Here is a 57,051-nt window from a genome sequence, read left to right as displayed (position 1 = left end):
GCCGGAAGTTGGCGGTTCGCTGAAGCGGGAGGATCTGGCGACGACCAACATGATCGACCTGGTCCAGCAGTCAGGAGCGGTCGTTGAAAAGGTCGAACAAACATTGACCGCCACGCTTGCTGACGATTATGCAGCCAAGCACCTCAAAATCCCCGTCGGCGCACCGCTGATGCTGGTGACGCGCCTGTTCTTCGATGCTCAAGGCAAGGCCTTTTATGCTGCGGAGATCTTCTACTGCGCCGATCGATACGAATACCGCGTTTCATTGACGCGCGAAGACGGGAAGGATTTTGCCCTCGGCAGTCATTAGAGTGCTTCTGGCCGCAGTTGCGCGGCCTCAGGCTTGAGATGCAGTGACAGCCTTTGCGCCTGCCTTCATCATCGCCTCCAGCATATCGAGCCGGGGTTCGACGGGTGCCGGATAGACGTCGCGGCCGTGGCGCAAGCCCAGCGCCAGGAATGTTTCGACGAGCTTGTAGGTCAGCGGGCCGGGATTGACGACCGGAACGGGCAGATTGGCGGCAAGATATTCACCCGCCTGATGCATTGTGGTGGATCCGAGGCAGATAACGTCGGCACCGTCTTCCTCAATGCAGCGCAGAGCGACGTCCCGCATTCTGGGAAAAACCTTGTCCTCCTTGCCGCCGAGCAGGTTAGAAAAGTCCGGCGGCTGATCGAAGCTGCGTACCGAGGCGCATTGGCGTTCGAAACCATACTCCCGGATCGCCTTGCGATAGCGCGGCAGGGCCGGCTCCCATTGGGCGAGAACGGAGAACCTTGCGCCCAGCGTCAGGGCATAGAGCATTGAGGCCTTGCCGGCGCCGACCACCGGAATGGAAAGAACCGAGCGCAGCATGGTCATGCCGCTATCCGACATCGTGTCGATGCAGACCGCATCGAATCCATCCGCTTGCGCGCGGCAGCCCGCCTCGAAAATCGCGAGGTCCATCAGGCCCCAGTCATGCGGCGACATGAAGGAGGTCGGGCCGCAGGTCACGGGACGATAGACGAGTTCCCAATCCTCGGGCAGCGGCACGTAGCGCGATTGCGCCTGACGATTGCGAACGCCTTCCTCATCGAGCGCAAAAGGAACGATCACCAGAATGCGTGTCATCGTGTTTCCTCCAGAAATGCAGCACCGGCAGCGCCAATGGCGCGGATCATGTCGTGCTTGGGTGCAAGCGGTGCAGGCCAGGTCGTCTTGCTGTGCGTGAGGTTCAGATCGAGAGCGATGGAGGCCAGCTGGTAAGTCAGCGGGCCGGGGTTGATCACCGGAACGCCGATGCGCTGCGAAAGCCAGGCATGGGCCTCATGCATCGTCGTGGAGCCGAGAATGAGAACATCGGCGCCATCTTCCTCGACGCAGGCGCGCGCTGCATCGAGAAGCAGTGGGAAAACCTCGTTCTCCTTGCCGGAAAGCAGGCTCTTGTTGTCAGGCGTGACGCCGAGCGAGCGCATCGAGGCACATTTGTGCTGCATGCCCAATTCGCCGAGCGTCTTGGTGTAGAGCATCTTCCATCGATCCCACATCATGAGGATCGAGAACTTCTCGCCGAGCATCTGTGCGACCAGCATGGAGTGCCGACCCGGCGCGATGACCGGGATCTTCAGCATGGAGCGCAGCATCGACATGCCGCTATCCGACATTGTGTCGATGCAGATCGCGTCAAAGCCTTGCGCCTCCGCGTCGAGGCCTGCATCGAGGATGGAGAAATCGGCCAGCGCCATGTCGTGCTGGCTGGAATAGTTCTTCGGTCCCACCCGCACCGGGCGGTACTCGAACGCGATCCCCGGACCGAGCCTGACGGCCTTCATCTGGGCTTCGCGACGTGCAAGATCCTCCCTGCCCATCGGGAACGGAACAATGACCATGACTTTCTTCATCATTTCCTCCTGTGGATGACGTGATGGATGCAGCTAGACTCTACTCTTCTGCGGCAATCCGGGCGGCGCTCAGACCTGCGAGGCGGCCGAATGTGGTCGCGGTCAGAAGCCCGTTGCCGGAGAGGTAGCCGTAGTTGGAGTCGCCCGAGACCCCGCGCGCCGCACCGCCGCCGGCGAGAAGATTGGGCAGTGGCGATCCGTCATCGCGCAGAACTCTCGCCTCTGCATCGATGACCAGACCGCCCTGGGTATGGAAAAGCGCTCCATTGACTTTGACGGCATAGAGGGGCGGATGAAGAACATCCTCGGGTGCAAAGCGCCGTCCGAAACGGTCGGCAGTGCCTGCCTGTGCGGCGGCCTCGATTTCGGCGAATTCGGCTTGAAGACGGTCGAGCGAAAGACCGGTCAGCGATGCCAGTTCGTCCAGGCTCTTGGCCTTCTTGACCGCGCCGAGTTTGCTGATCTCGCGGAAATCGTGAAAGCCCACGGCTTCGGCATAACCGGCCTCGCCGAATATGTCCCAGGCGACATGGCCAGGCTGCGCCGCGACTTCCGCGCCGTGTTCGGAATAGCCGCGCATCTCGTTGGAGAAGCGTTGGCCCTCGCTGTTGATCAGAATGCCACCCTTGGTAATGACGGCCCAGGTCAGGGGAAGCGAATGCGGGTGCGCCACCGAGCCGTGACCCTGATAGGCGCCCATGTCGGCGACGCCTGCCCCAAGTTCGAGACCCCATTTGACCGCATCGCCCGTGTTTGAAAGATGCCCGCAGCATTCCGCGTCGGCGATCTCGGGAATGTAGCGCCGCACCATGTCGGGGTCGCCGGCAAAGCCGCAGCATGCAAGCACCAGCGCCCGGCATCCCAGCACCTCGGCTGCTCCGTCCGGCCGCCTGAAACGGACACCCCGGATACGTCCGGTTTCGTCCGCAAACAGGTCTTCAACCGAAGCGCCCGTCACAAGATCGATGCCGGCATTGGAAACGGCCGCGAGCAGCGACTGCTCGAGATCGGCCCCGGTCCGGCTTTTTGGCCCGTGCATGCGCAGGCGGGAATGGCCGGGATAGAGAAAGCCGGTCACCAGTTCCAGTTCGACGCCGTGCCGGTCCATCAGCCAGTCGATCATCGGCCCCGCGGCGCGGGCGACGGCGAGCGCCTGATCGTAAGGTGTGTGATCATGTGTCTTGGCGACAAGATCGGCCGCGAACAGATCCGGACTGTCCTCGATCCCCGCTTCCTTCTGCAGGCGGGTCCCGGGTGCGGGAATGAGACCGGCAGACAGCGAGGTAGAGCCTTGCGGATTTTCATCCCGCTCCAGCACGATGACCTCCTGCCCCTCGTCGTGGGCGGCCAGCGCCGCCACCAGACCGCAGGCTCCTGCGCCGACAATGACGACCGGGATTTCATATTCGAATGCGATGCCTTCAGCGCTTAAGACGGGCATGATCGTGGCCTCCCTGAATCGTGTTCAATAATCCGTGCGGCTGGTTTCCGGCGTCCCGTAACGCGCTTCCAGTTCCTGAATTTCGCTCATGCGGGCAGTGTCGAAGAACTGCTTGAAGGTCATGACCTTCGGCGCAACGGAGGCGATCGATTCCTCCTTTTTCATGACCTCCAGCGTCTGCCTCGCCGCCTCGCACGCCGAAAGAAGCAGCCAGTTGGGATAGATGATCAGCTTGAAGCCGAGTTGCTCGATTTCTGTGCGGGAGAGGAAAGGAGTCTTGCCCGAGGTGGCCATGTTGTAGAGCAACGGAATGCCGGGGAAGCGGGGCGCGATATGCGGCAGGTCGTCCGGCCCGGGGCTTTCGATGAAGATGACATCCGCGCCCGCCTCGCGATACATTTCGGCACGGTCGAAGGCAGCGTTCCGCCCATGCAGCGCCAGGCAATCGGTCCGCGCGATGACGACGAAATCCTGATCAATGCGCGCATCGACCGCTGCCTTGACCTTCGCGACCATGTCTTCGGCTGAAATCACCTGCTTGCCGGCGAGATGGCCGCAGCGCTTGGGCAGGACCTGATCCTCGAGATGGATCGCCGCAACACCGCCCCGCTCGTAAAGCTGGATTGCGCGGCGCACGTTGAGAGGCCCGCCAAAGCCGTTATCCGCATCCGCGATCAGCGGGACATCCGAGGCATCGGCGATCCGGGTTGCGTTGTCGACCATCTCCGTCATGGTCAAAAGCCCGACATCCGGATAGCCGAGACGGGTAACGGACGTACCCGCGCCGGTCATGTACATGGCTTCGAATCCGGCCTCCGCGACAAGGCGCGCATACATGGCATCAACCACCCCCGGGGCCATGACTGCCCGTTCCCCGGCGAGAGCTCGCCGGAGGCGCTGTGTACGTGAAAGGGACATGAGTGTCTTCTCCTGTTGTATCCGAATGCGCCGACGGGCTCATCACATGCCGAGATAGGCCTGGCGCAACTGTTTATCCGAGATGAGATCGGCGGCAGCACCTTCCATGACGAAGCGGCCCTGTTCGATGACATAGGCGCGACCCGCAACGGCAAGCGACTGCATGACGTTCTGCTCGACAAGCAGAATGGCCACGCCCTCCGCGTTGATCTTCGTGATCAGGTTGAACATCTCCTCGACCATGATCGGCGACAGGCCGAGCGACGGTTCGTCAAGGATCAGAAGCTCCGGTTCCGACATCAGCCCGCGCCCGATGGCGAGCATCTGCTGCTCGCCACCTGACAGGGTACCGGCCGACTGGTTCAGCCGCTGCCGAAGCTTCGGGAAGATCGCGCAGATCCGTTCGAAATTCTGCTTGCGGTTTGCGCCAGCACGGCGGAACGCCCCGAGCGACAGATTTTCCGCCACACTGAGATTGGGAAAAATCTTGCGCCCTTCCGGCACATGGGCGATGCCCAGTGCGACAATGTCAGCGGGCTTCTTGCCGGTCAGCGGCACACCCTTGAAGGTGAGCGTTCCGGCATTCGGCCGTATGAAGCCGGAGATGACATTGTTGAGCGTGGTTTTTCCCACGCCGTTGGATCCGAGAAGGGCGACGATCTCGCCGGCCTTGATCGACATGTCGACGCCTTGCAGCACCGTCATGGAACCATATCCGGCGCGGACACCTGAAATCTCAAGCATGATCGTCCTCCTGCAGGCGCTGGGCTGCTCCATGGCCGAGATAGGCCTCCACGACAGCCGGGTCGCGCACCAGATCCCGTGGTGTGCCATGGGCGATCATGACCCCCTGATTGAGAACGTACGCAGTTTCAGCAAGGCTCATGACAGCCTGCATCACATGCTCGATCATCAGGAACGTGTGGCCCTCGTCGCGGATCTGCCGGATAATGCCGACGATCTCGTTGATTTCGGTGGGAATGAGCCCGGCCATGACTTCATCGAGCAACAGGAGCTTTGCGCCGGTTGCCAGTGCGCGCGCGAGTTCAAGCCGCTTGCGCCCCGCAATGGTGAGAGCCGAGGCCGGCCGGTCGAGAAGTGTACCCATGCCGAGCCGCTTGCCGACATCGCGGGCGACCGCCATGGCTTCCTTGCGTTCGTGATGGTGGAGATAGGCGCCCACCGCAATGTTTTCCTCGACCGTCAGGCCGGCAAACGGTTGCACGATCTGGAATGTCCGGATCATGCCGAGATTGCAGATGTGGTGGGGCGCCAGACCGGTAATGTCCTTACCCCTCAGCCGCACGGAGCCACTGTCGGGCTTGGTGAAACCGGCAATCATGGTGAAGCAGGTTGTCTTGCCGGCCCCGTTCGGTCCAAGCAGCCCGACAATCGAGCCTTCCGGAACTTGAAGCGTTGCGTTGGACACCGCCTTCAATCCGCCGAAGCTTTTCGACAGGTTTTCGACCTCAAGCATCCTTGCTCTCCTTCTTGGCAAAGGGCCCGATCCGGCCGGCCAGACCCACTAGACCGTTGGGCATGAAGCGCAGGGCGCAGATGAGGACGACCGCATAGAGGACGAAGTTGAGGCCCGGCGCATTTGAGAGCAGGGTTTTCGCGCCTTCGCCGATCAGATGCAGGCCGAGCGTCCCGAGAACAGGCCCCCAGACCGTGCCGGCCCCGCCAATGATCGGGCCGATCAGGGCCTCGATCGATACGGAAGACCCGTAAGCGATGGAGCTATCGATGAAGAGCCATAGTTGCAGATAGAGCACGCCGGCGAGACCCCCGAATGCGCCGGACACGGCCATGGCGAGAACCTTGATCCTGTAGGTGTCGATGCCCAGGGCGCGCGCCGCATCCTCGTTTTCGCGCACCGCGACCAGATAGGCCCCGAACCGGGAATATTTGATCCATGCCGTCAGCAGCATCACGAGAACGACGATAGCCAGAAGGAAGGTATAAAGGACTGTGCGATCGGCAAACTGGATATTGCTGATGCCGGGGGCCAGCTTGAGCTGAAGCCCACTGCCCCCGCCTGCAAAGTCGAACGAGGCGGCGCAGATGCGGAAAACCTCGGCGAAGGCAAGGGTGACGAGGGCAAAGTAAGAGCCCTTGACGCCATAGCGGAAGGCAAGCGCGCCGATGAACCCGCCGACCGCAGCGGCCATTGCGATGCCGGCAACCAGCGCCACCCAGGCGTTGACGCCATAGGTGACCTGCAGGATCGCCGATGTATAGGCACCGGTGCCGTAGAGCACGGCATGACCGAAAGACGAAAGGCCGCCAAAACCGCCCGTCACGTTCCAGGACAGCGCCAGAACCGCGACAATCAGCGCGTTGATGGTGAAGCCCATCCAGACTGGCGAGGAAATGAAATAGACACCCAGGAGATAGGCGACTGCGACCAGGATGAGGACCACCTGACCGGTTGAATTCAGTTTCATCATGGCGCCTTCCCCATAATGCCCGAGGGCTTCAGCAGAAGGATCAGAATGAAGGCGATGAAAATGCCGATCTGTCCGAGACTGTCGCCGAGAAAAAGTCCACAGAGCGACTCGATGACGCCCAACAGCAGGCCGGCGACCAGGGCGCCGACAAGGCTGCCCATGCCGCCGAGAACGACCGTGGTGAAGGCGACGAGCACGAATGTGTAGCCGACCTGCGGCGTGACGTAGAAGGTCGGAAGCAGCAAGCAGGCGGCAAGCGCCACGCAGGCCGTGCCGATGCCGAAACAGATCGCGTAGGTGTGGTTCACGTCTATCCCCACCAGTTCAGCCCCGCGCTTCTCGATGGCGACGGCACGAATGGCCGATCCGGTGCGCGTCTTGGCCATGAACAGCCAGAGCAGCGGCACTACGGCCAGCGCTCCAAAGAAGGCGATGACACGGCCGAAGGGGATGAAGGCGCCGAATAGCTCCACCGTGTCGTAGACATAGGGGATATCGATATTGCGCGTGTTCGACGTCCAGAAATACAGGGCGAGGTTTTCGATGATGATCGACACCGCCAGCGTGATGAGAAGGACATTCTGCTCCGAACCGCTGCTCATCGGTCCAATCAGGCCGCGCTGGAGCGCATAGCCCAGCGCGAAGAAGACCGGCAGGACGATCGGTATGGCCAGATACGGATCGATACCCAGATAGGTGTTCAGGAAATACACGGCATAGAGCGCCAGCATGAGCAGGCTGCCATGGGCGAAATTGATGATGTGCAGAACGCCGTAAATCAGAGTGAGGCCAAGCGCGACCAGCGCGTAAACCGCCCCCATCATCAGGCCGCTGATCACGGCCGGCAGGATCAGTGTCGACATCTGGGATGCCTTTTCTCGTCGATCGGATATTCCCGCCGACAGCGGCGGGAATATCCGATCCGGGGTTTCACTTCGAGGCGGGGATCGGGAACACGGCTTCAGCCGTCGCATATTCCTTCGGGAAGACGAGCTCGATGTTTTCGCCGCGCACCTGCGTGTTGACGGGCTGCGAGTTCACATTGTCTCCGTGGACGAACTTGGTCGGACCATAGGGCATGATCGACTTGTCGAAGGTGGAAGAGGCAAGCGACTCGATCATCTTTTGGCGATCCGTCGAGGCGGCCCGCTCAAGCGCGTCGGCAATGAGCTGAATGCTGGCATAGGACACCATGATGTCGTAGGTGAGGTCGAGCTTGGCGGCTGCGACGGTCTTGGTCAGTTCCTTGGACTCTTCCTTTTTGGGATCGTACCAATGATTGCAATCCATGACATATTGGGCGATCGCATTGTTTTCGCGCACGAACTTGATGTTGGAGGCGGCGCCGCCCAGGATCGAATAGATCGCCTTCAAGTCCACCCGCTGCTGATGAATGGCCTTGGCCATCAGGGTGTATTCGTTGAGGTAGTTCGACGGGATCAGAATGTCTGCCTTGGAAGCCTTGATGCGAAGCGCAATGTTGGAGAAGTCGCGCTGAGGCGTCGGGTGTGAAATCGTCTCCACGATCTCGATACCCTGTTTGGGCAGTTCGGTCGCAAGGATCTTGGCCATGCCAGAACCGAATGGGCCGTCTTCGTGGACGATCGCCGCAGTCTTGACGGCGTGACCTGCTGCCTCATTCAGCTTCTGCAGGTTGCCCAGCGCAACGCTCGTGCATTTGTTGATCCCCGGCGTGAAGCGGAACACGTTGGCGAGACCACGCGACACGATGGTTTCCGCGGTGCCGATCGAGACAACCTGAGCCAGATTGTATTTTGCGGCGGCCTGCGTGGATGCCAGACCCAGTGCCGAAGACGAGGAACCAGTGAATGCGCAAACTTCCTGCTGCGCCAGGGTATCGACGCCAGCTGCGGCGATTTCCGGCTTGCTCTGGGCATCGACGACGACGAGTTCGATCTTTGCGCCACCCAGGCTCTTGATCCCGCCCATGGCGTTGATCTTCTCGGCCGCAAACTTGGCGCCCGCCGCGCTCTGCGTGCCGTTGTAGGCGAGTGCGCCAGTCAACGGCTCCAGAACGCCCACCTTCACGGTCGGCGTGGCAGCCCTGAGAATGCCCGGCATGGCGAGAGTGACGGCAGCGGCCCCAGATGCTTTCAGAAGCGTTCTGCGCTTGATTTCAAAATCCATTTTTCATTCTCCCAGTTACAAGACGGTCCAAAAGTGGTGGCCGGTTCGCCCGTCATCGATCCAGCCAGGCATGCGAGCCGATCCGTGCCTTTTCAAATGCTTCGATCTGCTCCAGATAGGTGAATGTCATCTCGATCTCGTCGAGCCCGCGTAAGATGCAGTCGCGCGCAAAATCGTTCATGACGATGGGATGCCGTCCGAGATCAGCCGGCAGGATGAGTTCGCCGGTCGCCAGATCCACCGTGACTTCCGCATCGGGAAACGCCGCCAGATGCTGCACCAGACGCTGACAATCGGCTTCAGGCAGACGCACGGGGACGAGACCGTTCTTCAGCGCGTTGTTGTAGAAGATGTCGCCGAAGCTAGGGCCGATCAAAGCGCGGATTCCATGATCGACCAGTGCATAGACCGCGCCCTCACGCGAAGAACCGCAGCCGAAATTGTCTTCTACCAGCAGGATCGTCGCGGCCGCGGCGGCGGGCCGGTTCAAGGGAAAGGCCGGGTCGAGTTCGCCGGTCTCCGACCTGCGAATGTCGTGGAAAAGAAACTGGCCGTATCCCTGCGCGCGGTCTGCCTTGATGAACCGACCGGGAATGATCTGGTCGGTATCGCAATTCACGCCGGGAATTGTGACAACCGTGGAGGTCTCGCGTGTAAAAGCCTTCATGTCAGCGCCTCCTTCAAATCCGCCTGACATCGGTCAGACGACCGGTAATGGCGGCCGCCGCCGCCATGGCCGGGCTGACCAGATGGGTGCGCGCGCCCGGACCCTGACGCCCGACGAAGTTACGGTTGGAGGTGGAGGCGCAGCGTTCGCCGGGATTGACGAAATCGCCATTGAGCGCGGCGCACATCGAACAGCCGGAATCGCGCCATTCAAACCCCGCCTCCTGGAAGGTGCGGGCAAGCCCTTCCGCCTCGGCCTGCGCCTTTACCTCGGTCGAACCTGGAACGATGATTGCCGGAACGACCGACTTGCGGCCCTTCAGGATCGCGGCGGCGCTGCGCAGGTCCTCGATGCGGCTGTTGGTGCAAGAGCCGATGAAGACGCGGTCGATCTTCAGCCCATCGAGCGGTGTTCCGGGCGCGAGATCCATATATTCCAGCGAGCGTGCCGCCGCCTTGCGCTTCTCCTCGCCTTCAAAGGAGGCCGGCTCCGGAACGCGGCCATCGATGGCCACCGCATCTTCCGGGCTGGTCCCCCATGTGACCATCGGCGCGATTTTGCTGCCGTCGATATGAACTTCCCGGTCGAATTCCGCATCTGCATCGCTCGGGACCTCTCGCCATTGGCTGAGCGCCACATCCCATTCCTGTTCCGAGGGCGCGAAGGTTCTGCCGCGCACGTAGTCAAAGGTGATCTCGTCGGGCGCGACCATGCCGAGCCGTGCGGCGGCCTCGATGGACATGTTGCACAGCGTCAGGCGTGCTTCGATCGACATGTTGCGCACGGCCTGCCCTGCGAATTCGATCGCATGACCGCCGGCTCCGCCCGCACCGATCGTGCCGATCAGAAAGAGCATCACGTCCTTGGCGGTAATACCCTGCGGCAGCACGCCATCGATCGTCACCCGCATGGTTTTCGGCCTGACCTGCCAGAGCGTCTGGGTTGCCAGAACATGCGCATTTTCGGATTGGCCGATTCCAAACGCGATGGCGCCGAGCGCCCCTTGTGTGGAGGTGTGGCTGTCGGAACAGACGATGGTGAGACCAGGCAGGGTGATACCCTGTTCGGGCGCCACGACATGGACGATGCCCTGTTCTCGTGACTTGAGCCCGAAATGGCGAAGGCCGCCCCACTCCATGTTGGCATCGAATGTTTCGATCATCGTTGCAATCGCCGGGCTCGCCGCATCGGCAAGCGCCCGACCGCGTGTCGGCACATAGTGGTCCGCGACACCAAAAATCTGCTTCGGCCGACGCGGCATCAGCCCGCGGCGTTTCAGGTCGGCAAAGGCATGAAAGCTGCCTTCGTGAATCATGTCACGATCGATATAGAGCAGAGACGGACCCGAAGGATGCCGAAGGATCTCATGCGCATCCCAGATCTTGCCCAACATGGTGCGCGGTGCTGACGCTTGCGCCATATCCCAACCTCGAAAAATCGAACTGCTGTAAGAAGAGCCAGGGCATGGCTTTTGCCGTGGCTGCTGTCTTTTTCACGTCGTCTATGCGGCGCTCGAGTCTTGTCCAACAAAGGCCGCGGCAATCTCACCGACGGGAGCGGCCCAGACGCCGTCATGCGAGAGCATGTAATCCAGCGCTTCCCGGAGATATTCGACGCGATACGGCATGCCGGAGACCCAGCTATGCAGCGGCAGGCTCATCACCCGGCCGCCATAATCCGCGGTTTCCCGATAAAGGACGTCAAAGCGATCCTTCACCTGCTGCACCCAGTCGGCCTCAGACTGGAAATATTCATCCGCGACGACCCGGTCATCGGTCTCATAAGCCATCGGCATGGCAAGCAATTCGCCGTTTGCCGTGCTCATCCGATAAGGAAGGTCGTCATTGGCCCAGTCGAGGCAGAACCGCACGCCGTTCTGCGCCAGAATATCCGGCGTGTTGAACCCCTGCGCCCGGCCGGGGGAAAGCCAGCCTTCAACGCTCTGGCCACTTTCCTTCCGCAGGAGCGCCAGCGCCTCCGAGACAATCTGGTCCTCCGCCTCCGGCTCCAGCCCGGAGTGATGGACCTTGCCCATGTCGAGTCCATGGGCGATCACTTCGTGCCCGCCGGCCACGACCGCCTTCAACACGGCGGGATAACGCTGCGCGATGATGCCGTTGATGGCGAAACTCGTTCGGAGGCCCTTCTCGCTCAGCAATCTCAGAACACGAAAGATTCCAACGCGATTGCCATAGTCCCGATTGGTGTAATATCGGAAATCGGGGTAAGGCATGGACAACGCGCCGGGGGCCTTGAACGGCTTGGACGGCATATCCAGCGGGAAATGCTGGACATGGGTGACGATAGACAGGGCGATTTTCGCGCCGTTCGGCCAGACAATCGGCTCGCGCTTGAACAGATCCGACCATTCGTAACGATCATGGTCCATGCCGTAATGGCGGGCGGGATACTTCAGGTAATCGTCAGGCATCGGCATCAGATCTGCCCTCCGTTCGCCTTGTGATACTCCATCGCTGCGGTCATGGCGTCGTAGGCGCCGGATGCGTGATACGCGGCCGCGATCTCTCGCCCCGTCGTCTGCCAGACGCCCTCATGGCCTGCGATATAGTCTATGGCTTCGGCAAAGGCGTCGATGCGATGCGGCTGGCCGACGAGATAGGGATGAAGCGGAATGCACATAACCGTCCCGCTTTCGTTCCCTTCCTTGTAAAGCTGGTCGAACTGCCGCTTGATGATTTCGCCATAATGGCGCGGCGTGACCTTCTGCGTGTTGTAAACAATCACATCGTTCATCTCGAGCGAATAGGGCATCGAAATGAGGCGGCCGGACTTGACCTTGACCGGCATCGGCTGGTCGTCGTGAAACATGTCGCAGGTGTACTGGATGCCCGCTTCGGCGAGCAGATCCATGGTCCAGAAATTATTGGAAAGCGCCGGCGAGAGCCACCCGGCCAGCGTCTGCCCCGTATGCTTGCGAACCGTATCGAAGGCGTCGCGAATGATCTCGCGTTCCTGCTCCATGGTCATGTTGTAGACATAGCGGGTATTGTAGATTCCGTGCGAGAAGAATTCCCAGTCACGGTCGGCACAGGCCCTGATGATTTCGGGATGATGGTCGCACAGCGCCACATTGAGGGACACCGAACCGCGGAACCCCGCACGGTCCATCGCCGCCATCATGCGCTGCCAGCCTGCACGATTGCCATAGTCGCGATGAGAATATTGCAGCACATCGGGATTGGGGCGTGCCCAAGGGGTGCGGGTCGGATTGTTCGGCGGATTGTATTCGTAGAATTCAATGTTCGGCGCGATCCACACCGCGATCCGCTTGCCGCCCGGCCAGGTGATCTTAGGCCGGCCAGGCCAGGGTAGATAATCGTAGAGGCCGAGATCGGATTTCATCTGCGTTGCACCGTCAGCCATTTCAGCGTGCCTCCGGAGTATAGGCCTCGTACCAGGCAATCGCATCGGCAACCGGAATCACGTCGCCGTATTTGACCGAGATGTCGTAGAGATTGGCGAAATGCGGGCTTTCATGCTTGTCCGCCACGCATTCTTCCGGAACGATCACCCGGTATCCGCGCGATATGGCGTCGACAACGCAGGCGCGTACGCAACCCGATGTCGATCCGCCCGTGATGACAACCGTGTCGCATTGATGCCAGACCATCAGCGATTGAAGATTGGTCTCGTGAAAGGGGGAAGCCATCCGCTTGTTGATGATGATGTCCCTCACCCGGTCGATCTTCAGCCGCGGATCGAATTCCGCGCGGCGCGAGCCGACCTTGATATTTTGCAGCGAGTCCGGCGTGTTCGTGCGCGTGCCCCAGACGCCACAATCTTCGCCGGATTCCATATAGGCGACATAGGTCCAGGTAATAGGCAGGCTCTTCGCGCGTGCCAGTTCTGAGAGCGTGTTCACATAGTCGAGCTGCTGCGGATCTGTCTCATAGGCGGTGGCGAATTCACCGACCGCGGTGTAGGCGCATTGCAAGTCGATATTGACGAGCATTGGCTTACGGCCGAACCCGAATTTACGCCGTGTTGGATTGGCCTTGGCATTTTCAAAAAGCTGCCGCGCAGTGAGAGACGACGTTTCCATGACAATGCCCCTGTTTATTGTTTCAAGCAGTGCAGAGAAGCTGCGAAAAGCCCTTAAAAACAGGCTGTCGCAGCGAGAATGATTACCCATAATGTTATTACTTTATATCTTTTGTAAAGGAGAAAATTACAAGCGGCGAGACGCTGTTTAGAGCCTCCCGCCGTTTAGGGCGTTTGACCTTTTGACGGAAACATGTCCTGCATAGGTGGCGTTGCTTCAAACGCTGGTGAGATCGGGCCGATAGCCTGTGGGTATGTAGATGCGTCCGCCTAAGGTCACTGCGCATGCGCAATGACGCAGTTGTCGGATAGGCATCTTCAACTTAACGAACGGTCGATTTCATTGTGAGATGACAGGTCATGACACACCGTGATCCTGTCCATCGCCGCCATCGCTTCCCCGCTGAAATCATCGCCCACGCCGTGTGGCTGTATTTCCGGTTTCCCAATAGCCTGCGGATGGTCGAGGACATGCTGGCGGCGCCAGCATCACAAAAGCAGGCACTGCTCTCAGTGGGATCTCCGCCAACAATAAAACGCATGATGGCTTAACCCGGAGTACGCTCTCTGGAGCCGCAACCGTTGGCCATTATGCCAACGATTCGGTGTTCGTCGCTGGATCGGGCGTCGCGACCTTCAACAACAAGAATGCCGGGGCCAGCAAAGCCGTCACGTCACGGGCTATACGCTCTCCGGGACGGATGCGGGCAACTACAACCTCCTCATGCCGACCAGCCTGACTGCGGATATCTCCAAGGCCTCCCTCTCCGTCACAGCCAACGACGCCACCAAAACCTACAACGGGCAGGCCTTCTCGGGTGGCAATGGCCTCAGCTATTCCGGCTTCGTCAATGGCGAGACCTCGACAGTTCTAGGCGGCACGCTCACCTATGCCGGCACGGCACAGGGCGCGGTGAATGCAGGCACCTACAGCCTCACCGTTTCCGGCCTGTCCTCGGGCAATTACGATATCGTCTATCTCCCGGGCATCCTGACGATCTCGCCCGCGGCGTCGATCGCTGTGGTGCCGCAAACCCAGCCTGCGACAAGCCTGCTGGATAATATCCCCTTGCCGGCCTGGACCAACCCGGTCTGGCTGCAAACCGGAATGCAGGGCGATGATGGCCCTGATCGACAAAGCCTGTTGTTCCAGATCGAGGATAAACGCCTTTCGATGATCTGCATTGCCGGCGTGCCGGGTGCATGTGCCGGGGGCAGGAATTGAAGGTAGCGATGACGACGACACCGAATGGATTGCAGACGAACAGTGCATGGCTTCTTGGCCTCATAGCACCGGAGCAGATTGCCGGGAGGATGTGGTTCGAAGGTGCGATGCCCCGCGCAAGCCATGAGACGATCTCCCGGTTCGTCTATTCGGAGGAAGCTCAAAAAGTCAGAGGAAGCCGATCGAAATCCACGGGATGGCGGCCACCAGAATAAGGCCCACGAAAAGCGCGACCATGTATCCAGCGATAGGCTTCATTCCCTCGTCCGCCTTGACGCGGCTGATGGCGCAGGCCGCATAGTAGCCCACTCCGAACGGTGGTGCGAAGAGGCCCATACCCATCGCAAGAATGACCACCATGGAATAGTGGACCTCGTGGACACCAACTTCACGCGCGATCGGGAAGAGCAGTGGTCCGAACAGGACGATAGCCGGAATGCCCTCAAGGACGGAGCCAAGAATGACGAAAATCACAATGGAAACGGCCAGGAACGCGGCTTTTCCGCCGGGCAGGCTCTTCATGGCCATTGCAAGTTCCGTGGAGAATCCGGACTGGGTGAGCGCCCAGGCCATGGCGGTCGCCGCGCCGATGATGATCAGAATGGCCCCGGACAGAGCGGCCGTATCCACAAGCATCGGGTAAATGCGTGACCAGTCGAACTTGCGATAGATGAGAAGACCGGCGAGAACCGTATAGGCGATGCCGATCGTGGATACTTCCGTGGCGGTCGCAACGCCTTCGATCACGGCGGCGCGGATCAGGAAGGGCAATACGATGGCTGGAAGCGCCACGACGAAGCTCTTGGCGATTTCGCTCATCGAGGCGCGGTGTACGCCGGAAAGATCCTCGTGACGATAGCGCCACCAGACGACTGCGGCCAGTGTTATGCCAAGGATGACGCCGGGGAGCATGCCGCCGGTAAACAGCGCGGCGATGGAAACCCCGGTGACGGAGCCGATGGTGATCAGGACGATGGATGGCGGAATGGTCTCCGTCTGCGCGCCCGTTGCCGCCAGAAGTGCCACGAGATCCCCGGGCTTCGCACCGCGCTTGCGCATCTCCGGGAAGAGCGCCGGGGCGACCGCCGCCATATCCGCGGCTTTGGAGCCCGAAATGCCGGACACGAGATACATGGCCCCGATCAGCACATATGACAGACCGCCTTTCACATGGCCGAGAAGATTGGCGAGGAAACCGACCATGGCGCGCGCCATGCCCGTCATGCCGATCAGCATTCCCAGAAGCACGAAGAGGGGTACGGCCAGGAGAATGATGTGGCTCATCCCCTCATCCATGCGTCCGACGACAACCATGGTGGGCGTCGTCGTCGTCAGCGCGATATAGCCGAACGTCGCCAGTCCGAAGGCGAACGCAATCGGAATGCCAAGAAACACCATGCCGCCGACGCCGATCACGAAGAACAGCAGCAGGTTCCAGTTGCCGAGCGCCGGCAACACGCCTCCGAGCATCGTCATGAAGCCAATGAGCAATGCTACAGAAAACAGCGCCAGCAGGATCTGCCGCAACTCGCCGGTCTGTATCAGGCGAAGGAGAGACACCATCAGCATGAGGAAAATACCGACCGGCAAGGCCGCCGCCCGCCAGGTATTGGGAATTTCAAGCGCTGGGGTGGTGACCCAGATTTCCTCAGCGGCAAAATTATAGGCTGGCAACAACGTCAGGCAGAGAAACGCGAATGCTGCGGCAATTGCCACCAGATCAAGAAAGGATCGCCACTTGGGCTCGAGCGCCCCGACGATCGCGGTCATGCGCATATGGTCGCCCCGCTGCATCGAAATGACAGAGCCCAGCATGGCAAGCCACAGGAACAGGATGCCAGCAAGTTCGTCCGACCAGATCAGCGGTTGGTGCAGCACATAGCGCCAGATGACACCCATCATCAGCACGACAACCTCGACAAAGACCAGCAAGGCCGCCGGTATCTCGACAAGGCGGATGAGAAACTTCTCAAGATACGCCGCAACCGTTGCTCCGGAATGCGTCGGCGCTGCAAATTCGGCGATATACTCACCATGATGTTCATGTGACATCGTTGATCCATCCCACTGATTATTCGCGGCGGCTGACTTCTGTCGCGCTTTGCCCCGTGGCGCGCTGCAACGAGCCACCCCGACAATATCCGCATTGCAAACAGCGTCGGTATTGCGGCCGGCTGGAGGGCCGGGCGCAACATTGCCGCACTATGATAACTGTCTCAACCGAGCTTGCCGGATACCTTTTCGAGCATGGCCCAGGCTTCGTCGCCATACTTCTTCTTCCAGTCGGAATAGAAGGTCGTGGTCTTCAGCGCGTTGCGGAAAGGATCCTGGTTGACCTCAAGCAGGTTGACCCCCTTGCCCTTGAGATCGCTCTTCAGCGTTTCGCTCAGGCGCGCGATATCTTTACGCTCATCCAGGCCCGACTTGTCGATTTCGCGCGAAACGATGTCCTGTACATCCTTGGGAAGCCTTGCGAAGGAGTTCTTGTTGCCGAGAACCCAGTAACCGTCCCAGACATGGTTGGTCAGGCTGATATACTTCTGCACTTCATAAAGCCGCGCCGTCGCGATGATCGCCAACGGATTTTCCTGCCCCTCGACAACTTTCGTCTGAAGCGCGGAATAGAGCTCGTTGAAGTTGATGGGCGAAGGGGCCGCATCCAGCGCCTTGAACAGCGAGGTCAGCGACGGTGCCGGCGGAACACGGATCTTGAAGCCCTTGAGCTCCTCCGGACCGGTGATGGCCCGGGTCGAGGATGTCACCTGCCTAAAGCCGTTGTCCCACATGCGCGAAACCGCAAAGATCGGCGTTTTGGCGATCTCTTTGGCAAGGTATGTGCCGAGATCACCATCCATCGCCGCCCAGACCTGTTCGTAGTTCTTGAAGGCGAAGCCGAGGCTGGTGATGCCGCAGGCTGGAACGAAGGTGGCAAGAACCATGGAAGACTGGTTGAAGAAATCAACCGAACCATTGCGAATCTGTGTCAGCAGGTCGGTGTCGGAGCCAAGCTGGTTTGCCGGATAAAGCTTGATGTCGACGCGTCCGGAGGTGGCCTCGCGGATACGGTCGATCGCCTCCTGCGCGCGGATGTTGACCGGGTGGGTCGGATCCTGGCCGGTTGCGTATTTCAGGTTGAACTCGGCCGCCGAGGCCGGATGTTTCAGGACCGTGACCAGTGGCAGGCTCAGCGCGCCGGCAACAAAGGTTCTGCGCTTCATCGAAAAGTCTCGTTTCATGGTTTTCCTCCTCATAACCCATAACGGATCGTTCGCTGTGGGCGAGCCTCCTGCTCTACCCGCTCTTCAAGTATTCCAGGCCCCCGGCTTGGGGGCCCGCCTTTCTGCCCTTAAGCGCTCAGCCTGCCCTGCCGCCCCTCCGACGGCAATCGGCTGTCACCCGCGACATGGGTCAATGGATCAGCGATCCGCCGTTCACATCCACTTCCGTTCCCGTGCAATAGGCCGAGAGCTCAGAGGCCAGAAACAGCGCACAGCCTGCTACATCCGAGGCCTCGCCCGCGCGGCCCATGGGAATGCCTTCGACAATTTTCTCCAGCATATCCGGTGTGAGTTTGCCACCCGTGATATCGGTTGCGATAAAGCCGGGGCAGATGGCGTTCACGCGGACATTGGACGGCGCCAGTTCGCGCGCCATCGCCTTGGTAAGTCCCAGAACACCAGCCTTGGCCGCCGAATAGTGCGGTCCGCCGAAAATGCCGCCACCGCGCTGCGCAGAAACCGAGCTCAGATTGACAATCGCGCCAGACTTGCGCTCACGCATCCCCGTAATGACGGCCTGGCTCATGTAAAGTGTACCGCGCAGGTTTACGTCAAGAACCGCATCATAGTTCGATGGCCCGATATCCATGATCTTCAGCGGCTGGGTGATGCCTGCGTTGTTGACGAGGATATCAACGCGGCCCCAGCGCTTCTCAAGTTCGGCGACGGCCGCGTCGCAAGCTGCCTTGTCGGTGACGTTGCAGGCAAGACCCACGTGCTGCGGCCCGAGATCCGCTGCTGCGGCGCTTGCGGCCTCGGCGTTCAGATCGAGAATGGCGACGGTCGCGCCATGTTCGGCAAAGAGTTTCGCCGTTGCTTTTCCAAGGCCGCGCGCGGATGCTGCCCCGGTGACGATTGCGTATTTTCCTGTGAGCAGACCCATGGGTCTCTTACCTCCCTTTCAATAATCGAATTCTGTACCGCCGTCAGAGCCAAGACCGGATCTGCGCAGCCACCTTGCCGACCGATAGGCCGTACATGTCGTGCAGGGTCGGCAAGGCGCCTGCCTCAAGAAACTGGTCGGGCAAGCCGATCATGCGAAACTTCGGCGCGATACCGCGGGACAGAAGGCCGCCGGCGACGGCCTCCCCCAGCCCGCCCATCACCGTGTGATTTTCTGCTGTGACGACCAGCCGCCCAGACCTGGCGGCTTCCGCCGCGATCGTGTCCAGATCAAGGGGCTTGACCGTCGGGCAATGCAGAACGGCGACATCCACCTTGTCCTCGGCAAGCTTCACGGCTGCGTCGAGCGCGCGCATGGTCATCAGCCCGGTCGAGATGACAAGGACGTCGCGCCCGTCGCGAATAAGCTGCGCCTTGCCCAGCTGAAACCGGTAGTCCGGTTTGTGCTTCTTGAGGACAGAGGGAACCTTGCCGCGCAGGAGCCGGGCATAGACTGGCCCCTCGTGGGCACACATCGCCGGCACCATGCCGAGAATGTCATCGGCATCGCAAGGATCGATGATTGTCATGTTGGGCAGGCCGCGGAAGATGGCCAGATCCTCCGTCGCCTGATGGCTCGGGCCGTAGCCGGTCGTCAGGCCCGGCAAGGCGCAGACGATCTTGACCGGCAGGTTTTCCTCTGCAATCGCCATGGCGATGAAGTCATAGGCGCGGCGCGAGGCAAATACGGCGTAGGTCGTCGCGAAAGGCAGGAAGCCCTCACGGGCGAGGCCGGCCGCGGCCGACATCAGCACCTGCTCTGCCATGCCCATCTGGTAGAAACGGTCCGGCATCGCGTTGGCGAAGACATGCAGGTCGGTATATTTGCCGAGATCAGCCGTCAGGCCGACGATGCGCTCGTCCTTGCGCGCGGCCTCGATCAGCGCATTGCCGAAGGGAGCGTTGACGGTGTCGTAGCCCTCCGCTGCGAGCGAGGCGATCATGGCGGAAGTCGCCTGGCGTTCGCCTTCGGGACGCTTGCGGGCTTCGTATTTGCGGGCCATGGATGCGAGCGTCATGCGGGCTTTCCTTCTTCGAGAACTGCGAGCGCCTTGTCCCACTCGTCGGCCTCGACGCGGACGAAATGGGTGATTTCGCGGCTCTCGAGGAAGGGCACGCCCTTGCACATGGTCGTATCGAAAATGATGACACGGGGCTTGGCGTCCTTGACCTCGCGAGCCGTATCGAAGGCTGTGACGATGGCGGCAAGATCGTTGCCATTGACGCGCTGCGCATGCCAGCCGAAAGCTTCCCATTTTTCGGTCAGCGGCTCGGAGCAAAGCATTTCGGTAGACTTGCCGTCGGCCTGCTGATTGTTGAAGTCAACGAGGCAGATCAGGTTGTCGAGCTTGTGATGGGCGCCCGACATGGCGGCTTCCCAGGTGGAGCCTTCGCCCAGTTCGCCGTCGGACATGAGATTGTAGACGAATGCCCTGTTCCGCTTCCGCTTCAGCCCCATGGCCATGCCGACGGCAATGCCGAGACCATGGCCAAGCGAGCCGCCGGTGATCTCCATGCCGGGCGTGTAGGACGCCATGCCCGACATGGGCATGCGGCTGTCATCCATGCCATAGGTTTCAAGCTCGTCCTCGGGCAGGATGCCGGCTTCCATCAGAACGGCATAGAGCGCGATCGCGTAATGCCCGATGGAGAGAAGGAAGCGGTCGCGGCCTTCCCATTCCGGATCTTCCGGGCGGTATTCCAGCGCGTGGAAATAGGAGGCGGCCAGAACGTCCGCAATGCCGAGCGCCTGGCCGATATAGCCCTGCCCCTGCACCTGGCCCATCAAAAGGGCCTTGCGGCGAATGTTCCAGGCGCGAAGTGCGAGCGACACGTTCGACCGTGCCATATCTGAACGCGGCTCGTCTGATCGCGCCTCACTTGATGGCGCAAAGCGGCGGCTTGCCAAATCCATCGTCTCCTCCCGACTGTTTGTTGAGGAAGAGATAGCATTGGCGATGGAAGAATGATTTTAAATTACACGAAAGACCTTTGAAGCAGGCCTTAACAACTTCGGCCCGTATGGGTGTACAGCCGCTTCACTCTGCCGCGCGCCGTGTCAAAGCCCCCACGGCTTGATATCGATGAGCTCGGTCGGCGAGCCGATACGGAAGCGGCAGCCGAGCCCGGCCAGATGCGCGCGGGCGGAATCGTCGTGGTTCTTGCAGGACGACATCATCCAGTTGAAAAAGCGCAGCACGATACGCCGGTTCAGATGCCGCGCAGGGCAGACGAACCAGTAGGCGGGAAAATCGATCACGTCGAAGGCGGTAGAAAATGGCACGAGTTCGCCGCGCTCCAGCTCGCCGAGACAGAGCGTCACGCTGTCCAGCGCGATGCCGCCGCCCTGCTTGGCCATTTCGATGGACATGGACGAGCGGTCGAAACGTAAGGGGTAGCTCACATTCGGGATGTCGATGTGATTGAGCGCAAGCCAGAGGTCCCAGCGATAGAGCGTCTTGACGCTGTCGATCAGCCGCGCCCTGGCGAGCTGCCGGGCGGGATCGGGATCGATCTGGCGCAATTGCTCCAGATAGGCGGGGCTGCACAGCGGCAGAACCAGATCGTGCATCAGCGGCGTGACGGAGACCCCGCTCCACGTGCCAAGACCATAGCGAAGGTCGACATCGACATTCTCTGTCTCGAAGGCGGTAAAATCCGGGGTCGCGTCGATGCGCATGTTCCATTCCTCGTTTTCGGCGCAGAACGCGCCGACACGGGGGCCGAGCCAGCGGACCCCGAAACTCGGACTGACCCGAATGATGAAATTGCGCCGGTCGCGCTGGAAGGAAACCGCCGAGCGCGCATTGCGAATGGCCCCAAAGGCCTGGGTCGTCGTCTGAAACAGCCGGTCGCCATCGAGCGTCAGGATAAGCCGCTGCTTTTCGCGGCGAAACAGCTTCACGCCAAGCTGCGCCTCGAGAAGCGAAATCTGCTGGCTGACCGCCGAGGGGGAAATGCCCAGTTCCTCGGAGGCCTTGGTGACGCTGCCGAGCCGGGCGACGGCTTCGAAATATTCGGTGGCCTTGAGATTGAGATCGCGCATGCGTTTCGACTCTACAGCAATTCCGGCAAAGCTGCATAGATGCGCCGCTAGGCTTCAATCAGGATGGCGCGGAAGTCGTTGACATTGGTGTGGGTGGGGCCGGTGACGATCTGGTCGCCCAGCCGCTCGAACAGGCCGTGTCCGTCATAGGCCGCCATGGCGGCGCTCAGCGTATAGCCGGACGCCCGTGCCCGATCCGCCGTGGTTCCGTCCACATAGGCGCCGGCGACGGGCGCGGCGCCGTCGATCCCGTCCGTGTCGCCGGCAAGCGCGGAGACACCTTTCAGCCCGGCGATTTCGCTGGCAAAGCCCATCAGAAACTCGACATTGCGGCCGCCCTTGCCCGTCGCCGGTTCCATCGCCTGCTCCACGGCTCGCTGCGGCAGGGTGACAGTCGTCTCGCCGCCCGAAAGCAGGATGCAAGGGGCGGTGAAGGCCGATTTACCCTCCCTGACGGCGCGCGCCAGCCCCGCAAAGACCCGACCTACTTCGCGGGCCTCACCCTCAATGGCGTCGCCGAGAAGATGGCAGGGCAGCGGGGCCACCGCCTTTGCCGCGGACAGCATCGATTGCGGCGTGGCGATCAGTTCGTAGCAGTTTCCGGCAAAACGCGGATCGCCGGGCTTGGGCGTTTCGAATGCCGGATCGCTGAGGACTGCGGCAATCGAGGGCGGCGCCTCGATGCGGTATTTTTTGAGCACGGCCAGGGCATCGGCCTGTGTCGTGGGATCGGCGACAGTCGGGCCTGACCCGATGACCTCCGGTCGATCACCGGGAACGTCGGAAATGGCATAGGTGAGGCAGCGGGCCGGATAGGCCGCGGCGGCCAGCCGTCCGCCCTTGGCCGCCGACAGATGCCGGCGCACGCTGTTCATTTCGCCGATCGTCGCACCGCTGGCGAGCAGCGCGCGTGTGAGCGCTGCCTTTTCCGCCAGAGTGATCGCCGCGAGCGGTGCGGAGAGAAGCGCGGAGGCACCGCCCGAAATGAGAAAGACGAGCGTGTCGCCCGCGCCAAGGCTTTCCGCCAGCGCCAGGATGCGCTGCGCGGCCCCTTGCCCTGCCGCATCCGGCACGGGGTGGGCGGCTTCCACGACCTCGATGGTTTGTGTCGGAACCGCATGTCCATATCGGGTCAGGGCCAACCCCTCGCAGCCGCCCCAGGCCGTTTCCACGGCCGCCGCCATGGCGGCGGCGGCCTTACCGGCGGCGATCACGACAACCCGGCCGCTGGCAGGCCGCGGCGGCAGGACCGGCGGCAGCACGAGCGCCGGCCGTGCCGCATCGATGGCCGCTTCGAACATGCCGCTGAGAAGGGTCTTGGGGTCCATGATCGAGTTCGCCTTTCCAGATCGCGCTCATGTCAGGAAGACATGATGAAGCGATCTCTCCTTCAATTTTCAAGCCGGTACGAATGAAAAACCCGCCCGCCTTCGATCTTTACGGCGTCAGCCGGTTGATGGGCTCGCCGCGGTGGAAGGCTTCCAGCACGTCGCAAAGCTGGGCGGCCAGCGTCTGCTGAGCCTCGGTCGAGGCCCAGGCGATATGCGGCGTCACCAGAACACGCGGATCGGCGGCAAGCTGCATGAGCAAACCGTCGCCGGGCGGTGGCTCGCGATCTGCCACATCGATCCCTGCGCCGGAAATCTGCCCGGCCTGAAGCGCCTGTTGAAGCGCTTCCAGATCGATGAGCGCGCCGCGCGCCGTGTTGATGATGATGGGCTTGCGGCGCATGGCGGCAAAGGCCTGCGCATCGAGAAGGAAGCGGGTCTTGTCGGTCAGCGGGCAATGCAGCGAAATGACATCGGCGCGGGCGCAGAATTCCTCGAAGGGGACGCGGCCGGGTGCGTCAGGTTCGCCGCGACGCGCGGCATAGATCACCTCCATGCCGAAGGCGGCGGCGAGTGTCGCGACTTTACCGCCGATCCCGCCCCTGCCGACAATGCCCATGGTGGCGCCCGAAAGATCGCGCACCGGATTGGAGAAGTAGCAGAACTGTCCGGCCCGCTGCCAGGCGCCATCGCGGACTTCCGACACGTAGGGGACGAGGCTGCGGCGCAGCGCCAGAAGCAGCGCAAAGACGTGTTCGGGCACGGTGTTGACCGAATATCCACGGATATTGCACACGGTCACGCCGCGCGCGGCGCAGGCGGCGATGTCGACGCAATCGTAGCCGGTCGCGGCAATGGCCACCAGCCGCAGGCCGGGCGCGGCATCGAGCACGTCCGGATCAATCCGCACCTTGTTGGTGATGGCGATTTCTGCATCGCTGAGGCGCGCCGCAGTTTCGCCCGGCGCGGTCTTCTCGAACGTGACCCAGCTATGATCGAAGCCCGGGCGCGGGACGTCGATATCGGGGGCGATGGTCGCCCGGTCCAGAAAGACGATACGGCTCACGCGCTTGCTCCTTCCATCATCTCTTTCGCCACCTCGACGATGCGCTGCGGGGTGATGCCGAAATGCTCATACAGCACCTCCGCCCGCGCCGATGCGCCGAACCCGCTCATGCCGATGAAGCGATCCTCCGGCCGCAGCCAGCGTTCCCAGCCGAAGGAGAGCGCCGCTTCGATGCCGATGCGCGGGGCGGTGCCGAGCACCGCTGCCCGGTAAGCCGTATCTTGCCGTTCGAACAGTTCCCAGCAGGGCATGGACACGACAGCCGCTGCAATGCCGAGACGGGCCAGCGCGTCGCGCGCCGCGACAGCAAGCCCCACTTCGGTGCCCGTGGCGATCAGCGTCAGGTCGCGCCGCTCCCCGGCTCCATGGAGGACATAGGCTCCGCGCCGGGTCATGTTTTCCTCCGCATCCTCGCGCACCTGTGAGGCCGCCTGCCGCGAGAGGGCGAAAAGGCTCGGCCCGCTGCGATGCTCGATGGCGACCTGCCAGGCCTCGGCCGTCTCCACCGCATCCGCCGGCCGGAAAACCAGCATGTTCGGCATGGCGCGGAAGCTTGCGAGGATCTCGACGGGTTGGTGCGTTGGCCCGTTGCTGCCCACGCCAATGGAATCATGGCTGAAGACGAAGAGCGCGGGCAGGCCCATCAGGGCCGCCATGCGCATGGCCGGCCGCTCGTAATCGGCAAACGCGAGATAGGTTACATTCACCGGGCGCAAGCCACCATGCGCGGCAATGCCGTCCGCCATCGCGCCCATCAGATGTTCGCGCACGCCGCAATGAACGTAGCTGCCATTGCGGTCGCCCACATCGAAAGCGGAGCGGCTGCGCTTGTGGTTGGTCGGCGCCTCCAGATCAGCGCAGAGAACGAGGGTTTCCGGCAGCACCGAGGCAAGCCCGTCGCAGAGATCGCCGGAAGACTGGATGGTGGCGCGCGGCGCGGCCTGTGCTGAGGCGGCGGCCTGCAGGGCACCAATCTGCTTCGTCCAGCCGGCGGGAAGTCCGCCCGAGATCCAGCGCTCGAATTCGACCTTGTCCGGATGGGCATCCAACCGCCTGCACCATGCGGCATGCGCGTCGGTGCCGCGTGCAAGCGCGTTGCGCCAATCGTTGCGTATATCCTCGGGCACCTCGAAAGGCGCGTGAGGCCAGGCGAGACCCGCACGCGCCTCCTGCGAATCCTCCGGCTTCAGCGGCGCGCTGTGGCCGCCGCGTTGCCCCTGAAGGCGGGGAATGCCGCGCGCAATTGTCGTCCGGCAGGCAATCAGCGACGGTCGCGGGTCGGCCTTGGCTGCATCGAGCGCGGCGGAGATGGCCTCGATATCGTGTCCATCAACCGCTTGAACCTGCCACCCGGCCGCGCGAAACCGCGCCGGTACGTCCTCGCTGATAGAAAGGGCGGTATCGCCATCATCGGTAATGTGGTTGTCGTCCCACAGGAAGGTCAGCTTGCCGAGCTGCAAATGACCGGCCAGCGAAATCGCCTCCTGTCCGATCCCTTCCTGCAGGCAGCCATCGCCGACAAAAGCCCACGTCCGATGGTCGACGAGGTCCTGTCCGAAACGCGCCGCCAGCCGTGCTTCCGCGACCGCCATGCCGACCGAACAGGCAATGCCCTGACCGAGAAGGCCCGTCGTAATCTCGATACCCGCGTGCTGCTCGATCTCGGGATGGCCGGCGCAGATCGAGCCGAGCTTGCGGAAGCTTTTCAGCGCGTCGATGGACACCTGTTCGTAGCCGGAAAGATGCAGCAACGTGTAAAGTAGCATCGATCCATGACCGTTGGAAAGCACGACTCGGTCGCGGTCTGGCCAGAGCGGGGCGGACGGGTCGACCTTCAAATGTCGCGCGTAAAGTGTCGCGGCGATTTCCGCCATGCCAAGCGGCACGCCCTGATGACCTTCGCCGGCGTTCAGAATTGAATCGAGGGCGAGAAAACGGATTGCGTGCGCCATGCGCTGAATGTCGACCATGGTTCCTCCCGTGGCTTGACCGTGCGGGCACGCCGAGCGCCTGCCAGGCCCGATGCGTAACCATCCGATACCTGAGACACAAACGACATTTCTTCATTGATTCATGAATCAGATTCACGTTAATCGAAGTGTATGATCGGTGGAGCGACACTTTCCATGCTGCGCAGTTTCGAGGCTGCGGCGCGGTACGGCCATTTCAAGGGGGCCGCCGAAGAGTTGCGCCTGTCGCCGAGCGCGATCAGCCATTCCGTTCGTCAGCTCGAGGAGGCGCTGGGCGTCAAGCTCTTTGAGCGGGCGGGAAGAGGTGTGCGGCCAACGCTCGAAGGGCTCGCCCTCCTGACGCGGCTGTCGGTTGCCTTCGATGAGATCAGGCGCGGCATCGAGGATGTGGGGCAGCGCGGTTCGGCGCTGCTGCGCATTCATTCGGCACCCAGTTTCGCAGCGCTCTGGCTTGCGCCGCGCCTCAAGCAGTTCACGACTCTGCATGAGCAGATCGAGCTGCGCCTGTCAGCGGATACGCAATACGCCCGCTTCACGCCCGACGATTTCGATGTCGACATCGTTTACGGGCCGGTTCGGGCAGAAAGCGTGATCGTCATTCCGATGGGCGAGGAAGAGGTTACGCCCCTTTGCGCGCCCGCAATCGCGAGCCGGATCGGAACGATCGAAGACATTGTCCGCTTTCCCCTGATCCAGAGCGAACAGAAACAGGTGCGCTGGGATGATTGGCTGAAGGTCAATGGCGTCAACAGGCCGCTGAACCGGCATCTGCGCTTCGACCGCAGCTTCATGGCGCTCGCCGCTGCCCGGAACGAGCTCGGCATCGCCTTCGAATCGGTGAGGCTCGCCGAGGAGAGCCTGGCTAACGGCCAACTCGTGGCCCCGTTCGCGCGAGGCGGAGGTAAACTCTACGACAGCGGGCACAGGCTCGTGCTCCCGCGTAACCGCCCCACTCGCAAGCCGGTACGCCTCTTCGTCACATGGCTGCTGGAGGGTCTGGGGCTTTCCGTTCCGCCCTTGATCTGAATTCACCCTTGCTCGGTGAGCGCCATAAATTGGCGGCGAACTTTTGTTTTTCTTGGGCCTTCCCGATACTGACAGTCTCGATCCGGATGAGTTTTCCGCGCATGGGCTCCGCTCAGGCTATCTGACGGCGGCGGCCAATCGGGGCATTCCCCTGCTTGAGGCCATGGAGCGGTCCCGGCATCGGTCCGTTCAGCAGGCATCGGAATATTTAAACAGCGCGACACGCAAAAGCGGACGGGCGGCTCGCTTATGCAGCGCGCACAGGCAGTTCACCATTGTCCTATGCGGCGAATTGGTTCTTCATAAAATTGCTTTGAAACTCGCGTGTCTCATAAAGGAGAAAGGCGATGTCTAATCCCATCTTCATGCCAATTTGGCGTATGACAGCCGCTGGCAACAGGCGATCAGCGATTTTGTGGATCCGGACTCGGGCTGCATGACCTCCGGATCGGTTCCGATCAGCGTGACGACCGCTTGTGCCTCTCCCTGCCAGTCGAGGATCGGTGCGGCGATCGCAACAAGGCCGGGAATGTAGCGGCCTTCGACTGAAGCGTAGCCGCGCTCACGCGTCTCCGCGACCAGCTTCTCGATATCCTTATCGCTGACGATCCGCTGGCCGGCGGTTGCCGATGTCCGGCGGGCCTCCCGCAATTCGGCGCTGCGGATATCCTTCAGGGGTGCCGGCGGCGCCCAGGCGAGAAAAGCCCGGCCAGTCGCCGAGTTGAGAAGCGGCAGGATCGTTCCGAGCCCCATCGAGGTGACGGCAGGCGTTGCAGCCCGCTCCCAGCGAACCACTGTCGCGCCATGCGTGCCCCAGACGGACAGCAGCACGGTGAGACCCGTTTCCTGGCAGAGTTCCGGCAGGACATCCGATGCGCGGTTGACGAAGTCGTGCCGCGCGAGGGCTGCAAGCCCCAGCATGACCGCGCCATGACCGAGATCGTATTTGCCCGAACGCCCGGCCTGGACGACAAGGCCCGCATTGGCAAAAGACGTCAGATAGCGATGCGCCTTGCTTGGCGGCATGCCGCAATCGCGCGCCAGTTCCGATAGCGCGACCGGCCCCGGATAGGCCCGCATTGCGTTCAGCAGCTTCAAGGCCGCATCGAGCGACTGGATGCCGCCAGACTGGCGATCATTGTCATCTTCATGGTCCGTCACGCCCGAATCCCCTCCCAACAAGCTTGCAAATCACAGGGCGACGATAGTCACCGCCGTCGCGTTTGAACAGGTGCCTCCCGATATCGCGGCGCAAGGCTGAGTCAGCAGCCACGGACCTCCAATGCATTTGAAAAGCATCTGAAACGCCTATCCCACATCGATGTCCGAAAAAAGAAAACCGAATGGATTCAGGCAAATATCACTTTTTGCGTTTTTCGCATTACGTAATGTATTGCACAGAACAGAAAATTGCATATCCTCAATTTCAGGGAGTTTTGAAGAATTCGGGAGGTTTCATGAAAAAGCTGGCTTCAGTCGAGATACTGGGTGGCGGTCCGGCCGGGCTCTATACGGCGATCCTGCTGCGGCGCATGATGCCGCACGTTCGCCTCCGCGTGACGGAGCAGAATGCCAAAGGCGCGACCTTCGGATTTGGCGTCGTCTTCTCCGATCAGGCGCTGGACTTCCTGAAGGCCGACGATCCGGAAACGCATGATCTGGTGACGCCGGCCATGGAGCGGTGGCGCAACATGACGCTCAACCTCCCTGCCGGTCAGGTGGTCCTGGATGGCGTCGGTTTCTCGGCGGTCGGCCGCCTTGAGCTGATCGAAATCCTGCGCAAACGCGCCGAGGCTCTCGGCGTCGAAATCCGCTTTTCGCAGCATATCGAGTCGCTGGATGATCTGGATGCGGATCTGATCATCGGCGCGGACGGGCTGAATTCGCTGGTGCGACGCTCCAACGAAGCAGGTTTCGGCGTCCATCTCGACCATTTCAGCAATCACTTCGCCTGGTTCGGCACGGAGCGTCCCTTCGACACGCTCACGCAGACCTTCGTGAAGACCGACAAGGGCGCGTTCAACGCCCACCATTATCGCTTCCAGCCGGACCGCAGCACGTTCATCGTCGAATGCGATGAAGCGACCTTCAAGGCCTATGGCTTTGCTGGGATGGGCGAAGAAGAGAGCGCCCGGCTCTGCGAAGGCATTTTTGCCGAGACGCTGGAGGGTGCCCCGCTCATCACCAACAAGTCGATGTGGCGGCAATTCCCGCGTCTTTGGTGCGACAAGTGGGTTTCGGGCCGCCATGTCCTTCTCGGTGATGCCGTCCACACCGCGCACTTTTCCATCGGCTCGGGAACGCGCCTTGCCATGGAAGATTCGATTGCGCTCGTTCGAGCCCTGGCGGGCCATGACGATGTGGACGAGGCGCTTGCCGCCTATCAGGCCGAACGCCAGCCGATCGCCAAGAAGATCGTCGATGCGGCGAACACCTCCGCCACATGGTACGAGAGCTTCGCCAGCAAGATGGACCTCCCGCCTGTCGACTTCGCCTTCGACTACATCACCCGGTCGGGCCGCATCGACATGGAGCGCCTGCGTCGCATGGCTCCGGAATTCGCTGCCCGTTACGAGGCGGAGGGCGGCAGGCAATCCACGGTGATTGCAGATCCTGTCGCTCCCCATGTACCGGGTGCCGCCGAGATCGGCTTCGACAAGGCCGCGCATGGCAACTGCTCCAATATTTTGTGGGACAATCTGGAACGCAACCCCCGGAAGATTGCTGTCACGGGACCGGCCGGAACGCTGACCTATGCAGACCTGATTGCGGAAGCCGCACGGTGGGGCAATGCATTCACCACAGCCGGTCTTCAACGCGGTGAGCGTATCGCATTCTTCATCGATGACACGCCGGTCTATCCGGCTGCCTTCTTCGGGGCGGTGCGGGCGGGCTTCGTGCCGGTTCTTCTCAACACGCAGACACCGCCGGACGTGCTGAACTATTTCCTGCAGGATACCGGCGCGAGGATTGCCCTGTGCGAGTCCACCTTTCTCGATGTCTTCTCCGACGACGTTCTGAAGGGAACATCGCTCAAGACCATCGTCGTCGCCAACGGGGCGGCAAAGGGCGAGAAGCAGCGCGCCGCTTCCGACTTCCTGGCCGGTCACCCGACAATGCTGGCCTGCGCATCAACCGGGCCGGACGACATGGCCTTCTGGATGTACTCTTCCGGCTCGACCGGCCGGCCGAAGGGTATCGTCCATCTTCATCACGACATGGCCTATACGCAGGCGTCCTTCGGCCGCCATGTGCTGAAGCTCACGGAAGACGATATCTGCTTCTCGGTGCCGAAGATCTTCTTTGCCTATGGCTTCGGCAATGCCTTCACCTTCCCCTTTTCGATCGGTGCCACCACCGTTCTGATGCCGGGCCAGCCGCGCGCGGACGCGGTGCTCGAGACCATCGAGACCTTCCGGCCAACCGTGCTGTTTGGCCTGCCGACGCTCTATACCTCGCTGGCGCGCGCCGAATCCGTCAAACGGCGCGACCTCAGTTCGTTGCGCCAGTCGATGTCGGCGGCAGAGGTTCTTTCCCAGGATATTTACGAGGCCTGGAAAGCGCTGACCGGTCATGGACCGACAGAGGGGCTGGGCTCGACCGAGCTTCTGCATATCTATCTCTCCAACAGCCTCACCGACCATCGCATCGGCTCCGCCGGCGCGCGTGTTCCCGGCTATGAGATCCGCCTGGAGACACCGGACGGCAAGGTGCCGGACGCAGGCGAGGAAGGTGTCATGTTCGTGCGCGGGCATTCGTCTGCGCCGACCTACTGGAACCGGCCGGACAAGACCCGCGAAACCATGCGCGGCGACTGGATCTATACCGGCGACCGTTTCATCGAGAAGGACGGCTACTACTTTTTCCAGGGTCGCGCCGACGAACTGATCAAGGTGTCCGGCCAATGGGTCTGGCCGCTCGAGGTCGAGCGATGCCTGAACGAGCATCCGGACGTTCACGAATGCGCGGTGCTCGGCCACCAGATGGAGGACCGGCGCATGACGCTGCGCGCCGTGATCCGGTTGCGTGAGGGCAAGGAGGCGAGCCCGGCGCAGAGCGACGCGCTGCGCGCCTATGTCAAGTCTCGGCTCCAGCCTTACAAATATCCGCGCATCGTCGAGTTCGTGACCGAACTGCCGAAGACCGGGACCGGCAAGATCGACCGGCAGGCAGTGGCGGCAGCTCCTGTCAGGGAGCTGGAACAGATCGTCGCCTGAATTTCAACGTCATAAACGGGAGGAGAGTTTTATGGCAACTTACGTATTGGTTCATGGCGCGTGCCATGAAGGGCATCATTTCGAAGACTGCGCGGCGCATCTGCGCGCCGCGGGGCACACTGTGTTCCTGCCGACGCTGAAGGGCAACCGGCCCGGCGACAGCCGGAAGACGACCACGCTGGAAGACGCCATCAACTCCCTGGTCGAATATTTCGACGAGAACAAGATCGATGACGCCATTCTGCTGGGTCACAGCTGGGGTGGCATCCCGATCACGGGAGCTGCGGACCGTCTCGCGCCCGGCCGCGTGCGGCGCCTGATCTATTACTGCGCCTTCGTGCCCAACAATGGCGAGAGCCTGATGGACCTGTGCCCGCCGCATTATCAGGTGTTGTTCCCGGCACTGGCCGGCGATACGGGAGAGGTTCTGTTCCCCTTCCCGATCCTGCGCGAGGCTTTTATCAATGATGCGAGCGCCGAGCAGGCGCAGGCGCTTTTCGACACGTTGAATCCGCAGCCCTTCAACACGATGAACGACCGGATCACCCTGTCGAAGAACCCGGCGGAGATGCAGATCGGCAAGTCCTTCCTGCATTGCACGGAGGATACCTCGCTGCCGCAATCGCTGCCCTTCCATCCGCGCCTGTCGGAAAAGCTGGGGCTCTACCGGCTCGTTTCGATGCCCGGCAGCCACTCGACCTTCGTCACCGCGCCGGCGCTTCTCGCCCAGAAGATCATCGAAGCCGGCAGGGACTGATCCCGCCGGATACGCCTATCGACAATTCGCGTTCCGCTCCTCGCGAGGCGGAACGCCAGCTCTCAGGAAGGAAGCATTCATGACCCTCGTTCTTCCCGCGCCGCCGACCCCGACGGTTGCCGTTCACGGCACGGACTCCCGTTTTCCGGTACGGCGGATCTTCTGCGTCGGGCGCAATTATGCGGCCCATGCGCGCGAGATGGGCAAGGACCCGGATCGGGAGCCGCCCTTCTTCTTTTCCAAACCCGCTGATGCGGTTGTCGACAGCGGCGAGACGGTCGCCTATCCGCCACAGACGGAGAACTTTCATTATGAGGCCGAGCTGGTTGTTGCCATCGGCAAGGCCGGACGTGACATTACGCTGGACCATGCGCTCAATCATATCTGGGGCTATGCCGTCGGCAATGACCTGACACGCCGCGATCTTCAGCTCGCTGCCCGCGACCAGGGCCGGCCTTGGGACTTTGGCAAGGCCTTCGACCGCTCCGCAGTGATCGGCCCGATCCATGCGGTCGCCGATGCCGGACATCCGTCCAAGGGATCGATCCGGCTTACCGTCAACGGCGCGGTCAAACAGGATGCCGATCTGGCCGAACTGATCTGGTCCGTGCCGGAGGTCATATCCTTCCTGTCGCATTCGATTGCGCTGGCGCCCGGCGATCTCATCATGACCGGCACACCGGCCGGTGTCGGACCGCTCGTTCCGGGCGATGTCTGCGTCGTGACGATCGAGGGTCTCGGCTCCATCGAAACACCGATCGGACCGCGGACATGACGTTCAGGCTTCACAACTTCTTCCGCTCCTCGACGTCGGTGCGCGTGCGCGCGGCACTGAATCTGAAGGGGCTGGATTATGAATACATTCCCTATGTGCTGCGCCGGGGCGACACGCGGCAACCCGACTATCTCGCCATGAACCCGGCCGGGCTTGTCCCGGTTCTGGAGCGCGAGGACGGATCGCACCTCACGCAGTCGCTCGCCATCCTGGAATGGCTGGAGGAGAAGTATTCTGTCCCTCCGATCCTGCCAGCCGATGCCGATGGCCGGGCACGGGTTCGCGCGCTCTCCCTGATGATTGCCTGTGAGGTTCATCCGCTGAACAATCTGCGGGTTCTCGGCTATCTCGGCAACCGTTTCGGCGCTGACGAGGCAGCGCAGAAGGAATGGTTCACCCATTGGGTGGAGCTGACCTTCGACGCCCTGGAGGCCGAACTTGCGGGCCATCCCCAAACGGGCACATTCTGCCATGGCGACATGCCCACAATGGCGGACATCTGCCTCTATGCGCAGGTCTGGAACAACCGCCGTTTCGACATCGCGACAGAGAAATGGCCTGAGATAGACCGCATCTTCAAACGTCTCGACACCATTCCCGCTTTCAACAACGCCGCGCCGCCCAACCAGCCGGATGCGGGCTAACAGACCTCAAGGCCGTCCCACAGGAGGAGTTCGTCATGCTCGACAAGACCGATAAAGCCCATGGCAATGCGATGATGCCGGAGGACACGCCCGAGCTGCGCGCGCTCTATCAGGCTTTCGAGGAACAGCAGCTGATGCCGCTCTGGACCCAGCTTGGCAACCTGATGCCGCGCCATCCGATGCCGCGGGCGGTTCCCCATGTCTGGCGCTGGGCCGATCTTCTGCCGCTGGCGCAAAAGGCGGGCGAACTCGTTCCGGTCGGACGTGGCGGCGAGCGCCGTGCCCTTGGTCTTGCCAATCCGGGCCTGGGCGGAAACGCCTATATCAGCCCGACGCTCTGGGCGGCGATCCAGTATCTCGGGCCGCGCGAAACGGCGCCCGAACACCGCCACGCGCAGAACGCCTTCCGCTTTGTCATCGAAGGCGAAGGCGTCTGGACGGTCGTCAACGGCGATCCGGTGCGCATGAGCCGCGGCGATCTGCTGCTCACCCCCGGCTGGCACTTCCACGGCCACCACAACGACACCGACCATCCCATGGCCTGGATCGACGGGCTCGACATTCCCTTCTGCCAGCAGATGGATGTCGGCTTCTTCGAATTCGGCTCCGACCGTGTCACGGATTATTCGACGCCGAAATTCTCGCGCGGCGAGCGACTCTGGTGCCATCCGGGCCTGCGCCCGCTTTCTGGTCTGCGCGACACGGTCAATTCGCCGATCGGCGCCTATCGCTGGGAATTCACCGACCGGGCGCTGACCGAGCAATTGCTTCTGGAAGAGGAAGGCCAGCCGGCGACGGTCGAACAGGGTCATGCCGCGATCCGCTACGTCAACCCGACGACCGGCGGCGATGTCATGCCGACCATCCGTTGCGAGTTTCACCGCCTGCGTGAGGGAACGGAGACGCCTGTCCGGCGCGAGGTGGGTTCGACGATCTTCCAGGTCTTCGACGGCAAGGGTGCGGTCGTTCTCGACGGCGTGACCCACACGCTCAATGTCGGCGACATGTTCGTGATCCCCTCTTGGATTCCGTGGTCGCTGCAGGCGGAATCGCAGCTTGATCTCTTCCGTTTCTCCGACGCGCCGATCATGGAACGTCTGAACTTCATGCGCACGCACGTTGCGGAGCCGGAGCGATGAGCACGGCTCTCGACGACGCGCGGGCTGCGTTGAAGGAACGGCAGGGGCTCGGCGCACGCTACGATGCGCCGGGCGCGCCGGCCCGCGAACTCGACTGGGCGCGGCGGGGCACGGCCTATTTCGCCCGTATCCTCAACGACCTCCCCGACGATGCGCTCGACGAACCGAGTGCGATCATCGGCTTTTCGCGCCGCCGCCTCATTGCCCAGGTCGGATATCAGGCGCGGCTCTTCAGCGAAATCGTGGCCTGGGCCAGAAGCGGGCAAACCGCGCCTTTCCCCAAGGAGGCCGCTGTTTCTCCCGATGATCTCGAGTTCGGCATCACCCAGCCGTCGCGTGCATTGCGCTATCTGTTCGAACATTCTGCCATCCACCTGAACGTGGAATGGCGCGACATGACCGATGCCGTCTGGGATCAGTCCGTGACAGATATCAAAGGCAAATCGTTCAACCTCCGTCAAACGCCGCTGTTGAGGGCAAAATCACTCTGGCAACATGCTCTCGACCTCAAGGCAGGCGCACGGAAGACGGATCTCCCCATCGAGCTCAGATGAAGTTTGCTCGGCGGCATCGTAAACTTAACGGTCGCGAGACAAGCTGGGATGCTGTGTATCTGCAGAGGATCATACCCGGGCGATTTTCGCGTATTGGTCCATCGCGGCGGGACGCGGTTCGCGATGGTGGCTGGCGGAAATGTCGTTGCGGGAGATATGGAAGAGGTTTGCGATTGGGTCGTGGATGGATGCGAAGCGCTGCAAATATCGCCGTGACTTGAAGCGCTTCGTGATCCGCTCACGTCGCCGGATCGGCTGATGGGAGTTCTCTGCCCGGTTGTTAAGCCCCTTGTACGATCGATGTTCCACGCCGGGCATGATGTCTCGTTTCGCAGCCTCATCGGATCGGAGCTTGTCCGTCACCATAACGCGTGGCGCACGGCCTTGGCCTTCAGCAGCTTGCGCGTCAGGCGTCCGGCTGGCACTGCGGGGGCTGAAAGCATCTTCACTCTCCTGAAGCGGGAGCGGATACGTCGCAAGGTCTACCGTTCACGCGATGAAGCTTGCCAGGATGTTTTCGACTATATCGAAATGTTCTACAACACCGAACGCAAACACGTCAGAAATGCAATGCTGTCGCCTGTTGAATTCGAAAACAGGCAGAAATCATAACCCGAGGGTGTCTACGAAACTCGGGCTATTCATACTCAGCCAAGCGTCTGGCTGGCGAGACTGTAGATTCTTGGCGCGTTCGCCGCGTCCAATATGTAATCCGCTAGTGTCTTGCCGAATGACATGGTCAGCACAGTGTCAAACACCGTCAGGCCGCTATGTACGACATGGAACGCGAAGTCGCCTGTCTCGAAATGGGTATCGAGACGCAGGAATGTATCCTTGTGATCGCGGATATGCGGTGAGACGACAGCGATGGCGTCCTCATCATCCGCCGCGACGATGGGGCCGACCACATGGCCGCGTCCGAAGCGGCGGCAGAGCGAAAAGGCTTGCAGCGCGCCGTTACGGAAGAGGCCATAGCCGCGTGAATGCTGAAAGAGCTTCTCCATAAGGACTGCCCTCGAAACGCCGAAGGCGCTCGCATCCAGCGCGATCGCAGCGGCGAGATCGTCGTCCGTCAGAGCGCGCAAATCGCCGGAAACCGGATGTTCTGCAGGGGGATTGGTGACGACACCCTGACATTGATAGACCGTCTTCTCCGGCTTGAAGCCCAGCGAGAGATAAAGCCGCTGGGCCGCGCGCGTGGCATTGAGACGCAGGTTGACGCCCTCAAGGTCCTTCAGCGCATATTCCATCAGCCAGAGGCCTGTGCCCTGCGTCTGCAAGCGCGGTGACGTGATCACCATGCCGATCGTCGCAAGCTCGGGCGAATGGCGGAACCACATGGCCGAACTCATGATGCGGCCGATGTCGTCAGTCGCGACGACGCCCTTGCCGACCTCACGCAGAAATTGCCAGTCGGCACCGCGATGCGGCCAGCCGACGGAAATCGACAGCGTATGAAGCTGTTCAAGATCGGCATGGACGACATCGCCGATCTGTATCGCAAAGGCGTCAATCTGGAGCCTTTCGCCCGGCATCACTGTCTCGGCCACCGATCAATCCTCGAAATAATTCAGAGCACACTGCGCCTTCGATGTAAGGCAGCAGAATTATCCTAACCATGCGTGACCGCATATTTTGCTCGAAAAATCCTTCACAGCACAACATTCGACCGAATGGCAGACAGGTTCGGCATGGAATCCCGCTGAAAACAGCCATTCTGAGACCCTGCCGAACCATGTCACAATCCACTGCAGGCTGCACCGGGGAATTCATGAACGCGACGGAAATTCTGGAAAAGCTCGTGTCCTTCGACAGCGTTGTCGGCACGCCGAATGGTGGGATCGCGTCATGGATCAGCGACTATCTCGCCAGTCATGGCGTAACCGCGCATGTCCTTGCAGGACCGGAAGGCGATCGCAGCAATCTCTTCGCCACGATCGGGCCGGGCGATCTCCCCGGCTATATCCTCTCCGGCCATATGGATGTCGTTCCGGCAGAAGCCGGCGAATGGACCACCCATCCCTTTACCCTGCGCCGTGACGGCGACAAGCTTTTCGGCCGCGGAACGACCGACATGAAGGGCTATCTGGCCGCGGCGCTTGCTGCCGTTCCACAGCTCGCCACGGCGGGGCTCATGCGGCCGGTCCACCTTGCCTTTTCCTATGACGAGGAGGCAGGCTGCCGCGGTGTGCCGCATCTGATCGCCCGGCTGCCGGCGCTTTGCGCGCCGCCGCTGGGCGCCATCATCGGCGAACCGAGCAACATGCGTCCTGTACTTGCCCATAAGGGCAAGGCCGCCGCGCGGGTCACGATCCGGGGGCGGGCCGGCCATTCCTCGCGCCCTGATCTGGGGCTCAATTCCATCCATGCCATGGCGGGCATACTCAATGCCGCGATCGATCAGGCGGCACACCTGGCGCACGGCCCGTTCGATGCGGCTTTCGAGCCGGCTTATTCCTCACTGCAGGCCGGCGTCATCGCGGGCGGCAAGGCCATCAATATCGTGCCGGACCTATGCTCGCTGGAGATGGAAGCCCGCGCCATATCGGGCGTCAATCCCCGCGATCTACTCGGGCCCATCCGCAAGGTGGCGGAAGCGTTGCGCGATCACGGCTTCGTCGTCGAATGGGACGAGATGAGCGCCTATCCGGCGCTGGCGCTTGCCGCGAGCAGCCCGCTCGCGCATCTGTTGGAGGAACTGACCGGCCAGACGCCGCTCGGCGCCGTCAGCTACGGAACCGAGGCCGGGCTCTATCAGGCCGCCGGCATCGACGCGCTGATCTGCGGCCCCGGCGACATTGGCCGCGCCCACAAGCCGGACGAGTTCATTCTCGAAAGCGAGCTTGTCGCCTGCCAGCGCTTCATCGAGGCGCTGGGGCAACGCTGCACGGCATAGGACAACAAACCGATGACCTTTCTCTTCAATTCGGACGCCAGGCGCGGCACAATCTTTGCCGATGCCTTCGCGCAGGCCCTGCCCGAGATCCCCTTCAGCATGGATGCGGCGAGCGTCGATGCCGACGCCGTGCGCTATCTCATCACCTGGACGGCGCCCGCCGATCTGGCGCGCTACCGCAATCTCGAAATCCTCTTTTCGATCGGGGCGGGCGTCGACCAGCTTAATCTCGCGGCGATTCCCGAGCATGTGAAGGTCGTGCGCATGGTCGAGGACGGGATCGTGCGGATGATGCAGGAATATGTGCTGCTGGCCACGCTTGCCCTGCATCGTAATCTGCCCGCCTATCTCGACCGGCAGCGGCAGGGAGTCTGGTTGTCGATGCCGCAGATGCAGGCGCAAGACCGTCGCGTCGGCATTCTTGGCCTTGGCATGCTGGCACAGGCAGTGCTCGATCGGCTGAAGCCGCTCGGCTTCCCGCTGTCCGGCTGGAGCCGCAGCCCGCGTGAGCTTGATGGCGTCACCTGCCATCACGGTGCGGCCGGGCTTGAGACCATGCTGGCGCAAACCGACATACTCGTCTGCCTGCTGCCGCTGACGGAAGAAACGCGCGGGTTCCTGAACGCCGATCTCTTTGCGAAACTTCCGCAAGGGGCTGCGCTGATCCATACGGGGCGCGGCCCGCAGCTCGATCAGAGCGCGCTCATTGAGGCGCTGGACAGCGACCACCTCTCTGCGGCCATGATCGATGTCACCGATCCGGAGCCCCTACCCGCCGATCATCCGCTCTGGCGGCATCCGAAGATCATCCTCACCCCGCATATTGCCAGTGTCACCCAGCCGGAAACGGCGGCCCGCGCCGTCATAGAGAATATCCAGCTGCATCTCTCCGGCCGCGATCCCATCGGTCTTGTCGACCGCGTACGCGGCTATTGACCCGAACAACCCTCGAAAGGAACACTATGTCTCTCCTGAAAACGCTCGACCCGAACCCGACCTTCAACCCCAAGGAATCCGGACCGCTGCCGGAGCGTCTGATCGCAGGATCGCCGGCCTTCAAGACCTGGGCCATGGACGAGGCCAAGGACGGCAAGGTTCTCTCCGGCGTGTGGGAAGCGACGCCTGGCGAAACCAAATCGATCAAGGGCGAGGTCTTCGAGTTCTGCCATATCCTGTCCGGCGTCGTCGAAATTACGCCCGATGGCGGCGAACCGGTGATTTACAAGGCGGGCGACAGCTTTGTCATGAAGCCCGGCTTTACCGGCATCTGGAAGACGATCGAAACGGTGCGCAAGATCTACGTCGTCGTCAACTGACGCAACGGAGCATTGCCTCCCCATCACTGCGCAGGCGCGGCAGCAAAAGATTTGTCTGCCGCCCGGCCTCAAAACGCAAGAAACGGCGGAGGAGCGTGGCTCACGCAACCGTTCGTGCTCGCACGTTCCCGGTAGTCTTCTGCAAAGACCGAAAGGAACAGCCCCCATGAGCCTCAGTTTCAACCCCGACACGCTTGCCCTGCCGATCGGTCATTTCATCGGCGGAAAGCTGATCGAGGCTCGCGACGGACTCGACATGCATCGCCCCTCCGACGGCAAGGCCTATGCCCATTGCCCGGTCGCCGATGCGGAACTCGTGAACCATGCGGTTGAAAATGCCAAGGCGGCGCTGAAATCCAGCAATTGGGGCGGCATCCGCCCGCGCGAACGCACGAAAGCGCTGCAGGCCTGGGCAGACCTGATCGAAGCGGAAGCCGAAACGCTGGCGAAGATCGAGGCGCTGTCCTCAACTCGCCCCGTCGGCCAGCTTGTGGCCGGCGACATTGCGGTCACAGCAGAGCAGATCCGGTTCTTCGCCGAGTTCGCCGACAAGGAAGGCAGCGATGTCGTGCCGACCGATGACGCCACATTCGGCATGACGATCAGCGAACCTTATGGCGTGGTGGGTGCGATCACGCCGTGGAACTTCCCCATTTCCATGGCCGGCTGGAAGCTCGGCCCGGCACTTGCCGCCGGCAACGCCGTCGTCATCAAGCCGTCCGAAATGACGCCCTTTTCGACCGTCTACATGGCGCAACTGGCCGTCAAGGCGGGGATTCCCGCGGGCCTCATCAACGTCGTTCTTGGCGACGGCCCGACGACCGGCAATGCGCTGACCGGCCATGCCGATATCGCCAAGGTAAGCTTCACCGGCTCGACCCGCGCCGGCGCGGCCATCATGGAGAACATTGCCCGCACCGGCGTCAAGCCGATGACGCTGGAGCTGGGCGGCAAGAGCCCGCAGCTCGTTTTTGCCGATGCCGATCTGGACAAGGCTGCCGCCGCGATTGCCGGCAGCGTCATCTTCAACGCCGGACAGGCCTGCGTCGCCGGTACGCGGCTGATCGTCGAGAAATCGGTCGCCGAAGAGCTCATCGCCGCGATCATCGTCCGCATGCAGGCCGCCCGCCCCGGCCCGACCTGGGAGGCGGCGACACAATATTCGCCCATCATTTCCGAGCGCCAGCGCGGCCGCATCGCCAGCATCGTGGAGGCTGCGAAGGCCGCCGGCGGCGAATGCCTGACGGGCGGCTTAGAGATGGAGGGCGCCGGCTATTTCTACGCACCGACGCTGATTTCGGGCGTGACGCAGTACAATCCGGCGATTGTCGAGGAAATCTTCGGTCCCGTTCTCACCGTCCAGACCTTTGAGACGGAAGAGGAAGCGCTTGCCCTTTCCGCCCACCCCATCTACGGCCTCGCCTCTGGTCTCTTCACCTCGGATCTCTCCCGCACGCTGCGTTTCGCCCGCGCGCTGGAAGCCGGCACGGTCTGGGTCAACCGCTACAGCCGCTCGCGTGACCACATCCTGCCCACCGGCGGCTACAAGCGCTCCGGTATCGGCAAGGACCTCGGCCGCGAGGCCTATGAGGCCAATCGCAAAAGCAAGAGCGTACTCATCAGTCTTTGAGGATGAAGAGATGAAAACCCACACGATCGCATTGATCCCCGGCGACGGCATCGGCCGCGACGTCACGGACGCCGCCTGGGCTGTGCTGCAAACCGTTGCCAAGACGTCTGGCTTCACACTGGCGGCGACGGAATTCCCGTGGTCCTGCGCGTTCTATAAGGAGACCGGCCGGATGATGCCGGAAGACGGGATCGAGACGCTGCGTCCCTTCGACGCCATCCTTCTCGGCGCGGTCGGCTGGCCGGCGGAGGTGCCGGATTCGGTCTCGCTCCACGGCCTGCTGCTGCCGATCCGCAAGGCCTTCGTGCAATATGCCAATATCCGCCCGCACCGGCTGCTGCCGGGTGTGCAAGGCCCGCTGAAGGCAGAGGGCTTCGACATTCTCTGCATTCGCGAGAACACCGAAGGCGAATATTCGGGCGCTGGCGGGCGTGTCCATCAGGGCATGGACAACGAGGTCGCCGTCGAGACCTCGATCTTCACCCGAAAGGGCGTCGAGCGCATCATCCGCTTCGGCTTCGAGCAGGCCCGCGCGCGGCGCGGCAAGCTCGCCTCCGTCACCAAGTCCAATGCGCAGAAGTACTCCATGGTCTTCTGGGACGAGATCACGAAGCAACTCGCCGCCGAATACCCGGATGTCGAGGTGACGAGCTATCATGTCGATGCGCTCGCCGCCCGCATGGTCATGGCACCGGAAAGCCTTGACGTCATCGTGGCCTCCAACCTCTTCGGCGACATCCTGACCGATCTGGGTGCCGCCATTCAGGGCGGCCTCGGTTTTGCGGCCTCCGCCAATATCAACCCCGACCGCTCCGCGCCTTCCATGTTCGAGCCTGTCCACGGCTCCGCACCGGACATTGCCGGAAAGGGCATCGCCAACCCCATGGCGACGATCTGGTCCGGCGCGATGATGCTCGATCACTTAGGCGAAAGGGATGCGGCCGCCCGCGTCATGGCGGCACTTTCCGCCGTCACCGCGAAGGGCATCGGCACCGTTCCGGGCAAGGACTCGACCGACACGATCACTGCTGCGGTCATCGCCGCGCTCACCGCTGAATAAGGACAGACCCATGCTGAACCTCAAGGACCAAAGCCTTCTCCGTCAGGCCGGCCTCATCAAGGGCGAATGGATCGCCGCCCGCTCCGGCAAGACCGTCGATGTCATCGACCCGGCCACGCAGGCCGCCATCGGCACCGTTCCCGACATGGGCGGCGAAGAGACCCGTGCGGCCATCGTCGCGGCAGACGCTGCCTTCAAGGTCTGGAAGGCCAAGACCAACGCCGAGCGCGCCCTGATCATCGAAAAATGGTTCGATCTGATGATCGAAAACCTCGAAGACCTGGCGCTGATCCTGACGTCGGAACAGGGCAAGCCGCTGGACGAGGCGCGCGGCGAAATCCGCTACGGCGCCTCCTTCGTCAAATGGTTTGCCGAGGAAGCCCGCCGCATCAACGGCCACACCATCCCCGCGCCCACGCGCGACCGCCGCATCATCGTGCTGAAGGAGGCGGTCGGCGTCTGCGGAATCATCACGCCGTGGAACTTCCCCAATGCGATGATCACCCGCAAGGTCGCGCCTGCGCTTGCCGCCGGCTGCACGGTCGTCATCAAGCCGTCGGAATTCACGCCCTATTCGGCGCTGGCGCTGGGCGTGCTCGCCGAACGCGCAGGCATTCCGGCCGGCGTCATCAACATTGTCACCGGCATGCCGGCGGAGATCGGCAACGAACTGATGGCCAACGAGACGGTGCGCAAGATCTCCTTCACCGGCTCGACCCGCGTCGGCTCGCTGCTGATGCGCGGCGCGGCCGACAGCGTCAAGCGGCTGAGCCTGGAACTCGGCGGCAATGCGCCGTTCATCGTCTTCGATGACGCGGATCTCGATCTCGCCATCGAAGGCGCACTCGCCTCGAAATTCCGCAATGGCGGCCAGACCTGCGTCTGCGCCAACCGCATCCTCGTGCAGTCGGGCGTCTACGATGCCTTTGCCGCGAAGCTGAAGGCCCGCGTCGATGCGATGAAAGTCGGTCCGGGCACTGAGACCGGTGTCTCCATCGGCCCGATGATCAACGCCGCCGCCATCGAAAAGATCGAGCGCCATGTGGCGGATGCGCTGGCGAAGGGCGCCAAGATCATCACCGAGACGCCCGCCATGCCGGACGGCGCGCAATATACCGCCCCGCTCGTGCTGACGGGCGCGACGACCGAAATGGAACTCGCAACCGAAGAAACCTTCGGCCCCGTCGCACCGCTCTTCCGCTTCGAGACGGAAGAAGAGGCGATTGCCATTGCCAACGGCACGCCCTTCGGTCTCGCCTCCTATTTCTATACCGAGAGCATGAAGCGCGCCTGGCGCGTCGGCGAAGCGCTGGAATTTGGCATGGTCGCGCTGAACACCGGCCTCATCTCCATGGAAGTCGCCCCCTTTGGCGGCGTCAAGCAATCCGGCCTCGGCCGCGAGGGCGCACAGATGGGGATCGAGGAATATCTGGAAACGAAGAGCTTCCATATGGGTGGGTTGGGCTGAGAACATGCACAGGGCGGTCGAAAGGCCGCCCTCTTGATCCTTTGCCTCAGCATGATCAAAGTGGCCCTGACAAAAGGATCGCGTATCATGACCAAAACCAAACGTATTGTGCTGTCGAGCGACCACTCCGCGATCGAGCTTCGGCATTCCATCGCCCGTCACATCGCCAAGCAGGGCTGGGAGCCGGTTGATATCGGACCAACAACCCCTGAAAGCACCCACTATCCTCAACACGGCGAGGCCGCAGCATCGCTCGTCGCCTCAGGAGACTGCCAGTTCGGTATCGTCTTATGCGGCACCGGTCAGGGTATCATGATGGCAGCCAATAAAGTCAAAGGCATACGTTGCGGCGTCTGTGCGGATACATTCTCCGCTCGCATGATTCGTCAGCACAACAACGCCAATATGATATCCATTGGTGCGCGAGTGGTCGGCGAAGGGCTAGCTCTCGATATCGTCGATGCATTTCTCGGTGCCCAGTTCGAGGGCGGCCGACATGCTCTGCGGGTGGCTATGATTGCCACTCTCGAGGATCAGCTTCGAAATATTGATCGTGCCCTGCCGGAAGGCCTTTCAGACGACCTATAGAGACGAAGGCGCGGATCGTTTCCAATCCGCGCCTTCTGTTTACCTTGGGAGATGTGTCACTGAAACCTGTCGAGCATCTTGTAGTACTGGCCCACCAGCGGCAGGAACCAGGGCTTGCCGAAATGGCCGGGGACGGCGGGCCAGGGGTAGTCTTTCATCGGGTTGCGATCGGTCTTGCCGAGAATGGCGTCGGCGATCGTCATACCGAGATGGGTCGACAGTTGCGCCCCGTGGCCGGAATAGCCCATGGCGTACCAGAGACCGTCATGGAAGCCGGCGCGGGGGTAGCGGTCGGCCGTCATGTCAACGAGCCCGCCCCAGCAATAGTCGATATCGATGCCTTTCAGTTGCGGGAAGATGCGTTCCATGCTTTCGCGCAGGATCTCCCCGCTCTTGGAATCGGAACGCTGGTCTGACGTCGCCGAAAAGCGCGCGCGGCCGCCGAAGATCAGGCGATTGTCGGGCGCGAGCCGCCAGTAATTGCCGATATTCATCGTGTTGACGCAGGTACGGTTGCCCGGCATGACCGCCTGAATTTCTGCGTCGCTCAGCGGCCGCGTGGCAATCAGGAAGCTGCCGACGGCGATGATGCGGCGGCGGAACCAGGTGAAGTTCTTCGTCGTGTAGGCGCCGGTCGCCATGACGACATTGGCGGCGGTGATGCTGCCTGCCGAAGTTTGGAGCGTGTGCGTCCCTTTGACCTCGCTGTGCCCGGTCACGGTCGTCGCTTCAAAGATCGTCGCGCCATGGCGGACGGCGGCGTCAGCAAGCCCGACGACATAGCGGCCCATATGCATCATGGCGCTCTTCTTCGACAGCATCGCGCCATGGAATGGCGAGCCGACTTCGTGGCGGAGGTCCTCCGGCGACAGCAGCGCCGTGTCCGGATCGCATTCCTTGTTCAACGCCTCGAAATTGCGCGCAATCGCCTCGAAGTGCTTCGGTTTCGAGGCCAGCTTCAGCTTGCCCGATCGGCGGAAATTGCAATCGATGCCTTCTTCGGCAATCAGTGCCTCGATTGTATCGATGGAATCGTCCAGCGCATGATAGAGCGCAATCGCACGCTCCTTCCCAAGCTCGGCTTTCGCGCCGAGATAGCTATGCGCGAGCCCGTTGTTCAGGTGGCCGCCATTGCGGCCGGAGGCGCCGAAGCCCACGCGCTCCGCCTCCAGCACGACGACCTTCGCCCCCTGTTTGGCAAGCTGCCGCGCCGCCGCGAGCCCCGTAAAGCCCGCGCCGATGACGGCAACATCGTAGTGACCGCTGACCGGACCCTCAGCCGCACCGGCAAAGGCCGGTGCCGTATCATGCCAATAGGAGACGAATTTCATCGCATCTGCTTTCTGGTCAAAGACCCACAACACCCGGCAGGCCGGAAATGTCGGCGATCTCGGTATAGCCGTAATACGGGTTAGCCGGCTCATGGCCGCGATTGACCCAGACCTTGTTCTTGATACCGAGATCATGGGCAGACATGAGGTCATAGCGGAAGGACGAGGAGACGTGCAGCATGTCTTCCGGGCCGCAGCCGAGCATGTCGAACATGTATTCAAAGGCCTTGAAGCGCGGCTTGTAGGCCTGCGCCTGCTCCGCAGTATAAACCTTGTGGAAGGGCGCGCCGAGCTTTTCGACATTCGACATGATCTGCGAGTTCATGGCGTTGGAAAGAATGACGAGGGGAATTTCCTTCGCCACCTTGGCGAGACCGGCCGGCACGTCGGCATGCGGACCCCAGGTTGGCACGCGCTCGTAGACCATCTGTGCGTCTTCATCCTTGAAAGTCACGCCATTGGCCTTGCAGGTGCGCGACAGCGAATTGTGCACGACCTCCGCATAGGGCTTCCAGGCGCCCATGATCTCATCCAGACGGTAGGCGGAGAAGTTCTTGATGAACTTGTTCATGGTCTCAGCATCGAGACGATCGCCATAAAGATCGCGGGCGGCGCCCGCCATGTCGAAATTGATCAGCGTACCGTAGCAGTCGAAGGAGATGTATTTCGGGCGAAAGGGGGCCATGACGTTCTTCCTCTGGCTTTCATGTTTCATTGCTTAGATCATAGGCCGACTTCTCCCGCCTCGATTGCGCGAATTCACCCGTCCCGGAAGCACAAAGTTTTTAATCTGCCATCCCCTTTGGCACACTATTGCACGGCAGAGCCTTCCCCTGACCCGTAATCGGACCTTTCAAACCCCTGTTCTTCCGGGGTTGCAGCATAAGATGCGGCGCTGCCCGTTCGCTTCGGCGAAAGATAGTGCGCCGGCCTTGCCATTCAGATGAATAGCTTCCCCGTCCTCGCCGACACTTCAGATCAGGAAAGGGAATGCCCATGCAGAACCAGATCGACATCGTCGCCTTCGGGCCTGAACATATTGACGGAGCGGTTGAGCTCTCGCGCGCCGAAAGCTGGCCGCATCGCCGCGAGGACTGGCAGCTGGTCCAGCAATTGAGCGGCGGCGTTGTCGCCATGGATGCCGACCGCCGTGTCACCGGCACGACGCTGATCACGCCCTATGGCGACGATTGCGCCACGATCAATATGGTCATCGTCGACAAGTCGATGCGCGGGCTCGGCGTCGGACGCAAGCTGATGGAGCGCGCGATAGCGCTCGCCGGCGACAGGCCGCTGCGCCTCGTCGCCACGAAGGAAGGCCTGCCGCTTTATGAAAAGCTCGGCTTCGCGACCACCGGACTCATCCGCCAGCATCAGGGCGAGGTTCGCCCATTGGAACGGCCCGACGGCGTAGAGGCGATGCAGGCCGGTGATCTGCAAGCACTCAAAGCGCTGGACCGCGAAGCCTATGGCGCTGATCGATCCGCGCTGATCGACGCTCTGGTGAAACACGGGCAGATTGCCGTCATCCGCAAGGGCGGGACGATCGAAGCCTGGGCCGCGATCCGCCCGTTCGGCCGTGGCGAGGTCATCGGCCCCGTCATTGCGCCGGACGCCAAGACCGCCTGTGCTCTCATTGCCTTTCATGCCGCCTCGCGTCCCGGCGCGTTCCTGCGCGTCGATACCGGCAGCGAAACGGGTATCGCGCCCTGGCTCATCGAAATCGGCCTTCTTCATGTCGGCGGCGGCATCGCCATGCGCCGGCCGGCGAAGGAAGACGCCGAACAGGCCCGCCGCAAAGTCTATGCACTGGCCAACCAGGCGCTTGGCTGAACCCAATCTGGCTGAAAACAGCACATCGGAGACTGAAATGCTCGCCAATTCCCTGATCGAACTCGATCGCGCCCACCTCATTCACCCCGTCGCTTCCTATCGCGGCCACGAGCGGCAGGGCGTGCGCGTGCTGAAATCCGCCTCCGGCGCCACCGTTACCGAGGCCAACGGCCATCAGCTCGTCGATGGCTTTGCCGGTCTCTGGTGCGTGAATGCCGGTTATGGCCATGAAAGCATCATCGAGGCGGCGACGAAGCAATTGCGCGAGCTGCCCTATGCCACCGGCTATTTCGATCTGGGCTCGGAACCGGCCATCCGGCTCGCCGCAGAACTGGCCGAACGCGCGCCGGGCGATCTCAATCGCGTCTACTTCACCCTGGGCGGTTCGGATGCGGTGGACTCCACCATCCGCTTCGTCCGCTATTACTGGAATGCCAAGGGTGAGCCGCAGCGCGATCAGTTCATCTCGATCCAGCAGGGCTATCACGGCTCGACCACGGTCGGTGCGGGGCTGACTGCGCTTCCCGCCTTCCATGCCGGCTTCGGCCTGCCCTTTGACTGGCAGCACAAGATCCCGTCGCCCTATCCCTACCGCAACCCGGCAGGCTCAGACGATGCGGCGATCATTGCGGCTTCACTTGCCAGCCTGAAGGCCAAGATCGAGGACATCGGCGCAGATCGCGTGGCAGCATTTTATGCCGAACCGATTCAAGGGTCGGGCGGCGTCATCGTGCCGCCCAAGGGCTGGATCAAGGCCATGCGCGAGCTCTGCAAGAGCTACGGCATTCTCTTCATCGCCGACGAGGTTATCACCGGCTTCGGCCGCACCGGTCCGCTCTTTGCCTGCACAGACGAAGGCATCGTGCCGGATATGATGACGGTCGCCAAGGGGCTGACCTCCGGCTATGTGCCGATGGGTGCGGTTTTCATGGCCGATCACGTCTATGACGTGATTGCCGATGGCGCCGGCGAAGCGGCCGTTGGACATGGCTTCACCTATTCCGCCCACCCGGTCAGCGCCGCTGTCGCGCTGGAAGTGCTGAAACTCTATGAAGGCGGGCTTCTCGAAAACGGCGTGAAAGCCGGCGCACGTCTGCTGGCCGGTCTTCAGAGCCTGAGCGGCCACCCGCTGGTCGGCGAGATCCGCGGCCGCGGCATGCTCTATGGCGTCGAGCTTGTTACCGACAAGGCAAAGAAGACGCCGCTTCCGGCAGCTGCCCAGCCGGCGCGCCGCATTTTCGACCGCGCCTGGGATCATGGTCTCGTCATCCGCGCCTTCCCGCAGGGTGTGCTCGGCTATGCGCCGCCGCTCTGCTGCACGGATGCCGATATCGACGCCATCGTCGATCGCACCCGCAAGACACTGGACGAGACGCTGCAGGACCCGGATATCCGCAAGGCCATGGCCTGAACGGCCCGATGAGCTCCTGGCGGCATTTCACCGAAATGTCGCCGGGGGAAGCAAGTTCGCAATTTTATGCTGCCGCCCAAGGACAAATCGAACGATAAGCCCCCGGGGACATGCAAGACTGATCGTCAGAAAAGGCAAAACGCCGCGAGTGCAAATTCACACCGGGCCGGAAAGTTCGCGCAAGACGAATGCAAGCCCAAACCGAAGCAAAAGGGGAATGACATGACCGACAAGATCACCAACTGGACGAAATCCGACGACGCCAGCGTCGAGAATGCCATCCGTCGTGGTGCCTCGCGCCGCGACCTTCTGAAGATGATGCTGGCCAGCGGCGTGGCCCTTTCCGCCGGCGGTGCCGTTTTCGGCCGCGCCGAGCGCGCTGTTGCCGCAACGCCGGTCTCCGGCGGGCACCTGAAGGTTGCCGGCCTTTCCTCCTCCAACGCCGACACGCTCGATCCGGCCAAGGCGTCCGCCGCAACCGATTATGTCCGCTGCTGTTCCCTTTACAACCGTCTGACCTTCCTTGACACAAGCGGCGTTCCGCATATGGAACTGGCCGAAAAGCTCGACACCAAGGATGCCAAGACCTGGACCGTGACGCTGCGCAAGGGCGTGACCTTCCATGACGGCAAGGCCCTGACTTCCGCCGACGTCGTCTTCGCACTGAAGCGCCATCTCGACCCGGCCGTCGGCTCGAAGGTCGCCAAGATCGCCGCGCAGATTGCCGACGTCAAAGCGATCGACACCAACACGGTCGAGATCGTTCTGAAGGCCGCCAATGCCGACCTTCCCTTCATTCTGGCGCTGCACCACTTCATGATCGTGCAGGACGGCACGACCGATTTCTCCAAGGGCAACGGCACGGGGGCCTTCGTGCTCGACACGTTCGAGCCGGGCGTCCGCTCCATCGTCAAGAAGAACAAGAATTACTGGAAGCCGGGCCTGCCGCATCTCGACAGCTTTGAATTCTTCGCCATCAGCGAGGACAATGCCCGCGTCAACGCGCTGCTCGCCGGCGACATTCACTACGCCTATGCGATCAACCCGCGTTCGGCCAAGCTTGTCGAGGCACAGAGCGGTTACCGGATCTCGAAGTCGACGTCAGGCAACTATACCAACCTCAATATCCAGCTCGGCTCGAACAAGCCCGACTTCATCATGGGCATGAAGTACCTTGTCGATCGCGAGCAGATCGTGACCGCAGCGCTACGCGGCTTCGGCGAAGTCGGCAACGATCAGCCGATCTCCAAGGCCAACTTCTTCCACAATGCCAACCTGAAGCCGAAGGCCTTCGATCCGGACAAGGCGAAGCACTATTTCGAGAAGGCGGGCGTTCTCGGCCAGTCGATCCCGGTCATCGCCTCGGATGCGGCCAACAACTCCATCGACATGGCCATGATCATGCAGGCAGCCGGCGCCGATATCGGCCTCAAGCTCGACGTCCAGCGCGTTCCCTCCGACGGCTACTGGGACAAGTACTGGCTGAAGGCGCCGATCCATTTCGGCAATATCAACCCGCGCCCGACGCCGGACATCTATTTCTCGCTGCTCTACTCGTCCGACGCACCGTGGAACGAAAGCCAGTACAAGTCGCCGAAATTCGACTCCATGCTGCTCGAAGCCCGCGGCATGCTGGACCAGAACAAGCGCCGCGAGATCTATAACGAGATGCAGACCATGATCGCCGATGAAGCCGGCACGATCATTCCGGCCTACATCACCAATGCGGACGCCCTCTCCAACAAGGTCAAGGGTCTGGAAACCAACCCGCTGGGTGGCATGATGGGCTTCGCCATGGCCGAATATCTCTGGCTCGAGGCCTGATTGGCTCAAACCGGTCCGGGAGGCCCCGCCTCCCGGATCTGACCGCCGTTTTGATACTGCGCATCGACCCGGCTCCGCGAGGCATTCGCATGCCGGCCGCAGACGGCTCTTTTTTCAGTGACCATTTGATGAAACAGTGGTTTGGCTGCCGTCATCGGACAACGCGGCTGGAGGTCTCTCATGAACTCTGAAATCGCAAGCATGATCGGAAAACGGCTCGTGATTGCCGTGATCACGCTGCTCATCGTTTCCTTCGCGGTCTTCTTCGCCACCAGCATGCTGCCGGGCGACACCGCGACCATCCTGCTCGGCCAGGCCGCGACGCCCGACGCCGTGGCGGGTCTGCGCCATGCCATGCATCTCGACGAACCGGCCGTCTTGCGCTTCCTGCGCTGGATCGCAGGGCTGGTCACCGGCGATCTCGGCACCTCGTATGCCAATAACATGCCGATCTCGAAGCTGATCTCTGCGCGCTTCGTCAACACGATGGAGCTGGCCGGGATCACGGCGCTCATCTCCATTCCCTTCGCGCTCACACTCGGCATCACCTCGGCTGTGATGCGCGGCACGCTTTACGATCGCATCGTCACGGTGCTGACCATCGGCGTCATCTCCGTGCCGGAATTCATGGTCGCCTCCACCGCCGTTCTCATCTTCGCGGTCTATCTCAAATGGCTTCCGGCGATTTCCTTCGTCAACGAGGTGCATTCGCTCTACGACCTGCTACGCATGTATGCCATGCCGGTGGTGACGCTGACCTTCGTCGTCTCCGCCCAGATCATCCGCATGACCCGGGCCGCCGTGATCGAGACGCTGTCAACGCCCTATGTCGAAATGGCGCTTCTCAAGGGTGCCTCGCGCAGCCGCATCGTGCTGCGCCATGCGCTGCCCAATGCGCTCGGCCCCATCGTCAACGCTCTGGCGCTGTCGCTTTCCTATCTCATCGGCGGTGTCATCATCATCGAGACGATCTTCAACTATCCCGGCATCGCCAAGCTCATGGTCGATGCGGTCGCCACGCGCGATCTGCCGCTGATCCAGACCTGCGCGGTGATCTTCTGTGCCGGCTATCTGATCCTGATCACGATTGCCGACATCATCGCCATCATCTCCAATCCGAGGCTCCGCTGATGATGCAAAGCGCCCCATCGACCTCCGCCGCTCCCGGCATTTTCGGCTACACGTTCAGCCTTGTCGGCATTCTCGCCTTCGCGGTGATCCTGTTCTGGGCCGTGGTCGCCCTCTTCGCCCCGCAGATCGCGCCCTATCCGATCGGCAAGATCGTCGACATGGACTATTTCGGCCCGATGAGTTCCAAGCTCTGGCTCGGCTCCGACTATCTCGGCCGTGACATGCTGTCCCGCATCATCTTCGGCGCGCGCTACACACTCGGCATTGCGCTCGCCGGCGTTCTGATCGCCTCATCTTCCGGCGTTATCCTCGGCATGGCCGCCGCCGTCGTCGGTGGCTGGTTCGATACGGCGCTCAGCCGCTTCATGGATGCGATGATCTCGATCCCGAGCAAGCTCTTCGGCCTCGTCGTCGTCGCCGCCGTCGGCTCGTCGCTGCCGTCGCTGATCCTGACACTCGCCTTCATCTACACGCCGGGCTCCTATCGCTTCGCCCGGGCGCTCGCCGTCAATGTTAACACGATGGATTTCATCACGGTCGCCCGCATTCGCGGTGAAAACACGCTTTATCTCGCCATCTCGGAAATCCTGCCGAACATCATCCGGCCGGTGCTCGCCGATTTCGGCATCCGCTTCGTCTTCATCGTACTGCTTCTCTCGGGCCTCTCCTTCCTCGGGCTCGGCGTGCAGCCGCCGCTCGCCGACTGGGGCGCGCTGGTGCACGAGAATATCCAGGGCCTGTCCTTCGGCTCGGCTGCGGTCATTGCGCCCTCGATTGCCATTGCCAGCCTCACGATCAGCGTCAACCTGCTGATCGACAACCTGCCCCGCAAGATCCGCGACCGGAGCGCCTGATATGAGCAAGCTCGTCGAAATCAAGAACCTGCATGTCGAGGCCACCACGGATGCCGGCCGGCGCATCGAGATCATCAAGGGCGTCAATATCGACATCGCCAAGGGCGAGATCGTCGCGCTGATCGGCGAAAGCGGGTCCGGCAAGACGACGATCGCGCTGACGTTGATGGGCTATACCCGTCCCGGCTGCCGCATTGCCGGCGGCGCGCTGCTGGTCGACGGCAAGGACATGGCCGGGCTCTCCGAGCGTGAGCGCGCCAAAGTGCGCGGCACAGAGGTCGCCTATGTGCCGCAAAGTGCCGCCGCCGCCTTCAACCCGTCGCAGACGATCATGGACCAGGTCATCGAAGTGACGCGCATCCATGGCCTGATGACACCCGACAAGGCGCGCGAACGCGCCATAGAACTCTTCAAGGCCCTGTCGCTTCCCTCGCCCGAAACCATCGGCGAACGCTATCCGCATCAGGTGTCGGGCGGTCAGTTGCAGCGGCTTGCCGCCGCCATGGCGCTGATCGGCGGGCCGAAGCTCGTCATCTTCGATGAGCCAACCACGGCTCTCGACGTGACGACCCAGATCGACGTGCTGAAAGCCTTCAAGTCGGTGATGAAGGCCGGCGGCATTGCCGGCGTCTATGTCTCGCACGATCTCGCCGTCGTCGCCCAGATCGCCGATCGCATCGTCGTGCTCAAGGGCGGCGAGGTGCAGGAAGAGGGCACGACGGAAGCGATCCTCTCGACACCGTCGCACCCCTACACGCAGGAACTGCTTTCCGCCTTCGAGCCGAAGGAGACCCAATTTGCCGGCAAACGAACCGACAAGGCGCGTCCGCTCCTCGAGATCGAAAACGTCATTGCCGGCTATGGTCCGATCCAGGCCGACGGCCTGCCCTTCATGAAAGCGGTAAACTCCGTCAGCCTCTCGGTCGAAAAGGGCCGCAATCTTGGCATTATCGGCGAATCCGGCTGCGGGAAGTCGACACTCGCCCGCTGCATCGCCGGGATCCTGCCGGCGAGTGCCGGCAATATCATCTTCGATGGCAAGGAACTTGACCACGATGCACGCCGGCGCTCGCGCGAGGCGCTTCGCGAGATGCAGATCGTCTTCCAATATGCCGATACCGCACTCAACCCCGCCAAGCCCATCGAGGACATTCTCGGCCGGCCCTTGAGCTTCTATCACGGCCTCAAGGGCAAGGCGCGCGACGCCCGCGTCGATGAACTTCTCGACATGGTGCGCCTGCCCAAGGCCCTGCGCTATCGCCACCCGTCCGAACTCTCCGGCGGCCAGAAGCAGCGCATCAACTTCGCGCGCGCTCTCGCCGCCAATCCGAAACTGATCATCTGCGACGAGATCACCTCGGCGCTTGATACCGTCGTTGCTGCCGCGATCATCGAACTGCTGAAGGAATTGCAGCGCGAACTCGACCTCTCCTACATTTTCATCAGCCACGACCTGTCGGTGGTCGAGGCGATCTGCGACGAGATCATGGTCATGTATCGCGGCGAGAAGGTCGAGCACCTGACGCGCGAGGACGTGAAGTCGCCCACACACCCCTATTCGAAGCTCCTCTTCTCCTCCGTGCCGAAACTCGACCCGACATGGCTCGATACGCTTGTGCTGGAGCCGGAGCTTGTGCGGCAATATGGCGGGGCTTGAGGCCCCGCCCAAGCCTGAAATCACACTGGAAACAAGCTCGTCAGCGGGAGATGCGCCTTCACGATCGGCGATTTCAGCACGACGAAGCTGAAGTATTTATCGATCCCGATATCCATGTCGGTCAGCCGTTCCATGATCGTCTGGTATTCACCGATCCCGGCGGTGACGAATTTCAGCAGATAATCGTAGCCGCCCGACACGAGATGGCATTCGATGACCTGATCGACCTTGTCGACCACGGCGAGGAAGCGGGCGAAATCGACCTGGCGGTGGTTCTTCAGCGTGATTTCGGTGAAGACGGTCAGCGTCTGACCAAGCTTGCCGAGATTGATCTGCGCCGAATAGCCCTCGATATAGCCTTCCGCCTGCAGCCGCTTGACGCGCATGAGACACGGGCTCGGCGACAGATGCACGAGATCGGCCAGTTCCACATTGGTGATGCGGCCGTTCTTTTGCAGCTCGTAGAGGATCTTTATATCCGTCCGGTCGAGTTTCATCATCGGCCTGTCACCTTCCCCAATAGTCTGCAGCATAAAATTCTGCCGCCTGTCCTGATCAAGGTTAGCACACCCGCCTTCATTGTCCATCAAGGGCGGAAAACGGAAACGGCGCAGAAGATTTCGATGCGCGGGCGGCCGCGAGCATATTCTGCCGTTGCCACAGGCACTCCGGTTTCCCATGCGTGAAACCAGCGCTTAGTGTGGGTCAAGAACTGGAGATTGCTATGCCCGCGCCGCTTGCCCTCGTCGACACCCCCTCCGAGCTGCCCAAGACCGCCGATGTCGTCGTGATTGGCGGCGGCATTATCGGCGTGTTCGCGGCCTATTACCTGACGCAGCGGGGGCTGAAGACCGTGCTGATCGAGAAGGGCCGGATCGGTGCGGAACAGTCGAGCCGAAACTGGGGCTGGTGCCGCCAGCAGAACCGCGATGCGCGCGAATTGCCGATCTCCACGAAGAGCCTCGACCTTTGGGAGCGCTTCGCCGCCGAGACGGGCGAAAACACAGGCTTCCGCCGCTGCGGGCTGCTCTATCTCAGCAACAACGAAGCCGAGATCGCCGGCTGGGCGCGCTGGCGCGATTTTGCCAAAACCGTCGGCGTGACGACGCATATGCTCTCCGCAGCCGAGGCTGCCGAAAAGGGCCGCGCGACGGGCCGCAACTGGAAGGGCGGTGTCTTCTCCCCCACAGACGGCATTGCCGATCCGGCGAGTGCGGCTCCTGCAGTGGCCCGCGCCATCGTGAAGCTGGGCGGCGTGGTCATCCAGAATTGCGCGGCGCGCGGCGTCGAGACGGAGGCCGGGCGCCTCAGCGCCGTTGTCACGGAGCTGGGCACGATCCGCACCAGCACCGCGATCCTCGCCGGCGGGGCCTGGGCCTCGTCCTTCTGCCGGCAATTGGGCATCCGCTTTCCGCAGGCCTCTATTCGCTCGTCCATCCTCTCCGTCTCGGGCGGGGCGGAAGGCATACCGCCTGCGCTGCATACGTCCGAGATCTCACTGACCGCGCGCGGCGATGGCGGCCATACGCTCGCGATCAGCGGCCGCGGGCGCGTCGATGTCACGCCGCAACAACTCCGCTTCGCGCCGCAATTCCTGCCGATGTTCATGAAGCGCTGGAGGAGCCTCGCGCCGGGCGGACTGGAAGGCGTCAAGAGCGGTCATGAAACGCTGACCCGCTGGCGGCTCGACCGGCCGACGCCGATGGAAAAGGTGCGTATCCTCGATCCCGCCCCGGATCAGGCGACCATCCGCCTCACGCATGAACGCGCGCTGGCACTTCTACCGGAACTGAAGAAAACGAAGATCACCGCAAGCTGGGCCGGCTATATCGATTCCACGCCAGACGGTGTGCCGGGTATCGGCGAAATCGAGACCCTACCGGGCTTCATCCTCGCCGCCGGCTTTTCCGGCCACGGCTTCGGCATCGGGCCGGGTGCGGGCCATCTCATTGCCGATATCGTGACGGGAGCAGAGCCGATCGTCGATCCCAAGCCCTACCACCCCTCGCGCTTCAAAGCCTCGGTCTGGGGCAAGGTGGCGGAGTTCTGAGGGTCATAAAACTACGGCACACGCTTGTAGGATGATGTTCTCGGGGTCCGCTTGTGAGCTTATCAGGATGCGGCTCGGCAGTTGAACGCATATCGCAGACCCGGATTGACCCTTGTACCGGGCGGACATCTTTCCCGCTCTTAAGCCCTGCCGCTTTGTCCTCGGGCAACAAGCTCTCCCGCAAATCGGGCCTGGTAACAGACAAGTGGCGACGCGGCGGCGGCACGAAAGCCCTCGATCGTCGATGGTTCGTCCACGGCATTGTCGGACAGCCCCTACCCTAGAGCAATTCCAGCGAAAGTGGACGTCGGTTTCGCGTCCGGAATTGCGTAAAAACAAAGAGCTAGAGTATCCGTGTTGATCAAGCAGCTTTTGGCTGCCATTTTTGCTTTTTCCGGAGCAAGGCGTTTGCGAGCACGGCGAGTTTTCGCATGATTGCGGTTATCGCGACTTTCGGTGGTTTTC

At 61.9% G+C, this 57,051-nt stretch carries 52 protein-coding genes and 5 pseudogenes (1 of these 57 only partly in view); 27 read left to right on the top strand and 30 right to left on the bottom strand.

Going from position 1 to position 57,051, the window contains the following annotated elements:
* Nucleotides 1–310: the end of a GntR family transcriptional regulator gene (locus tag LQK83_RS12280; RefSeq protein ID WP_230837697.1), read on the top strand. It extends 461 nt beyond the left edge of the window; only the last 310 of its 771 coding nucleotides appear in the window; its start codon lies off the left edge, out of view; the stop codon is at nt 308–310.
* 27 nt (nt 311–337) lie between these two features.
* Here LQK83_RS12280 and LQK83_RS12275 read toward each other — a convergent pair whose 3' ends face one another.
* The 14 genes from LQK83_RS12275 to LQK83_RS12210 all read right to left on the bottom strand — a co-directional run bounded on the left by LQK83_RS12275 (nt 338) and on the right by LQK83_RS12210 (nt 13,571).
* Nucleotides 338–1,114, bottom strand: a complete 777-nt coding sequence (locus LQK83_RS12275; RefSeq protein ID WP_230837696.1) for an aspartate/glutamate racemase family protein — start codon at nt 1,112–1,114, stop codon at nt 338–340.
* Nucleotides 1,111–1,884, bottom strand: a complete 774-nt coding sequence (locus LQK83_RS12270) for an aspartate/glutamate racemase family protein (RefSeq protein ID WP_230837695.1) — start codon at nt 1,882–1,884, stop codon at nt 1,111–1,113. The genes LQK83_RS12275 and LQK83_RS12270 overlap by 4 nt, the downstream gene beginning before the upstream one ends.
* Before the next feature lie 40 nt (nt 1,885–1,924).
* Entirely contained in the window at nt 1,925–3,325 is a 1,401-nt protein-coding gene (locus LQK83_RS12265; RefSeq protein WP_230837694.1) for an FAD-dependent oxidoreductase, read from the bottom strand.
* A 24-nt stretch (nt 3,326–3,349) separates the two neighbouring features.
* Nucleotides 3,350–4,243 carry an isocitrate lyase/PEP mutase family protein gene (locus LQK83_RS12260; protein WP_269065528.1) on the bottom strand — a complete coding sequence of 298 codons (894 nt, stop codon included), beginning with the start codon at nt 4,241–4,243 and terminating at the stop codon, nt 3,350–3,352.
* Between the two features lie 42 nt (nt 4,244–4,285).
* Entirely contained in the window at nt 4,286–4,987 is a 702-nt protein-coding gene (locus tag LQK83_RS12255; protein ID WP_230830237.1) for an ABC transporter ATP-binding protein, read from the bottom strand.
* On the bottom strand, nt 4,980–5,720 hold the full coding sequence (locus LQK83_RS12250) for an ABC transporter ATP-binding protein (RefSeq protein WP_230830238.1): 741 nt from the start codon (nt 5,718–5,720) through the stop codon (nt 4,980–4,982). The genes LQK83_RS12255 and LQK83_RS12250 overlap by 8 nt, the downstream gene beginning before the upstream one ends.
* On the bottom strand, nt 5,713–6,693 hold the full coding sequence (locus LQK83_RS12245; protein ID WP_230837693.1) for a branched-chain amino acid ABC transporter permease: 981 nt from the start codon (nt 6,691–6,693) through the stop codon (nt 5,713–5,715). The genes LQK83_RS12250 and LQK83_RS12245 overlap by 8 nt, the downstream gene beginning before the upstream one ends.
* Entirely contained in the window at nt 6,690–7,556 is an 867-nt protein-coding gene (locus LQK83_RS12240; protein WP_230837692.1) for a branched-chain amino acid ABC transporter permease, read from the bottom strand. Before LQK83_RS12240 ends, LQK83_RS12245 begins: the two co-directional genes overlap by 4 nt.
* Nucleotides 7,557–7,623: 67 nt before the next feature.
* Nucleotides 7,624–8,841 (bottom strand): ABC transporter substrate-binding protein, encoded by a 1,218-nt coding sequence (locus LQK83_RS12235; RefSeq protein ID WP_230837691.1) that lies wholly within the window; start codon nt 8,839–8,841, stop codon nt 7,624–7,626.
* Nucleotides 8,842–8,893: 52 nt separating this feature from the next.
* Complete coding sequence (gene leuD / locus LQK83_RS12230; RefSeq protein WP_230837690.1) at nt 8,894–9,508, bottom strand: 3-isopropylmalate dehydratase small subunit; 615 nt, start codon at nt 9,506–9,508, stop codon at nt 8,894–8,896.
* A gap of 13 nt (nt 9,509–9,521) precedes the next feature.
* Nucleotides 9,522–10,928, bottom strand: coding sequence for a 3-isopropylmalate dehydratase large subunit (gene leuC / locus LQK83_RS12225; protein WP_230837689.1), 1,407 nt, complete (start codon nt 10,926–10,928; stop codon nt 9,522–9,524).
* 81 nt (nt 10,929–11,009) lie between these two features.
* Nucleotides 11,010–11,945 carry a polysaccharide deacetylase family protein gene (locus LQK83_RS12220; protein WP_230830244.1) on the bottom strand — a complete coding sequence of 312 codons (936 nt, stop codon included), beginning with the start codon at nt 11,943–11,945 and terminating at the stop codon, nt 11,010–11,012.
* The gene (locus LQK83_RS12215; protein ID WP_230837688.1) at nt 11,945–12,892 is read right to left on the bottom strand and encodes a polysaccharide deacetylase family protein; all 948 of its coding nucleotides are present in this window, start codon (nt 12,890–12,892) and stop codon (nt 11,945–11,947) included. Before LQK83_RS12215 ends, LQK83_RS12220 begins: the two co-directional genes overlap by 1 nt.
* Before the next feature lies 1 nt (nt 12,893).
* On the bottom strand, nt 12,894–13,571 hold the full coding sequence (locus tag LQK83_RS12210; RefSeq protein WP_230837687.1) for an isochorismatase family protein: 678 nt from the start codon (nt 13,569–13,571) through the stop codon (nt 12,894–12,896).
* Between the two features lie 359 nt (nt 13,572–13,930).
* Between LQK83_RS12210 and LQK83_RS12205 the strand changes: the two are divergent.
* The 3 genes and pseudogenes from LQK83_RS12205 to LQK83_RS12200 form a co-directional block, all read left to right on the top strand.
* Nucleotides 13,931–14,050, top strand: a pseudogene (locus LQK83_RS12205) (IS6 family transposase); the annotation flags it as partial.
* A gap of 8 nt (nt 14,051–14,058) precedes the next feature.
* Complete coding sequence (locus LQK83_RS21860) at nt 14,059–14,310, top strand: YDG domain-containing protein (RefSeq protein WP_442966754.1); 252 nt, start codon at nt 14,059–14,061, stop codon at nt 14,308–14,310.
* Entirely contained in the window at nt 14,295–14,795 is a 501-nt protein-coding gene (locus LQK83_RS12200; protein ID WP_230837686.1) for an MBG domain-containing protein, read from the top strand. Before LQK83_RS21860 ends, LQK83_RS12200 begins: the two co-directional genes overlap by 16 nt.
* Before the next feature lie 168 nt (nt 14,796–14,963).
* On the opposite strand, the gene LQK83_RS12195 is transcribed toward LQK83_RS12200, so the two are convergent.
* The 9 genes from LQK83_RS12195 to tkt form a co-directional block, all read right to left on the bottom strand.
* Nucleotides 14,964–16,847, bottom strand: a complete 1,884-nt coding sequence (locus LQK83_RS12195) for a TRAP transporter large permease (RefSeq protein WP_230837685.1) — start codon at nt 16,845–16,847, stop codon at nt 14,964–14,966.
* A gap of 164 nt (nt 16,848–17,011) precedes the next feature.
* A complete protein-coding gene (locus LQK83_RS12190) occupies nt 17,012–18,031 on the bottom strand; it encodes a TRAP transporter substrate-binding protein (RefSeq protein ID WP_230837684.1) in 1,020 nt (339 codons plus the stop codon).
* Between the two features lie 172 nt (nt 18,032–18,203).
* Nucleotides 18,204–18,956: an SDR family NAD(P)-dependent oxidoreductase gene (locus LQK83_RS12185; RefSeq protein ID WP_230837683.1), complete on the bottom strand. Its 753-nt coding sequence runs from the start codon at nt 18,954–18,956 to the stop codon at nt 18,204–18,206.
* 43 nt (nt 18,957–18,999) lie between these two features.
* Complete coding sequence (locus LQK83_RS12180) at nt 19,000–20,034, bottom strand: transketolase family protein (protein WP_442966748.1); 1,035 nt, start codon at nt 20,032–20,034, stop codon at nt 19,000–19,002.
* Nucleotides 20,031–20,864: a transketolase gene (locus tag LQK83_RS12175; RefSeq protein ID WP_230837682.1), complete on the bottom strand. Its 834-nt coding sequence runs from the start codon at nt 20,862–20,864 to the stop codon at nt 20,031–20,033. Before LQK83_RS12175 ends, LQK83_RS12180 begins: the two co-directional genes overlap by 4 nt.
* 210 nt (nt 20,865–21,074) lie before the next feature.
* On the bottom strand, nt 21,075–22,061 hold the full coding sequence (locus LQK83_RS12170) for a LysR family transcriptional regulator (protein WP_230837681.1): 987 nt from the start codon (nt 22,059–22,061) through the stop codon (nt 21,075–21,077).
* 47 nt (nt 22,062–22,108) lie between these two features.
* Nucleotides 22,109–23,389, bottom strand: a complete 1,281-nt coding sequence (locus LQK83_RS12165) for a glycerate kinase type-2 family protein (protein WP_230837680.1) — start codon at nt 23,387–23,389, stop codon at nt 22,109–22,111.
* A gap of 109 nt (nt 23,390–23,498) precedes the next feature.
* Nucleotides 23,499–24,455 (bottom strand): NAD(P)-dependent oxidoreductase, encoded by a 957-nt coding sequence (locus LQK83_RS12160; RefSeq protein WP_230837679.1) that lies wholly within the window; start codon nt 24,453–24,455, stop codon nt 23,499–23,501.
* Nucleotides 24,452–26,425, bottom strand: a complete 1,974-nt coding sequence (gene tkt / locus LQK83_RS12155; protein ID WP_230837678.1) for a transketolase — start codon at nt 26,423–26,425, stop codon at nt 24,452–24,454. Before tkt ends, LQK83_RS12160 begins: the two co-directional genes overlap by 4 nt.
* Nucleotides 26,426–26,581: 156 nt before the next feature.
* On the opposite strand from tkt, the gene LQK83_RS12150 reads away from it, so the two are divergent.
* Together LQK83_RS12150 and LQK83_RS12145 are read left to right on the top strand one after the other, a co-directional pair.
* Nucleotides 26,582–27,451 carry a LysR substrate-binding domain-containing protein gene (locus LQK83_RS12150; RefSeq protein ID WP_230837677.1) on the top strand — a complete coding sequence of 290 codons (870 nt, stop codon included), beginning with the start codon at nt 26,582–26,584 and terminating at the stop codon, nt 27,449–27,451.
* A 76-nt stretch (nt 27,452–27,527) separates the two neighbouring features.
* A pseudogene (locus LQK83_RS12145) lies at nt 27,528–27,701 on the top strand (integrase); the annotation flags it as partial.
* A gap of 113 nt (nt 27,702–27,814) precedes the next feature.
* Here LQK83_RS12145 and LQK83_RS12140 read toward each other — a convergent pair.
* Complete coding sequence (locus LQK83_RS12140) at nt 27,815–28,612, bottom strand: IclR family transcriptional regulator (RefSeq protein WP_230837676.1); 798 nt, start codon at nt 28,610–28,612, stop codon at nt 27,815–27,817.
* 296 nt (nt 28,613–28,908) lie between these two features.
* Between LQK83_RS12140 and LQK83_RS12135 the strand changes: the two genes are divergently transcribed.
* From LQK83_RS12135 to LQK83_RS12110, 6 genes are all read left to right on the top strand, one after another.
* Nucleotides 28,909–31,668 (top strand): benzoate-CoA ligase family protein, encoded by a 2,760-nt coding sequence (locus LQK83_RS12135; protein WP_230837675.1) that lies wholly within the window; start codon nt 28,909–28,911, stop codon nt 31,666–31,668.
* Nucleotides 31,669–31,699: 31 nt separating this feature from the next.
* Nucleotides 31,700–32,425, top strand: coding sequence for an alpha/beta fold hydrolase (locus LQK83_RS12130; protein ID WP_230837674.1), 726 nt, complete (start codon nt 31,700–31,702; stop codon nt 32,423–32,425).
* 79 nt (nt 32,426–32,504) lie between these two features.
* A complete protein-coding gene (locus tag LQK83_RS12125) occupies nt 32,505–33,200 on the top strand; it encodes a fumarylacetoacetate hydrolase family protein (protein ID WP_230837673.1) in 696 nt (231 codons plus the stop codon).
* Complete coding sequence (gene maiA / locus LQK83_RS12120; protein WP_230837672.1) at nt 33,197–33,844, top strand: maleylacetoacetate isomerase; 648 nt, start codon at nt 33,197–33,199, stop codon at nt 33,842–33,844. The genes LQK83_RS12125 and maiA overlap by 4 nt, the downstream gene beginning before the upstream one ends.
* Nucleotides 33,845–33,879: 35 nt before the next feature.
* Complete coding sequence (locus LQK83_RS12115) at nt 33,880–34,983, top strand: cupin domain-containing protein (RefSeq protein ID WP_230837671.1); 1,104 nt, start codon at nt 33,880–33,882, stop codon at nt 34,981–34,983.
* Nucleotides 34,980–35,537 (top strand): maleylpyruvate isomerase N-terminal domain-containing protein, encoded by a 558-nt coding sequence (locus tag LQK83_RS12110; protein WP_230837670.1) that lies wholly within the window; start codon nt 34,980–34,982, stop codon nt 35,535–35,537. Before LQK83_RS12115 ends, LQK83_RS12110 begins: the two co-directional genes overlap by 4 nt.
* A 69-nt stretch (nt 35,538–35,606) precedes the next feature.
* Here the strand turns inward: LQK83_RS12110 and LQK83_RS12105 are convergent.
* A pseudogene (locus LQK83_RS12105) lies at nt 35,607–35,956 on the bottom strand (DDE-type integrase/transposase/recombinase); the annotation flags it as partial.
* 7 nt (nt 35,957–35,963) lie between these two features.
* Here LQK83_RS12105 and LQK83_RS12100 point away from each other — a divergent pair.
* Nucleotides 35,964–36,149: pseudogene (locus tag LQK83_RS12100) on the top strand (IS3 family transposase); the annotation flags it as partial.
* Between the two features lie 35 nt (nt 36,150–36,184).
* On the opposite strand, the gene LQK83_RS12095 reads toward LQK83_RS12100, so the two are convergent.
* Nucleotides 36,185–37,072, bottom strand: coding sequence for a GNAT family N-acetyltransferase (locus LQK83_RS12095; RefSeq protein ID WP_230837926.1), 888 nt, complete (start codon nt 37,070–37,072; stop codon nt 36,185–36,187).
* A gap of 236 nt (nt 37,073–37,308) precedes the next feature.
* Between LQK83_RS12095 and argE the strand changes: the two genes are divergently transcribed.
* The 7 genes from argE (at nt 37,309) to rpiB (ending at nt 44,495) form a co-directional block, all read left to right on the top strand.
* Nucleotides 37,309–38,433, top strand: coding sequence for an acetylornithine deacetylase (gene argE / locus LQK83_RS12090; protein ID WP_230837669.1), 1,125 nt, complete (start codon nt 37,309–37,311; stop codon nt 38,431–38,433).
* Between the two features lie 12 nt (nt 38,434–38,445).
* Nucleotides 38,446–39,369, top strand: coding sequence for a 2-hydroxyacid dehydrogenase (locus tag LQK83_RS12085; protein WP_230837668.1), 924 nt, complete (start codon nt 38,446–38,448; stop codon nt 39,367–39,369).
* A 26-nt stretch (nt 39,370–39,395) separates the two neighbouring features.
* Nucleotides 39,396–39,749, top strand: a complete 354-nt coding sequence (locus LQK83_RS12080) for a cupin domain-containing protein (RefSeq protein ID WP_230837667.1) — start codon at nt 39,396–39,398, stop codon at nt 39,747–39,749.
* Nucleotides 39,750–39,915: 166 nt separating this feature from the next.
* Nucleotides 39,916–41,379 (top strand): aldehyde dehydrogenase family protein, encoded by a 1,464-nt coding sequence (locus LQK83_RS12075; protein ID WP_230837666.1) that lies wholly within the window; start codon nt 39,916–39,918, stop codon nt 41,377–41,379.
* A gap of 10 nt (nt 41,380–41,389) precedes the next feature.
* A complete protein-coding gene (locus LQK83_RS12070; RefSeq protein ID WP_230837665.1) occupies nt 41,390–42,439 on the top strand; it encodes a tartrate dehydrogenase in 1,050 nt (349 codons plus the stop codon).
* A 10-nt stretch (nt 42,440–42,449) separates the two neighbouring features.
* On the top strand, nt 42,450–43,907 hold the full coding sequence (locus LQK83_RS12065) for an NAD-dependent succinate-semialdehyde dehydrogenase (protein WP_230837664.1): 1,458 nt from the start codon (nt 42,450–42,452) through the stop codon (nt 43,905–43,907).
* An 87-nt stretch (nt 43,908–43,994) separates the two neighbouring features.
* On the top strand, nt 43,995–44,495 hold the full coding sequence (gene rpiB / locus LQK83_RS12060; RefSeq protein WP_230837663.1) for a ribose 5-phosphate isomerase B: 501 nt from the start codon (nt 43,995–43,997) through the stop codon (nt 44,493–44,495).
* Nucleotides 44,496–44,551: 56 nt separating this feature from the next.
* On the opposite strand, the gene LQK83_RS12055 is transcribed toward rpiB, so the two are convergent.
* Both LQK83_RS12055 and LQK83_RS12050 read right to left on the bottom strand, forming a co-directional pair.
* Entirely contained in the window at nt 44,552–45,826 is a 1,275-nt protein-coding gene (locus tag LQK83_RS12055; RefSeq protein ID WP_230837662.1) for an NAD(P)/FAD-dependent oxidoreductase, read from the bottom strand.
* A gap of 16 nt (nt 45,827–45,842) precedes the next feature.
* Entirely contained in the window at nt 45,843–46,511 is a 669-nt protein-coding gene (locus LQK83_RS12050) for a haloacid dehalogenase type II (RefSeq protein ID WP_230837661.1), read from the bottom strand.
* Between the two features lie 305 nt (nt 46,512–46,816).
* On the opposite strand from LQK83_RS12050, the gene LQK83_RS12045 reads away from it, so the two are divergent.
* The 6 genes from LQK83_RS12045 to LQK83_RS12020 all read left to right on the top strand — a co-directional run bounded on the left by LQK83_RS12045 (nt 46,817) and on the right by LQK83_RS12020 (nt 54,536).
* The gene (locus tag LQK83_RS12045; RefSeq protein ID WP_330166282.1) at nt 46,817–47,659 is read left to right on the top strand and encodes a GNAT family N-acetyltransferase; all 843 of its coding nucleotides are present in this window, start codon (nt 46,817–46,819) and stop codon (nt 47,657–47,659) included.
* Between the two features lie 37 nt (nt 47,660–47,696).
* Entirely contained in the window at nt 47,697–49,070 is a 1,374-nt protein-coding gene (locus LQK83_RS12040) for an aspartate aminotransferase family protein (protein WP_230837660.1), read from the top strand.
* Nucleotides 49,071–49,292: 222 nt separating this feature from the next.
* Complete coding sequence (locus LQK83_RS12035) at nt 49,293–50,894, top strand: ABC transporter substrate-binding protein (protein ID WP_230837659.1); 1,602 nt, start codon at nt 49,293–49,295, stop codon at nt 50,892–50,894.
* 180 nt (nt 50,895–51,074) lie between these two features.
* The gene (locus LQK83_RS12030) at nt 51,075–52,025 is read left to right on the top strand and encodes an ABC transporter permease (RefSeq protein WP_230837658.1); all 951 of its coding nucleotides are present in this window, start codon (nt 51,075–51,077) and stop codon (nt 52,023–52,025) included.
* A complete protein-coding gene (locus LQK83_RS12025) occupies nt 52,025–52,879 on the top strand; it encodes an ABC transporter permease (RefSeq protein WP_442966747.1) in 855 nt (284 codons plus the stop codon). The genes LQK83_RS12030 and LQK83_RS12025 overlap by 1 nt, the downstream gene beginning before the upstream one ends.
* Nucleotide 52,880: 1 nt before the next feature.
* On the top strand, nt 52,881–54,536 hold the full coding sequence (locus LQK83_RS12020; RefSeq protein WP_230837657.1) for an ABC transporter ATP-binding protein: 1,656 nt from the start codon (nt 52,881–52,883) through the stop codon (nt 54,534–54,536).
* Nucleotides 54,537–54,556: 20 nt separating this feature from the next.
* On the opposite strand, the gene LQK83_RS12015 is transcribed toward LQK83_RS12020, so the two are convergent.
* On the bottom strand, nt 54,557–55,033 hold the full coding sequence (locus LQK83_RS12015; RefSeq protein ID WP_230837923.1) for an Lrp/AsnC family transcriptional regulator: 477 nt from the start codon (nt 55,031–55,033) through the stop codon (nt 54,557–54,559).
* 227 nt (nt 55,034–55,260) lie between these two features.
* Here LQK83_RS12015 and LQK83_RS12010 point away from each other — a divergent pair, with 227 nt between their 5' ends.
* Complete coding sequence (locus tag LQK83_RS12010) at nt 55,261–56,586, top strand: NAD(P)/FAD-dependent oxidoreductase (RefSeq protein ID WP_230837656.1); 1,326 nt, start codon at nt 55,261–55,263, stop codon at nt 56,584–56,586.
* A gap of 361 nt (nt 56,587–56,947) precedes the next feature.
* Here the strand turns inward: LQK83_RS12010 and LQK83_RS12005 are convergent.
* A pseudogene (locus tag LQK83_RS12005) lies at nt 56,948–57,051 on the bottom strand (IS110 family transposase); the annotation flags it as partial.

Origin of the sequence: Rhizobium sp. C1, from assembly GCF_021026335.1 — a bacterium.
Lineage (GTDB): Bacteria > Pseudomonadota > Alphaproteobacteria > Rhizobiales > Rhizobiaceae > Ensifer_A.
Note: the sequence above shows the minus strand (reverse complement) of the source record. Positions and strands in the feature narration are given on the sequence as shown.

Bases quoted from the DNA above. Each gene is read 5' to 3' on its own strand.
- LQK83_RS12010 (WP_230837656.1), top strand. From the start codon at position 55,261: ATGCCCGCGCCGCTTGCCCTCGTCGACACCCCCTCCGAGCTGCCCAAG.
- LQK83_RS12110 (WP_230837670.1), top strand. From the start codon at position 34,980: ATGAGCACGGCTCTCGACGACGCGCGGGCTGCGTTGAAGGAACGGCAG.
- LQK83_RS12265 (WP_230837694.1), bottom strand. From the start codon at position 3,325: ATGCCCGTCTTAAGCGCTGAAGGCATCGCATTCGAATATGAAATCCCG.
- LQK83_RS12035 (WP_230837659.1), top strand. From the start codon at position 49,293: ATGACCGACAAGATCACCAACTGGACGAAATCCGACGACGCCAGCGTC.
- LQK83_RS12255 (WP_230830237.1), bottom strand. From the start codon at position 4,987: ATGCTTGAGATTTCAGGTGTCCGCGCCGGATATGGTTCCATGACGGTG.
- LQK83_RS12195 (WP_230837685.1), bottom strand. From the start codon at position 16,847: ATGTCACATGAACATCATGGTGAGTATATCGCCGAATTTGCAGCGCCG.
- LQK83_RS12200 (WP_230837686.1), top strand. From the start codon at position 14,295: ATGCCGACCAGCCTGACTGCGGATATCTCCAAGGCCTCCCTCTCCGTC.
- LQK83_RS12270 (WP_230837695.1), bottom strand. From the start codon at position 1,884: ATGAAGAAAGTCATGGTCATTGTTCCGTTCCCGATGGGCAGGGAGGAT.
- LQK83_RS12250 (WP_230830238.1), bottom strand. From the start codon at position 5,720: ATGCTTGAGGTCGAAAACCTGTCGAAAAGCTTCGGCGGATTGAAGGCG.
- LQK83_RS12025 (WP_442966747.1), top strand. From the start codon at position 52,025: ATGATGCAAAGCGCCCCATCGACCTCCGCCGCTCCCGGCATTTTCGGC.
- LQK83_RS12020 (WP_230837657.1), top strand. From the start codon at position 52,881: ATGAGCAAGCTCGTCGAAATCAAGAACCTGCATGTCGAGGCCACCACG.
- LQK83_RS12190 (WP_230837684.1), bottom strand. From the start codon at position 18,031: ATGAAACGAGACTTTTCGATGAAGCGCAGAACCTTTGTTGCCGGCGCG.
- LQK83_RS12240 (WP_230837692.1), bottom strand. From the start codon at position 7,556: ATGTCGACACTGATCCTGCCGGCCGTGATCAGCGGCCTGATGATGGGG.
- argE (WP_230837669.1), top strand. From the start codon at position 37,309: ATGAACGCGACGGAAATTCTGGAAAAGCTCGTGTCCTTCGACAGCGTT.
- LQK83_RS12085 (WP_230837668.1), top strand. From the start codon at position 38,446: ATGACCTTTCTCTTCAATTCGGACGCCAGGCGCGGCACAATCTTTGCC.
- rpiB (WP_230837663.1), top strand. From the start codon at position 43,995: ATGACCAAAACCAAACGTATTGTGCTGTCGAGCGACCACTCCGCGATC.
- LQK83_RS12050 (WP_230837661.1), bottom strand. From the start codon at position 46,511: ATGGCCCCCTTTCGCCCGAAATACATCTCCTTCGACTGCTACGGTACG.
- LQK83_RS12040 (WP_230837660.1), top strand. From the start codon at position 47,697: ATGCTCGCCAATTCCCTGATCGAACTCGATCGCGCCCACCTCATTCAC.
- LQK83_RS12070 (WP_230837665.1), top strand. From the start codon at position 41,390: ATGAAAACCCACACGATCGCATTGATCCCCGGCGACGGCATCGGCCGC.
- LQK83_RS12125 (WP_230837673.1), top strand. From the start codon at position 32,505: ATGACCCTCGTTCTTCCCGCGCCGCCGACCCCGACGGTTGCCGTTCAC.
- LQK83_RS12260 (WP_269065528.1), bottom strand. From the start codon at position 4,243: ATGTCCCTTTCACGTACACAGCGCCTCCGGCGAGCTCTCGCCGGGGAA.
- LQK83_RS12185 (WP_230837683.1), bottom strand. From the start codon at position 18,956: ATGGGTCTGCTCACAGGAAAATACGCAATCGTCACCGGGGCAGCATCC.
- LQK83_RS12220 (WP_230830244.1), bottom strand. From the start codon at position 11,945: ATGCCGATGCCTGACGATTACCTGAAGTATCCCGCCCGCCATTACGGC.
- LQK83_RS12170 (WP_230837681.1), bottom strand. From the start codon at position 22,061: ATGCGCGATCTCAATCTCAAGGCCACCGAATATTTCGAAGCCGTCGCC.
- LQK83_RS12210 (WP_230837687.1), bottom strand. From the start codon at position 13,571: ATGGAAACGTCGTCTCTCACTGCGCGGCAGCTTTTTGAAAATGCCAAG.
- LQK83_RS12065 (WP_230837664.1), top strand. From the start codon at position 42,450: ATGCTGAACCTCAAGGACCAAAGCCTTCTCCGTCAGGCCGGCCTCATC.
- LQK83_RS12215 (WP_230837688.1), bottom strand. From the start codon at position 12,892: ATGGCTGACGGTGCAACGCAGATGAAATCCGATCTCGGCCTCTACGAT.
- leuD (WP_230837690.1), bottom strand. From the start codon at position 9,508: ATGAAGGCTTTTACACGCGAGACCTCCACGGTTGTCACAATTCCCGGC.
- LQK83_RS12245 (WP_230837693.1), bottom strand. From the start codon at position 6,693: ATGATGAAACTGAATTCAACCGGTCAGGTGGTCCTCATCCTGGTCGCA.
- tkt (WP_230837678.1), bottom strand. From the start codon at position 26,425: ATGGTCGACATTCAGCGCATGGCGCACGCAATCCGTTTTCTCGCCCTC.
- LQK83_RS12055 (WP_230837662.1), bottom strand. From the start codon at position 45,826: ATGAAATTCGTCTCCTATTGGCATGATACGGCACCGGCCTTTGCCGGT.
- LQK83_RS12030 (WP_230837658.1), top strand. From the start codon at position 51,075: ATGAACTCTGAAATCGCAAGCATGATCGGAAAACGGCTCGTGATTGCC.
- leuC (WP_230837689.1), bottom strand. From the start codon at position 10,928: ATGGCGCAAGCGTCAGCACCGCGCACCATGTTGGGCAAGATCTGGGAT.
- LQK83_RS12095 (WP_230837926.1), bottom strand. From the start codon at position 37,072: ATGCCGGGCGAAAGGCTCCAGATTGACGCCTTTGCGATACAGATCGGC.
- maiA (WP_230837672.1), top strand. From the start codon at position 33,197: ATGACGTTCAGGCTTCACAACTTCTTCCGCTCCTCGACGTCGGTGCGC.
- LQK83_RS12180 (WP_442966748.1), bottom strand. From the start codon at position 20,034: ATGACGCTCGCATCCATGGCCCGCAAATACGAAGCCCGCAAGCGTCCC.
- LQK83_RS12130 (WP_230837674.1), top strand. From the start codon at position 31,700: ATGGCAACTTACGTATTGGTTCATGGCGCGTGCCATGAAGGGCATCAT.
- LQK83_RS12165 (WP_230837680.1), bottom strand. From the start codon at position 23,389: ATGGACCCCAAGACCCTTCTCAGCGGCATGTTCGAAGCGGCCATCGAT.
- LQK83_RS12135 (WP_230837675.1), top strand. From the start codon at position 28,909: ATGAAAAAGCTGGCTTCAGTCGAGATACTGGGTGGCGGTCCGGCCGGG.
- LQK83_RS12075 (WP_230837666.1), top strand. From the start codon at position 39,916: ATGAGCCTCAGTTTCAACCCCGACACGCTTGCCCTGCCGATCGGTCAT.
- LQK83_RS12175 (WP_230837682.1), bottom strand. From the start codon at position 20,864: ATGGCACGGTCGAACGTGTCGCTCGCACTTCGCGCCTGGAACATTCGC.
- LQK83_RS12150 (WP_230837677.1), top strand. From the start codon at position 26,582: ATGCTGCGCAGTTTCGAGGCTGCGGCGCGGTACGGCCATTTCAAGGGG.
- LQK83_RS12015 (WP_230837923.1), bottom strand. From the start codon at position 55,033: ATGAAACTCGACCGGACGGATATAAAGATCCTCTACGAGCTGCAAAAG.
- LQK83_RS12235 (WP_230837691.1), bottom strand. From the start codon at position 8,841: ATGGATTTTGAAATCAAGCGCAGAACGCTTCTGAAAGCATCTGGGGCC.
- LQK83_RS12080 (WP_230837667.1), top strand. From the start codon at position 39,396: ATGTCTCTCCTGAAAACGCTCGACCCGAACCCGACCTTCAACCCCAAG.
- LQK83_RS12275 (WP_230837696.1), bottom strand. From the start codon at position 1,114: ATGACACGCATTCTGGTGATCGTTCCTTTTGCGCTCGATGAGGAAGGC.
- LQK83_RS12115 (WP_230837671.1), top strand. From the start codon at position 33,880: ATGCTCGACAAGACCGATAAAGCCCATGGCAATGCGATGATGCCGGAG.
- LQK83_RS12045 (WP_330166282.1), top strand. From the start codon at position 46,817: ATGCCCATGCAGAACCAGATCGACATCGTCGCCTTCGGGCCTGAACAT.